Genomic DNA, 53490 nt, shown 5'->3' on the forward strand with positions numbered 1-53490 from the left:
CACCCGGCAGCTGGCGCGCCAGCCCCAGCGCGGTCACGTGCTCTTCGACGCTGAGCTCTCTCCACATTCCGGATATTCGATCACACGAGTGGTCCGACCTGGGCCGTCCCGTACAGATGTCAGCGCGGGAGCGGGATCGGGCCGCACCGCTCGTCGCGAGACGATGGCTGCGGCCTGGGCCGCCTGCCGTGCCGCTCAGAGGCGATGGCTGTAGGACCACAGAAAGCGGTGCCCGGCATAGACCAGGCGCGCGTGCTCGAGGGCGTGGCCGTTGTGGCCGCGGGCGATGCGGCACACCTCCATGACCGGCTCAGCGCCGGCCAGCTGCAGCAGCGTGCGCTCGGCGTCGGTGGGCGAGCGCGTCAGCAACTGCTCGGTGACGGCCGCGGGGGCAAGACCGTGCGCGGCCAGCACCTCGAAGGCGTGCTCGCGCTCGCCGTTGTTCTCCAGCGCGGCCGCCAGGGCGGTGCCGGCCAGGTGTTCGGGCCGGTAGTGGGTGATAAGGAGGCAGGCCGGCGCGCCCTGGTGCGTGAGGAGCGCGGTGCGCTCGTATACCGGGGCGCCGACGGGGAGGGCGAAGACGGCGGCCAGGTGCGTCTCGGCCGGCGCCGTGCGCGCGCCGCGGAAGCCGGCGGCGCGCGGCGGGCGGTCGTTGGGCGCGGGCGGGCCCGGGGATGCGGCCTCTTGCCGGGAGACGCGGCTGTAGCGGTCCGGGCTCAGCGGCAGCCGCTCGGCACGCGGGCGCACGTAGGTGCCCGAGCCGGGGCGGGCCATGGCCAGGCCGTCGGCCACCAGCAGGCCCAAGGCCCGGCTGGCGGTCTCGCGCGCGACGTGGTGCTGGACCTGCAGCTGGCGCACCGAGGGCAGGCGCGTGCCCGGGGCCAGGCGGCCGGCGGTGATGGCGGCGCGCAGGCCCGCGGCGATCTGCTGGGCGCGGCCGTCGGGCACGATGCGGGCGTCGGGCATGGCCTCCACCTTAGCGAAAGTGTCCTAGGACGTTGACGATCAGCGGAATGCCTCCTAAGGTCAAGTGTCCTAGGACGCTTGATCGTTAAGGAGTGACATGACTGCGATCCTTGAGCGGCTCGTGGCGCGCTCTCCCCAGGGCGGCGTCTACGAGGCCCGGGCCTTCTTCGACTCCGGTGACCCGTTCGCCGTGCAGCTGCACTTCCGCCTGCCCTCCGATGCTGATGATCACGGCGGGCGCCCCGAGCCGGCCGATCCCGATGCGGCCGAGACTTCCTGGACGGTCTGGCTGCTGGCGCGGGATCTGCTGGCGCTCAGCCTGAGCCGGCACCTGCGCGCCCTGGACGCGCCGGTCGGCGACGGCCAGATCAGCCTGGGGCCGGCAGAAGATGACGCCTACCTGGCCGTGGTGCTGTATCCGGCCGATCCGCGTCTGCGGGCCGAGGTGCACATCCGGCGGGCCGAGCTGGTGACCTTCCTGACGCGCAGCGCGCACCTGGTGGCCTTCGGCGCCGAAAGCCAATACCTGGACTTCGATGCGATGGTCCGGGCGCTGCTGAAGGAATCGGCCTAACGGCCCCGGCCGCCTCCCGCACCGGCCAGGACCGGCCGGGCGCCGGCCCCGCGCGCTGCCATCACTAGCGCCGATCCCCGCCCCGGCGCCGCTGCCGCACCCTGGGCGAGGCCGGGCCGAGCGCGGCAGCGGCCGCTGCCGCGCTCCTGGGGAGCACGATGCCCGTGCGCGGCCCCCACCCCTTAGTGACTAAAGTTGTCAAAGTCTTCCATGACAGGAGACAAGTAGCTATAACTGGCGCATGATCTCATCTGACGGCGCATCCTTCACCGTAGAGGGCGAGCTGGCCCAGGCCGTGGCCGCGGTGGCCGACGACGGGCTCAGCGCCTCTCCCTTCCGGCTGACCACCGCCGACGGCGCCAGCGCGGTGGTCATCTCCGAGGAGCTGCTGCTCATTCTGATGCGCGCCGGTGACCAGCTCGCCGAGCACGGGCCACCGCTGACGATCGAAGAGCTGACGGCCTTGGTCAACCAGCCGTCTGGACCGCCGGCGGCGGGCGATGGCTGAGGACCAGGGGCGCGAGGTCGGCCCGTGGCAGCACACTGCGGAGCGCACCTGGGGGGATGGCACCCCGGATCTGTTCGCCCGTCCGGAGCGGCGGGAGATCGATCCGGACGCACGCCAGTTCCGCGAAGAGTCCATCGTCGCCGACCGCAGCTATCGCCCCCCGCCTGTCAGCGTCGAAGCGCGCGGGCCGCGCCGCGACCTGCTGGTGGAACGCGCGGCCTTGGCCGACATCAACCAGCTGCCGTCTGAGGACCGGTTACGGGTCGTGCAGCACCTGCAGGCCCTGGCCTGGGATCTGCCCGGCAGCCACGGCCTGCCGGTCCCCGGCCTGCCGACGATCGGCCGAAGCTGGCGGGACTCGCCGTTCGCGCTCATCACCCGCGGCCCAGACGATCAGCAGCGGGATGTGTTCCAGCGGCGGCTGCGCGCGGCGCTCAGCCCCGCCCCGCACAACGACATCACCGTCGTCACCCAGGTCGAAGCCGACCTACGCGCGCTGCCCCGCGAGCTGAAGACCCCGGCTCTGCAAGCGATCGATGCCCTGGCCCAGGCCCCGGCTGAGAAATTGAAGACCCACGAGCGCGTCCATGCCCACGCCGACGGATTGACCGGCAGGGTGCGCCTGCTGCCCCTGGGCGAGCACCACAGCCTGCTCTACCACCACCAGCCGCCGGCCTGGGGCGCCGGCCCGGCCCCTGCCGAGCTGCCCGACAAGACGCTCGGCGCGTTTTCCGCCCCGCGCCGCCCGGCCGAGGCCCTGCCCGGCCGCGGCACCGTGCAGCTGCTGGCGGTGTGCGCCAACCGCGCCGAGGACGGCCCGACCGAGTTCGCCCGGCTGGCCGAACAGCGTGCCACCCCGCTGCCGCACGGGCATCTGATCTACCGCACGGTGGCCGACTACGCCTCCCCCACCGGATGCGAGGCCGTGCAGGTGCTGGCCGTGCAGACGGGCGCGCGTGTGGATGCCGATGCGCTGGCCCAGCGGGTGGATGCCCTGCAGGCCAGCATCAGCGCCCACCAGCAGCGCACCGGCGCCGCCGTACGGCTGCCGTATGCCCCCGACGCCGCGGTGGTGCCCGTGGCCAGCCGGCACGCCGCCGATGACGGCACCGCGCCGCAGCGCCCGGCCCGGCTGGCCGCTCCTGCCGCGGCGGCCACCGAGGGCTTCGACAACAACCTCGCCCGTGCCCTTCCCGCCGGGCGCCGCTGGGACTTCGTCGTGCACCCGCGGGCTGTGGAGGAGCTGCGCGCGCTGCCTGCACAGGCCAAGGCGGCGGCCTTTCGCCAGCTGCAGGACCTGGCCGTCTACGGTCCCAGCGACCGCGACGTCAAACGCCGCCCGCCCGGCCAGCCGAGCCCGCCCAGCCCTGCCAGCCTCCAGGCCGCCCGCGACTTCGACCTGTCTGGCTTTCGCCCCCGCTATGTGCCCGGAGACGACGGCACCCCCACCCACCAGATCATCTACCGGGCCATGCCCCAGCCGCCCATCTCCCGCCAGCGCGGCCGCCGCGACGGCCGGCCCCAGCGCGTCACCGGCGCCGGCGAACGCATCGCGGTGCCGCTGAGCATCCCCGACCCCGGCAAGAACGCCGACCTGGAAAAGATCCTGGCCTTCCACAAGCCGCCCGCGCCTCTGGACGGCAGCCGCGATCCCGACTCGCGCCCGCTCATCGTCATCGCCGCGGTACGGCCCTGGCCCCACGACCCGGACGCGATCGCGGTCGTCGCCGATCGCTCGCCCAAACTCAACCGGGAATTCCTGGCCAGCAAGCAGGCCCGTCCCCCCCGTGCCGAGCCGGTCGAGCCCGGCCCCGCCTACCAGGTCACCGCCCCGGCCCCGGCACGCGACAGCGGCACCTTCCAGCAGCAGGCCGAACGCGTAGACGAACTGCGCGAAGCGGAGTGGAAACGCCGAGGCCAGCAACGACCCGGCGGCCCCGGGCGCCAGCAGGCCGCCACGCGGCGCTCGGCCACCGCCGCGGCGGCCCCGGCGCCGATCCCGCCCCAGCAGCGGCCCACCCCCGCCCCGGCCGTCCCGCAAGCGCCCACCCGCTCGGCACCCCAGCGCGGACGCTAACGATCCGACCACCCACTCCCGTGATCCGATCCGGCGGCCGGTGCCCCCTTTTCGGGGGCACCGGCCGCCGGATCAGGCAAGGAGGCAGGGGGGACGCTGCGGTGGAGGGGGTTGTCGTCCCGACTGCTTGCAGGATGCGGCCCCGGCATCGGGCCGCAAGGCGGGCGGAACCCCCCGCCCGCTCATGATCTTTTGCGCCCTGCGCCGTTGACACCCTCTCCCGGGCGGTGACGGGCGCAAAACATCATGACCGGGCGGCCGCCCACCATGCCCCCCGAGCCTTCCGGGGCCGCTGCCAGCAGTCGTTCGGGACGACAACCCACCGCCACCCCGGCGGTGAACCCGAGAACTGGAAAGGTGCGCATCATGGCCGCTGGAGACACCTCGATCACCATCGTCGGCAACCTCGTCGACAACCCGGAGCTGCGCTTCACCCCCTCGGGGCAGGCGGTGGCCCGCTTCCGCGTCGCATCCACTTCGCGCTTCCTGGACAAGACCACCAACAAGTGGGAGGACGGCGACAGCCTGTTTTTGACCTGCAACGTCTGGCGGCAGCAGGCCGAAAACGCGGCCGAGACCCTGCAGCGCGGCATGCGGGTCATCGTCTCGGGCCGTCTCAAGCAGCGCTCGTATGAGACCAAGGAAGGCGACAAGCGCACCGTCTACGAGGTCGAGGTCGACGAGGTCGGTGTCTCGCTCCGTAACGCCACCGCCAAGGTTAACAAGACCGTCCGCCAGGGCGGCAGCTTCGGCCCGCCGGAGTGGAACGCCGCCACCCCGCAGCGGCCGTCGGCCGCCCCGGCCGGTGAGGCTCCGGCCGAGGACCCGTGGGCCACGGGCAGCAGCGCCGTCGCAGGGCCGGACGACTTCAGCGACCAGCCGCCGTTCTAAGCCCGCGGCCCTGCCCCTGAAGGGGCAGGGCCGCGCTTGTTTCACCCCCGATCAAGGGCTGTGCCGCAGATCCCTCCGGTACAGCCCTTTTGCCATGTCGCCTGCTGGCCACCGTTGATCTGCTGGAGTCGCCATGACCTTCCGCCCCCCACCTGCGCGTGAACAGTGCATCACCGCGCTGTCGCAGTTGGCCGCCCTGCTGCAGACCTGCCCCGACCTGCCCGCCCCGGCCTGCATCATCGTCACCCTGCCCTGCCGGAGCGTCGTCGACGCCGTCGCCGCCACGCTGGAGGAGCGCGGACTGGGCTACCTCGATTACCCCACCGCGAGCGGCCGGGCGATCACCGTCTACCGCGAAGGCGGCTTCGCCATCCGCTGGCAGTCCCCGCCCGATCACCGCCTCATCGCCGACGCCGTCGCGCCCGCCGCCTGCACCGACGGACCGGGCAACTGCCCTCCGGCCCCGCCCTTCGACGGCGCCGGTCTGTTCTGGGACAACTGCGACAACTACGCCATCACCACCAGTGTGGAAGCCGACGGTAGCGGTCTGTCCAGCAAGGACCTGCACTGCTGCAGCGAGTTCGGTGACGTCACCGGCGCCAGTGTCCTGATCGCGATCTCCAAGGGCGGCCGCTGGCAATGGCAGTGCATCGGCTGCCGAAAGGAGATCACGAGCTTCGGCCACTGTGATCCCTGCGCGCAAAACGATTCCTGGCTGAGCACCCCACCCCCACCCCAGTAACCGCAGATCACGCTCTGCCCCTTCACCCGCTGGCAGCCCGGATCCGCAAGGGCTTTTCCCTGGAGACCGGGCCGCCAGCGCGGCGCGTTGCCCGCGCTGACAGCCTGCTCCCCTGCCACCGTCCAGTGCGCAGCCCCGGCGCCGAAGGAACACGGCGGGCCACCCTAGCCCGTCGTACCGCTAGCTATCGCCTATGGGCGTCGTTTCGGAATCCGCCCTCCACCCTCGGTCACCTCGCTTGACGGACGTGCCCTGGTCACCCGGCATCGCCTGGGACCAGGAACCGGCCTATCGCTCACGGACACGTTACCCCGCCGACCTTTCCCCGGAGGATTTCGCATGAACACCACCGTGGTCACCCACCCTCTGCTCAACCAGATCGCCCGGCTGCGCCCGGTACCGGCCGCCACGCTCGATCTGATGCGCCAGGAGGCGCTGAACACTCCCACCCCCGGCGTCATCTCCTACAGCGACTACCAGTCCGGCGGCTGGTGGACCGCCTCCCTGCTGAATCATTCGGGCGACCCGCACGACACCATCATCGGCGACGGCACCCCGCAGCCCACCACGTTGCTGGAGCACATGCCCACCACCGCCGCATTCCTGCGCGAGCTGGGCCTGCGGTACATGTACGTGCGGCTGGCCCGGCTGGAGCCCAACGGCTGGCTGTGGGAACACCGCGACTACGCCGAGCTCACCGATGTGCCCCGCCACCGCCTGCACATCCCGCTGGCCACCAACGCCTCCGCGGTGCTGGTGACCGCCGGAGCCCGGGTGCACATGCGCACCGGCTGGCTGTGGCGCCTGACCCCCACCGTCGCCCACGGCGTGTGCAACGAGCTGGGTCCTGAGCGGCTGCACCTGATCGCCGACGTCTACGTCGATGACGCCTACCGCGCCCTGGCCGAGCACCCCGATCTGGACCTGGATGACATCACCGAGCTGACGCCGCTGTCCGAGCAGGCATGCCAGCAGGCCCTGAGCCAAGCGGCCGACCTAGCCCGGCTGGGCTTTGTCCGCGCGGCCGAGCAGCACCTGCTGCGCCTGTACTACCGCCACGCGCTGCCCGAAGGCGGCGCCTACGACCTCATCGCCCAGATGCACCAGGTGCTCGGTGATGAGGCGCGCGCCGAGCGCTGGCGCCGCGACAAGACCATCCTGCTGGCCCGCGACTGACCCGCCCACTGTTGCCTGAACGGAGAGGACCCGATGACCACCATCACCTTGGACCAGCTCGCCCACGACAACCGGCCCACCCAGTTCGCCCTGCTGAACGAGCTGGTTGAGCTGTTTACCGGCAGCCCGGCCATCACCCACCTGCTCGTGCGCGGCTCGCTGGCCAGCGGCACCTCCGACCGACTGTCCGACATCGACCTGGTGGTCGGCGTGCACGATCGGCAGCTGCCGCTGCTGGCCGAGAACCTGGATGCGCTGCTGAGCAGCAGCCTCGGCACCCTGCTGCCGGGCTGGCCTGACACCATCGTGGCCGCCCTGGGCGGCTGTGGCTGGGTCTACCTCATCCCGCACAGCGGCCACCTGCTGCAGCTCGATCTCTACCTGGCCCCCAGCACCGCGATCGCGTCCCTGCAGCAGCGCACCGGCGCCCGCCTGCTGCTGCAGCGCGACGGCGCCCCCTGCACCGCCGCCGACACCCGCGCCAGCACCACCTACCTGCGCGCGGCCGCCACCAGCTCACCTGATGCCCGCACCCTGCTGGTGCAGTCCCTCATCATCCACGCGATGCTGCGCAAGCGGCTGCTGCGCAACCAGCCGTTCATCGCCTATGACCTGCTGGGCCAGCTGCACACCACCCTCAGGGATCTGATCAAGATCACGCTGGCCCCGCAATCGCGCCACCACGGCTGGTATCACCTGCCCGATGAGGTCGGTCGCTCCCCGCTGGGCCGAGGTTGCCTGGCCGAGCTGGAAGCCGCCCTGGCCGAGCCGTCCATCCCCACCCGCGCCCAGGCCGATGCCACCGTCGAGCGCATCTGGCGCCTGGCCGCCGACCTCGTCCCGCACGCGGTCGCCGCGCTGGCCGAGGCCCACGCCAGTTACCTCACTTACCAGGAGTTAGCGTGAGCAGCTTTTCTCGTCGTGCCGCCTTCTTCGGCGGCGTGATCCCCGGCGCGGGCGAAGAAGACCTCGCCCGCGCCGCGGGCGCGATCTTGGCCCGGGCCGGCTACCAGCTGCTGCACGGTGGCTACAACGGTGCCATGGAGGCCGCCGCCGCCGGCGCGGCCGCGCACGGCGCCCCCATCACCGCCATCACCCTGGCGGGCAAAGCCGAATGGGGCCCGCTCAACCCCTATGTCACCGCCACCTTCTACGCCTCCGACCAGGGCAGCCGCCTCAACGCTTTCCTTGAGCACACCGATCTGGTCATCGCCATGGGCGGCGGGGTCGGCACCTTGCACGAGCTGACCGCCGCCTTGTGGTACGCCGGAAACATCCGATCGATCCCGGTGTGGCTACTGGGCCCCAGCGCCTGCCGCCTGGAGGCCTTCTTGCGCACCGAGCACTGGCTGATCGAAACCCCCACCCGGCCGCTGGGCTTCCTGCGCACGGTGCCCGATGCCGGTGCGCTTGAGGCCGACCTGGCTGCGCTGACGACGTCGCAGCGGTGGCGATGAGCACCCGGCCCCCCGACCCGCAGGGGTCCTACCGCGCCCGCCTGGCCCAGGCCGCCTACCGGCCCGGCCCCTATCAGCTGTCCGACGGCACGGTATTGCCGCACTACTTCGACCCGTTCCTGCTCACCAGCGATCCGCAGCTGCTGCGGCTGACCGCGAACCGGATGGCCGCGCTGCTGCCTTCGGACACCCAGGTGCTGGCCGCGCCCGTGCTGGCCGCAGTGGCCCTGGCCACCGCGGTCTCGACCCTCACCGATCTGCCAGTCAGCTACATCCGCTCCCAGCCCAAGGCCTACGGCAGCCGCCGTCAGCTGGAGGGCGCCGACCCCGTCGGCCGCTACGTGGCCATCATCGATGACACCCTGCGCTCCGGCCGCAGCCTGCTGCACACCGCGCAGCTGCTGCGCGGGGTCGGCGCCCAGGTACACACCGCGGTATGCGTGCTGGATCGCGGTCTGGACGGCCTTCGTCTGTTGGCCGCCGCAGGCATCACCGTGCACGCCCTGATTGATGAGCCCATCCTCCCGCAGCAGGCGCCCTGATGCGCCCGGCTGCGCTGTTGGACCTCGACGGCGTGCTGCTGGACTCGGCGGCCGCGCACCGCAATACCCTGGCGGCCGTGGCCACCTGTGCCACCGGCCAGAGGGTGACCGCGGCCGACCTGCCCGCCGATGCGCTGGCCCGGCCACGATGTGCGGTCTTGGCCGAGCTCGGCGTCGATGACCCCGACCAGGCGTGTGAACGCTGGTGGGATGCGGCCCTGGCTGCCGCCTCCCAGCGCAGCCGTCTGTTTCCCGGCGTGCTGGCCGGCCTGGCGGCCCTGCGCCGTGCCGGCGTCGCGCTGGCGGTGGTCACCGTGCAAGAGCGCCACCGCCTGCCCTGGCTCCTACCTGCTGATCTGGCGGCGCTGCTGGAGGTGACCGTCACCCGCCACGACGCGCCGCCCAAGCCCGCCCCCGACGGCCTGCACCTGGCCCTGCGGCGCCTGGGCGTCGCCCACCACCGAGCGCTCTTCGTGGGCGATTCCATCACCGACATCCACAGCGGGCACGCCGCCGGAGTCTTCACCCTGGGGGCCGCCTGGGGGTATGCCGGAGCCGAACGGTTGCAGGCTGCCGGCGCGCATGCCATCGTGCGCCGTCCCCGACACCTGGCCTGGACCATCGCCCGGCTGCTGATCCGCTGCGATCCGCCGCCAGCTCGACGATGACTTCCCGGCTACAGTGATGCAGGAGGGAACCGATCGGCTCCCTCCTGCATCCCGCCTGAACGGACACCCTCATGACCAGTTTTCCCGCCAGCGTGATGTGGCGAGCTATCGGCGCCGCGCTGGAGATCTGACGACCCTCAGCTATCCGCAGGTCCTCAGCCCAGCTCGGCGTGTGCCGGTCCCCGTCACCCCACCAGCGCAAAGGCTCACCTGCCATGAGGTCACCGCAGCAGGCCCCCTCCTCCCACCGCATGCAATGGAGCGACCTGCCCACGACGGTAAATGCCCGCATCGCCGCCGACTTCGGCGCTCACATCCAGCACATCCACACCCCGCCCGGCGGATTCGGCCACCAACTGGCCGCCGCGCTCACCCTGCACGACGGCCAGCGCCTGTTCGTCAAGGCCGCGCCCCGCGATGATCGGCTCACCCGCGACAATCTGCGCGAAGCGGCCATCTTGGCCAGCCTGCCTGCTGAGGCTCCCGCCGCTGACCTGCTGGGCATCCTCCACATCGAGGACTGGACGCTGATCATCATCAGTCACCTGAGCGGCACCCATCCCGCTTTTCATCCCGGCTCCCCGGCCGTCGATGAAGTGCTGGAGCGACTAAGCAGGCTGACAGCCACCACCGCGCCGCAACGCTACCGGCAGGCGATCGCCACCCCCACCGCCACGACCGCCTTGCACCTTCACGGCTGGGCCAGCCTGAACACCCAACGCCCCGATGACCTCGATACCTGGGCCGCAGATCACCTTGCGCACCTGGTTGCGCTGGAGAGCGCCTGGCTGGCGCAGGCGCACGGTGACTACATCGTTCATGCCGATCTCCGCGCCGACAACATGATCGACGATCCGCAGCAGGGCATCGTCTTTGTCGACTGGACGCATGCAAGCCTCGGCCCCGCCTTTGCCGACGCGGCATCCCTGGCCCCGCAATGGGTCATGGCCGGACACTGCCCGCAGGCTGTCGCCGACCTGCTGGCCCGCCATCCCCTGACCTGCCACGACCGTCAGGGCGTCGACAGCTTCCTGGCGGCGCTGACCGGTCACTGGGAACGCAACAGCCGCTACCCCAGCCCGCCGCGCGCTCCCGGCCTGCGCACCTACCAGCGCCGTGCCGCCGCGGCAGGACGCGCGCTGCTGGCGGCCAGGCTCAGCTAGCCGCACCACCAGCTCTCGCATCGGTCCTCACCCAGGCGGCAGTTGGTGGGATCCCGCGGACCGGGCCGATCCCGGCTCCTTCCAGCCTGCGACACCGGCGCCCGGGGTCAAGGCGGGCCCACCCCAGCCCGCCTTGACCCCGGGATCCCGCCGACGCCGCCTGCCGGTCGTCGCTCGGGACCGGATCCCGCGCCGCCGCCGGCGGCCCCGGTCCCCGTACCGGGAGGCGAGAAGGTGTGCTGATACTCGAAAAACCGCGGGTGCTGATCTGCGGCAGCCGCTACTGGCGCTGGCCGCATGCGGTCCAGGCCGTATGCGAGCGCCTACAGGCCCGCTACGGCGAGGCCCTGATCCTCATCGAGGGGGCCGCGGCGGGAGCCGATCGCGCCTGCCACGACTGGTGCCAGACCCGCGGCTGGGACACCTGGCGGCATCGCTGTTTCCCGGTCGACTGGGCCGCGGAGAAGGCCGCCCGCCCGCGCGAGTACAAGGTCGCCGGGCATGAGCGCAACATCCGCATGCTCGCCGAGGCCGACCCCCGCCTGATCATCGCCTTCCACGAGGACCTCGCCTACCAGCGCGGCGGCACCTCCGACATGATCTTGCGTGGCCTGCTGACCGGCGTGCCGGTGTGGCTGGTGCCCGGCCCCGATCCCGCGCGCGGCCGGTGGCTGCACCCGCAGGAGCACCTGCCGAGATTCCCTCGTAGGCGGGTGACGGCGGCCGCCGACCTGATGCGCCGCATGTACCCGCAGTTGCAGCAGAAGATCCGCCTCGCTGCCTGATCCTGCTCGCGCCTTACGGCACGCGGCAGGTGACCTCATCCCCTCTACGCGGCCCTTCGGGCTCGGCCTGGCTCCTGCAGTCAGGCCGGGCCCGGGGCCGCTGCCATCCCCTGTGTCGGAGGACCCTCTCGTGCTGACCGCTGTCGAGCCGCTGTCGCTGAGTAGTACCGCCGTGTACCTGGCCGATCCCGATGCCGCCCTGTCTTTGGTCCGGCGCCTGTTCGGCAGCCATCCGCGCCACAGCGTGGTGGCTCTGGGCTTTTCCGGCCCGCGACCGATCGTGGTGGTCAGCGCCCGCCTGCCTGCCGCGGTGACGGAGCTTGTCGCCCTGGCCGAGCAGACGACGTACCTGCTGGGCCAGTACCGCAGCACCGATGCCGTCCTCGTCGGCTACGGCGCCGGTGCGCCGGTGGGCGCGACCCTGATCGGCCTGCACCGTGCCCTGGAGTCCGACCGCATCATCCCCGCGGCCGCCGTGCACTACCAGCAGGGGCACTACCAGCTGCCGCTATGCCCGGAGCCGGGAGAGTGCTGCCCCACCGAGGCCACCATGTGGGACTCCAGCTGCGGTGATGCGGCCGCCACCGCGCTGCTGCAGACGCACGTCCCGGCCATCCACACGATCTACCCGGCCCGGGGGTTCCTGCGCAGCATCCGCCGGCCCCGCGAGTGAAACACGACCACCCCCTTCCCCCGTCGGCGCCGCCCGCCGGGCCGTGCCCAGCTGCAGCCCCCGATCCCCCTTGACCGTGTCACCCGGCCCCGTGGCCCGGCCCGGTACGCCGGGCGGCGGGGCCGCGCCCGTTTTCCCAAGGACTTCACCATGCCCTGCTGCACCACCATAAGCCCGTTCCCTCCGCCGGAGATCACCCTGGCCATCGCCGCCCAGTACCTCGGTGATCTCAACGACAGCATCGCCATCGTGGGATTTGGCCCCGACCAGCAGCTGACCGCAGTGATCAGCGCCGCGCTGCCCGAGTACTCCCCGGATCTTCCCGGCCAACTGCAGCGTCTGACGAAGGACCTGAAGGCCCTGGGCATCGACTCCACGGCCGTCATCGGATACGGGGCCGCCGAGTACGTCACCCCGGCGCTGTCACGCCTGCCGGACATGCTGGCGGACACCGGAATCGAAACCGACCAGATCCTGCACTACGCAGACGGCTGCTACTCCTCCCTTGGGTGTATCTGGGGCTGCTGCACCGAGGTGCCCTGGCAGCGCGACCAGGAGCAGGCGGCCGCCGCGGCCATCGTGCCCGCCGCCGGGCTTGCCATCGGCGCACTCAGGAGGTGAGGCGATGAGTACGAGCACTGCCCAGGTGCTCGACCTGGACACCGAGGCCGAGGCCACCGATGCGGTGCGCGCCTACCTGCAGAGCATCAGCCGGACGCCGCTGCTGAGCGCCGAGCAGGAAGTCGAGCTCGCCAAGCGCATCGAGGCCGGTCTGTACGCCGAGGTCAAACTCCGCTCCCCGGACCTGGACACGATCTTGCGCCAGGAGCTGGAGCAGATCGCCGCGGACGGCCGAGGGGCCAAGGACCAGATGCTGCGCGCCAACTTGCGGCTGGTGGTCTCCATCGCCAAGAAGCACACCGGCCGCGGCCTGGAGCTACTGGATGCCATCCAGGAAGGCAACGCGGGCCTGATGCGCGCGGTGGAGAAATTCGACTACGCCAAGGGCTACAAGTTCTCCACCTACGCCACCTGGTGGATCCGCCAGGCCATCCAGCGTGGCCTGGCCGACACCAGCCGCACCATCCGCCTGCCCATCTACCTGCGCGAGAGGCTGGCCGCTCTGGCCAAGGCCGAACGCCACCTGTGTGAGCAGCTCGGCCATGAGCCCACCGCCCAGCAACTGGCCGCCGCGGTGGACCTGCCGGTCGGCACGATCGAAGAGCTACGGCGCATCCGCCGCGAACCGGTCAGCCTCGATGCCCCGCTCACCGACAGCCTGGTCACCTTCGGCGACCTCATCGAGGACACCGACGCCCCACAGACCTTCGAGGTCATCCACAACCAGCTGCTGGCCGCTCAGCTGCGAACCGCGGTACAGGAGTTGTCGCCGCGCCAGCGCCAGGTCATCACCTGGCGCTTCGGCCTGGACGACGGCACCCCCCGCACGCTGGGCCAGATCAGCCAGTACCTGGGCATCACCCGCGAGGGCGTACGCCAGATCGAACAGCGCGCCCTAGCCAAGCTGCGCCAAGTCCAGGCGATCCACGGCCAGCACGACCACCAGTGACCTTTCTTCCCTCTCCGGCTCAGCCCACCGGCGGCACCGGCAGGCCGATCATCACCCCGCACCCTGCACCGCAACCTCTACCCCAGGAGTTGCTGCATGTCTTCGACCCGACTGAGGAAGTCCTCCCACAGCATCGCCCTCACCACCCTCTCGGCGCTGTCTTTGACCCTGGCCGCCACCGCCTGCAAGCCAGAGACCGCTGCACCGGAGCCCACCACACCCCCCGTCACCGCGGACTGCGTCGTCGTCGAATCCGACGGCTCCTACCGTCCGGTCGACGACGATCGGTGCGACGACTCCGACTCCGGCTCCGGGTTCGTGTGGATCTACGGAGGCACCTACCACCCGCACACCGGCCGCATCAGCGGCGGCACCCGCAGCAAGCCCGCAGGAACCAACATCTCCACCCGCTCTGGAAAGGTCATCGTCGGCGGCTTCGGCAGCAGCGGCAAGGGCGGGAGCGGCTCCTGATGCTTCGCATGCCCAGCATCCCCCGGCCCGGCTGGCAGGAGACCATCACCTCCCAAGGCCGGGGATTTCACCACAACGTCACCCCGGGGCCGAATGACCGGCCGTACTGGGATGAGTCCGTCTACTACTCCTTCACCCTCGCGCAGGTGGAAGAACTCGAACGCGTCGTCGATGAACTCCACCGCATGTGCCTGAACGTCGTCGACCACGTGATCGAGCGCAAGCGGTTCGCGGACTTCGGCATCCCCGACTGGCTGCACCAGCCCATCACAGCCTCATGGAAGCGGCGCGATGCGCACGTGTTCGGCCGCTTCGACCTGTGCTACGACGGCCGCGGCCACGCCAAGCTGCTGGAGTACAACGCCGATACCCCCACCTCCCTGGTGGAAGCCGCGGTCATCCAGTGGTTCTGGAAACGCGATACCCACCCCGGGGCCGACCAGTGGAACAGCATCCATGAACACCTGATCAACCGCTGGCACACCATCGGCTCGGGTCCGCTGCACCTGGCCCACACCGCCGAGGAAGCCTCCGGCGAGGACGCTCTCAACGTTGCCTACATGGCCGATACCGCCGCGGCGGCGGGCCTGGCCACCCACCTGCTCACCATGGAGCAGATCGGCTGGGACACCGGCCGGCAGGCCTTCGTCGACGACCAGCAGCGCCCCATCGACACCCTCTACAAGCTGTACCCGTGGGAGTGGCTGACCAGCGACGACTTCGGCCCGGCCGCCGTTGAGACCCAAAAGCGCACGCCTTGGGTGGAGCCGCTGTGGAAGATGCTGCTGTCGAACAAGGCCCTGCTGGCGCTGTTGTGGGAGCTCCATCCCGGTCATCCGAACCTGCTGCCGGCCTACCTGGACGGCCCACGCGACTTGAGCGCGTATGTGGCCAAGCCGCTGCTGGGCCGCGAAGGCGCCGCGATCCAGATCGTCACCCCGGCTGAACGGCACAGCGCCCCCGGAGACTACGGTGCCGAAGGCTACGTCTACCAGGACTTTTGGCCGCTGCCGGACGTCGGCGGATGGCGGCCGGTGCTGGGTGCCTGGGTGATCGGCGACGAGCCGGCCGGACTCGGCATCCGGGAGACCCAAGGCTTGATCACTGACAACACCAGCTCGTTCGTGCCGCACCTGATCATCGGCTGACTCAGCCGCAAGCCAGCCGGGGCGAGGCCGCCCTGCTCCGGCTGCTTCCATCCCCTCAGGAGGAGAACGTGGCAGATCACACTCTCACCCGCGTGCCGCAGGACATCTATCCCCGCGCGGCCGAGGTCATCCGCACCCTGGGCTGGTCCCAAGGAAGGTTCATCACAGAAGAGGCAGACAAGCCTCTGGAGCGCAGCCCGGTCTGCGTGATCGAGGCTCTGTGCCGCGGAGCCGGGCTGGCTCCCAAGGCGTGGTGTCGTCTGCCTTCCGAACACCTGGTGGAGGTCATGGCCGCGATCGAGGTCCTGGCGCTGCAACTCGGCGATGACCCGAACGACCCCGAGGCCAGCGCCATCGAACGTCTAATCCGCTGGAACGACGCCGCTGAACGCACCGTCCCCGATGTCCTGGCTCTGCTGGATGCTGCCGCAAATCGGCCGTGAGCCTGCCGACCCGGGTGAGCTTGTGCGCAGGCGTGTCCACGTCTGCTCCACCCGCTGGCAGATCGGCCCGGACGGCTACACCCCAGCGCTACGGAGCCGAGCCCCTGGCCGCCCGCCGCGTCGGGAGGAGCAGGAAGGGCCAGGACGCCCGCCCGATCTCCGCCGCCCGCCGGGCAGCCTGCCACGGAACCTCTGCGCCCCGGAAGGCCACAGCCGCGCTGCGCGCGGTCGCCCTGCGGGCGAGCCTTCCGGAGCTGCGAGAACCCGTGGCCGCCCCGCGGCCCGGCGGCGGGGATCGGGCCCCGCCCGACCCCTACGGGAGGTCATCAGCATGATCGGCAAGGGCATCGCGTCCGCGGCTCCTACCTTCACCGTGTCCATCTGGCACAACACCTGTCCGCTGGCCCTGATGCGCGGCTGGCACCCCCGTGACCCGATGCAGCGGGTCTTCTCTTACCCCATCCCGGCCGAGCAGGCCCGCGATCCGCACGCGGTGCTGGAGGAGGCCTTCGAGGCCTTCAACGTCGGGGAGGGCGAACTCGCCGCCGCCTATCGCGCGCTCGGCAACCGCTCACTGAGCGTCGGCGACATTGTGGTGATCGGAGAGGTTGCTTTCGCGTGCGCGCCGATCGGCTGGGAGCGGCCGCGCGGATCGATCACCATCGCCGCCTTGTCCGCTCAGCCCTGACCACTCGCCAACGCCCCTTCGGTGATGTCCCTCTTCGCACTCCGCAGCACCGAAGCGCGCCACCCCGTAACCCGGGCCCGGCACCGCAGCCTCACGCCGCGGCGCCGGGCCTGCGGGCTTTCACCCTGATCAGCGAGGTGCTGCTGCGCCGCAGCGCGCAGGCACCCGCCCCAGCTCGCTGTCGTTCCCCCTCGCGACCACCAGGAAGCAGGTTTCTTTCCATGAGCTCACCCTCCCCGGCCGCGCTGTCTGACGATGCGCCAGCGCCGGAGGCCACCGCCGCCGATCCGCTGGACGGCCCTGACTACCCGCCGCACGCACGCATCCCCGTGAAACGGCTGGAGAAAAACCCGCGCAACACCCGCACCGACTATGGCATCACCGAGGAGTTCATCCAGACCATCGCCGACGGCGACGGCCCCGAAAACGACCTGGTGGTCTTCCCCTCGCCGGACAATCCCGGCATGTTCCGCGTGCACGACGGTCACCGCCGCCTGTTCGCCCTGCAGCAGCTGGCCAACCGGGAGGAGAACGGCGGCGACCGCACGGTGTGGTGCCGCATCCGGCCGGAGCTGGTCAACAACCTCAAGGGCATGCTGCTGGGGCAGCTGACCACCAGTCTGCACCACAAGCCGCTGACCGACCCCGAGGTCGGTCAGACGCTGTTTTCCCTGGATGAGATGGGCGTCGACATCGCCACGCTCCAGAAGGCCACCGGCAAGAGCCGCAAAGACGTCGAAACGGCCATCGCCGCCGGCCATCTGTCGGAAGACTCCCGCGCGGTCCTGGCCGCTGCGAACCGGCAGACGACCTATGAGGAAGAGGCGCTGCTGGCGGCCCAGGAGCAGGACCCGGACGTGCCGGACGATGCGGTGGAGGAGATGCGTCAGCTCATCGCCAAGGGCGCAGGCATCAACTACGCCATCAACGTGGTGACCACCACTCGGCGTGAAGCCGCCGAGATGGCCCGACTGATCGACGAGCTGCAGACCGCGGGTGTCTCCGTCACCGAGGAGATGCCCGAGGAGGCGGTCAGCTTGTGGCGGCTGCAGGACGCCGACGGCGCGACGTTCACCGAGCAGACGCACACCACCTGCCCGGGCCATGGCGCCTACTTCCCCTCCCGGACCCGGCCCAGCTTCTACTGCACCTGCCCGCAGACCCACGGCTATGAGCCGCCCCAAGCGCGGCAGCGTGAGGAGAAGCCGAAGCTGCCGACCGCGCAGGTACGGGCGGGCAACACCGCCTGGCGCGAAAGCGGCAAGGAACGCCTCACGTGGTGGAAGGGCAAGCTGGCGACCCAGTCCGACCCGAACCAGAAGGTCCTGAAGATCATCGTTGAGCTGCTGGCGGTCGATCCGCCGGAGCCGCTGCGCGATCTGTTCGGCACCATTCACCTCAAGGAGTTCTTCACCGACCTGGTCGGCAAGGTGCCCAGCCGCAGCACCGTCAGCAAGGCCGCCACCGGCCGGCTGACGTGGATGCTGATGAAGCGCATCGTCGCGGCGATGGAGTACTGGATGACCCAGCCGAGCTATTCGGACCACCTGTGGCGCACCGACGCCCTGGGGCGTCCGGAGAGCCGGGCCGTCGCCCAGCGGTGGCTGCAAATCTGCGAGAAGCTGGGTCACACGCTGCAGCCGATCGAACAGGCCGTCGCGCAGGGCCGCGACTACCACGGTGACCTGGCCAGCTCCGACGCCACCGGCGAGCTCGTCACCACAATCGATCCGGCCGCACCCGAGGCTGAAACCGCCCACACCACCGATGCGCAGCCGTCCGGCGCCGGTCAGACATCCCCGGGTGGGGAGATCGAGACCACCTCAGCTGACGACAACTCCGGCGCCCGGGCCGATTCTGAGGCCGACGCGCCGGCACACGCCACCGATGAGCCCTCCCCCGATCATCTGGACGCCGCGGACGCCGGCGACTACGACCCCGACGCTTGGGTCGATCCGACCGATGCGACAACAAAGCCCATCGCGGCCGATCAGCCGGATGCCGGCGACGACCTCAGTGCGCACGACCTGGTCGCGGTAGCGGGCTGATCGCCGCAGCCCCCGATCCGGGATTCGCACTGCTCTGGGTGCGTTGCAGGCTCGGCGCACCAGGCACCGTGCGGACCTTCGCCCGGCCGTCACCGCATCCCACTTCGGCCCCTGGCCGATCGCGCCACCAGCCCTTTTTTCGCATTCATCACGGCTGCGCCGCCCGCGCTCAGTGCGGGCGGCGCAGCCGTGGCCGTTCGTGCCGAAAGGAGACCTGTTCATGGGCCCGCCCGCCCTGTCCTGTAACCGTAGTGCGCTCCTGGAGCTGAGCTGTCAGCTGCCGTGCTGTCCCCGTCAGCGCGGCAAGCGCGCCCCGTGGCGCACGATACGCCGCTGTCAGCGGCGGCGTTTGCGCGCCCAGCTGCGAAGGCCCGGCGATGAGTGCTGAGCCGATTCCCCCGCCGGTTGAGCTGCCGCCCGAGGTCGCCGACTACGTGCAGGTGCTGCGAGCCATTGACCAGCGCCGCAAGCAGCTCGACACGTACGCGGAGATCGCCGAGACCCATATCAAGAACGCCTTGGGTGATTCCGAAATCGGTAACGTTAACGGTCAGCCGGTCGTGTACTGGCGGCACGTCAAAGGCAAGACCACCACTGATTACAGGCGCCTGCGCATCGACCATCCGGAGATCGTCCCCTTACTGCAGGCCTACACCAAGGTCGGCAATCCCAGCCGCCGCTTCACCCTGGCCGATGCCGCCGCCGCCACCCCGCCCGCCTCCGGCGCGCCATGAGCGCACCGACCGCCTCCGCGGCGGTGCGGGAGGTCATCGGTGATCTGGAGGCCGCGCTCAAGCACGCCATCACCCACCAGCCGCGCTCCCTGCAGCAACGGCTGGGCCCTTCGGAGATCGGCAGCGAGTGCGACCGGCAGCTGGGCTACCGGCTGGCCGGTGTGCCCCGGGTCAACCCGTACCTGCCGTGGCTGGCCTACATCGGCACCGCCATGCACGCCCAGCTCGCCGGTGACCTTTCCGGCCGGGTGCTGCCCAACGGCGCACGCGTGCTGGTGGAGCAGAAAGTCGGCGTCGGCCGCATCGGCAACGACGACATCGACGGCACCAGCGACATCTACATCGGCGCCGCCGACGGCCGCACCGGCATCGTCTTCGACTGGAAGCTGGTCGGTAAAACCCCGCTGCAGTACTACCGCGTCCACGGGCCCGGCCCGCGCTACCGCGTGCAGGTGCACACCTATGGCTACGGGTTCCGGCGCCGCGGCCTGCCGGTGACCGACGTGGGCATCGGCTTTCTGCCCCGCAGCCAGGAATTCGTCCATCGCCACTGGTGGTATGAGCCCTACGACGAGCAGATTGCGCTGAACGCGATCAAACGCGCCGATGCGATCGCCACGGCCATCACCACCGCCGGTCCGGCGCTGTTGCCGCTGCTGCGCACGGCCGAGGCCGAGTGCGCCTACTGCCCGTGGTTTCGCCCTGGCAGCCGCGATCTGACGCGCAGCTGCCCCGGTGCCGGCGCCCTGCTGACCTCTCTCTCCGCCCTCATCTGATCACTTTCCCCGCTCGTCCCCTTTTTTCGGAAAGGCATTTTCATGTTCGCCCCTCCGTCCACTGCGCACGAGTTCCTGGCCCGCCACCGCGACAGGATCCGGCAGCTGACCCGCCGCAAGATCCCCTCAGCGTCGTTCCTGCAGGTCGGCGCATCGATCGTCGGTGTGATCGTCGAAGAGCCGATACTGGTGTTCCAGACTGAGTACGGCACTCGGAAACTGCTGACCTTCGACGACGGCACTCCCCGCAAGCAGCTGCGGGTGGTGCTGGCCACCGAACAGCGCGATCCGGCCAACCCTGACGACAACGGGCTGCGGGCCCTCTACCTCAAGACCGGCAGGGCCGACGCCGTGGCCGCGGCCATGGAACGCGTCAACGCGGAGGACCTGGAGATCGGCGGGGTGCTGTCGCTGACCTTCACCGGCTACGACCACAATCCCGACGGCTACAGCACCAAGGTCTTCACGGCCGAGTACGTGCCCCCCACCGGCACCACGCCGCCCGGCACCGTCCCGCAGCAGAGCGCTCCACCGGCCGCTGCCCTGATCCCCGCTGCGGTCGCGGGGCCGGCGCCCCTCATCGCGCAGTCCGCCGCACCGGTCGTCGCACCGCCCGCGCCCGCCATGCCGGTGGCCCTTACCGGACCAGCCACGCCGGTCGTCGCGCCCGCACCGGCCGCGCCGGTCCCCGGCCCGGCATCGGCAACCGCGATCAGCCCGGACACGCGCGCCCATCTGGAGCAGCTGGGACCTGAGGTCTTGGCCCAGCTCGGCATCACCTTGCCCACCTCCTCCACCTCCTAGGCAAGCGCCCCTTACCCGATGTCCCACATCCACGGCCCGGCCACCGTCAGGTGGCCGGGCCTGCCTCATGAGTCGGAGGTTCGCATGACCACCCCGGATCCCCTCGCCCAGGTACCGGCCGTGGGCTGGGAACTGACCATGATCAACGATCATCACAACAAGTTCTACCGGCTGATCGTCTGCGGGGCGCTGCTGGTGACCAGCTACGGCCCCATCGGCCGCAAGGGCACCACGCAACTGACCGAGCTGCCCAGCTTCACCGATGCCAGCACCCGAGCGGTCACCATCACCCGGCAAAAGGAACGCAAGGGCTACCAGAGCTCGATCGCGCCGATGCGCTTCAGCGTTGCGGCCGATCTTCCCACCCCCGCCCGGCTGTCCACCCTGGCCGGCCGCGACGAGCTCGTCGACTGCTTCCTGTCAGCTTCCTGCTGATCTCACCGTCGTGCCATCACCGAAATGAGGACCGTATGACGACGCCCGCTGCGACCCAGGCCGCCCAGATGCTGGCCAACCTGACCGCTGAGGACTTCCTGCCCCAGCCCGCCGCCCCACCGCCGGCGACCGCACCGCGCTTCCGCCGGCCTGTCCAGGCCAACCGGCCCGCCCTACCACCCATCGGCGAGCGCATGCGGCCGTGCGGGGAGATCTACAAGCCGCGCCACATCGGACCGCACGAGGACCTGGCGCTGCTGCGCGCCGCCCACCGCCACCGCCAGCACGTGCTGCTGTACGGGCCGCCCGGCACCGGCAAGACCGCGATGATCGAAGCGGCCTACGCCTCCGACGACGGGCCCGGCCTGGAAACCGTCATCGGCTCGGCCGACCTGACCGAAGCCGACCTGGTGGGCACCTTCGTGCAAGACCCCACCACCCGGGCCTTTTCCTGGGCGCCCGGGCCGCTGCACCGCTCGGTGCTGCGCAATGTGCCGCTGCTGATCGACGAAATCGCCCTGATCGAACCCCGCGTGCTGGCGATCCTGTACCCGCTGATGGACGGCCGCGGCGAGCTGCGCATCACCGCCAACCCGCAGCTGCCGCCGCTGCCGGTGCGCTCGGGCTGGATGGTGGTGGCCGCCTGCAACCCCGACGTGCCCGGTGCCCAGCTGTCGGAGGCGCTCAAGAGCCGCTTCGCCCACCACCTGCTGGTGGGCACCGACTGGCAGCTGGCGCGTGAGCTCGGCGTCCCGGACAAGGCCGTCACCGTCGCCCAGAACCTCGACGGACGCCGGGAACGTGAAGACGACACGCTGAGCTGGGCGCCGCAGCTGCGCGAGCTGCTGACCTTCCGCGACCTGGCCGCCCTGTACGGAGAGGCCTACGCCGTGGCCGCACTGGCCGCGGCCGCGCCCGAACACGACCGCGCCGAGGTCGTGGCCGCGCTGCGCCGGCACTTCACCAAGGCCAGCGTGGCCCGGGTGGAAGGACGCTACGGCGTATGAGCGCTGTCCCGCCCCCGCAGCCTGCCGGCCCGACCCCCCTTCCGCCGGTCGCCCCGGTGGTTGATGAGGACCTGCAGCTGGCCCGTGACGAGCTCATCATCCGGATGAACTCCGTCATCGGCACCCTCAGCGGCCGCGACGACGTCCTGCTCGACATCGTCTGGGGCCGCGGCACGAAAGCACCGCCGGCGTGGTTCGATCCGCGCCGCGCCGAGATCACCATCAACGCCGATGTGGCCCTGCCCGAAGGCACCCACCCCGACGAGGTCGACCCCACCACCTTCCCGGGCCGGCTGGCCCATCCGGTGCTGGTCGGGCTGGGCTGTCATGAGGCCGGGCACGCCCGCGCCCACGGCTGGAACACCCTCCAGATGGCCGAGCGCGGCCGAGCGGTTGCGCCCCGCGTCAGCCAGGCCGCCACCTGGCTGGAGGAACTGTGGATCGAGGCTGGACAACTGCGCCACCACCCCGGTCACCAGCGGTGGCTGCGCGCCGCGGCCCGCCAGCTGATCACCCCGCCGCCCCTTCCTGACGATGCCAGTGACCAGCAGCAACGCGCAGCCGCGGGATTTTGCGCACTGCTGGCGCTGGGCCGCGTCGATGCCGGAGTGCTGGAGCCCGGGGATGTGACCGCGATGGAAACCCAGGTGCGCGCGGTGCTCGGTGACCAGACTCTGGCCGAGCTGACCTCCCTGTGGCAGGCCGCGATCCAGCTACCCGAAGGCGACATCGACGCCCTATTCGATCTGGCCCACCAGGTCGTCGCCGCGCTCGGCCTGGACGACGACGAGACCCTGCCGGATGAGGTGATGCGGGCCGGTACGGGCTGCGCGCTCGGGCACGGCACCGGCGCTGAATCCGGCGAAGACGGTGCCGATCCCTCCGCCTCGCCGAGCAGCCCCCACCCGCTGAGCGCCGCCGCCGCCGACCTGGCCACCGCCGTCGCCGAGGCCAGCATCGCCCAGGCCGCCGACGATCTGGCCGACCACCAGGCCACCGCCGCCCCGAACCCCCACATCCTGGCCCAGCGCACAGCCGAGACCGAGGCCCGCGCGGCCGCTGCCCGGGCCGCGCAGATCGCTTTCGGCGCCGGGGGCGGCAACCGCTCCAGCGGTCCGGTCACCGGCCAGCGCCCGGCCACGGCGGCTGAGCGCGCGGCCGCCAAAGCTCTGGCCGCTGAGCTGCGCCGGGCCCGCCACCGCGGCCGCGCCAGCTCCGTCACCCCCAGCGCGCTGCCGCCGGGCCGCCTCAACGGTCGCGATGCGATGCTGGCCACCGCCCAGCACGCGCTCGGCCTGCCCATCACCGCCCAGCCGTTTCGCCAGCTGCGGCGCCGCCCCACCCCCCAGCCGCCGCTGCAGGTCGGCATCGCGGTGGATGTGTCGGGCTCCATGCACGCCACCGCCGCGGCGATGGCCAGCCTGACCTGGGTGATGGCCCAGGCGGTGCGCCAGATCCACGGCCGCTCGGCCACGCTGGCCTGGGGTGAGCAGCTCACCCCCGTGACCCGGCCCGGCCAAGTGCCCGACCTGGTACCGCAACTGACCACCGATGAGGGCACCGAAGTGCTGCATGAGGCGATCGCCGCACTGGACGGGACCTTGGAGCTGGCCACCGGCACCGGAGCCCGGCTGCTGGTCATCGCCTCTGATGGGCAGCTCCACGGCCAGCAGCAAATCCGCCTCGCCGGCGAGCGGATCGACCGGCTGGTACGCGCCGGCTGCGGCGTGCTGTGGCTGTGCCTGGAGCGCCGCGCCACCGTTTTGCCTGGTGCCATCAGCGTCGCCGCGCACGACCCGGCCAGCGCCGTTCACGCCATCGGCCAGGCCGCCATCACCGCGCTGCGCCACAGCGGTGCCTGAGCCCGCCGAACCCCTTCACTGGTCGGCCGCCTCACCCCGTTGCCCTGTCCCCTCGGTTCCCCGGCCCGGCCCACCACCCACCCCGGAAGGAAACGTGATGATCTCATTCGAGTCGTTGATCAACCGTAACTTTTCCGTGGCCACCCAGGCCGCGATGCTGCTGGCCGCCCGCCTGCGCGAGCCCGCCCCGGCGGCGCAGGAAGTGCTCACCGAAGGGATGCAGCAGCTGTCTGCCACCGTGGCCGCCTACCGGCGCGGACAGCCTCCCGATGACCTCACCATCGTGCGCATCGGCTTCGACCTGTGCCTGGCACCCATCCGCAACCAGGCCTGGCGCATCCTCGACCTCGACCCCGAGACGATGACCCGCCTGCTACGCCACCTGCTCATGCGGCTGGATCGGCCGCTGCGGCCTCCCGCGCTGACGCTGCTGGCCTTCGCCGCCTGGCGCGAAGGCCAGCTGGAACAGGCGCACACCGCGCTCGTCACCGCCCTGGCAATCGACCCGTTCTACTCCACAGCCAGCATGCTCCACATCGCCTTCCACCTCGGCCTCGACATCACCGATTTTCCAGGTGTGCCGCAGGCCGACGGATCCGAGCCGGGCCATTGGCCTGACAGCCGCGATCTCGACGTCTTGCGCAACCTACTGACCTGCTACGCACCCTTTGCCTGACCGTCGGCGATCACCGCTGTCTGCTGTCGCCCGCGCGTGCGTCACCGCCCCCTGCCGGTCCTTCCGCGAGCCCATCACCGCTCGCCCCGCACTCATCCTCAGGAGTTCCCCTCACCATGCCCACTCCCGCCACAGCGCTGCCCCGCCTGCCCGATCAGGAGCAGCTTCCCGATCAGGCCGCTCTGGACGCCATCCATGACCTGCTCACCCGCCCCGGCACAGCTGTGGAGGTCGTGCAGATCATCACCGGCATCGTGCAGGCCACCGGCCGGACGCTGCCGGCCGCTCTGGTCGATGTTGAGGTACTGGAAAATCCCGTCGGCGATCAGCAGACTGCCTACGTTCAGGCCGGCGACGTCGACATCTTCCTCTCCCCGACTCCCGACGGGCTGGTGCTGGAGGTCAACCCTCGCACCCCGCACGCCGACCGCTCCCTGCGCCTGAAGGTCAACGGCCAGCCCGTCATCGGCAGCGAACCCGGCGAGCAGGCCCCGGCCGCGCACCCCTTTGGACCGGAAAGCCGCGGCCATGCCGATCGGTGACCCGTCCCTCGGCCAGCTGGTCGCCCTGCGTCCCGCAACCGGCGGCCGCACCGTCCTGACCCGCATCACCGCGATCGGCCGGCCCCGCCCCTACAGCGGGCACCTGCCGCTGAGGCTGACGGTCATCCGGCAAAGCACGTGCGGCTGCTACCTGCCCGGACAGCACATCGAAGTCGCCAGCACCGACCCGGACATCGCCGCGCTGCCGCTTCCGGCCCGCCGCAGGCGCGCTCGCTCGCCACTCCCGCCGGCCTCCGGCCGCACCCCCTGACCACCACCCCACCTTCCCCGCAGGGTGCGGTCCCAGGCCCCGCCTTTCGGCCCCAGCCCAGCAGGAGTCGCCCATGCGCACCGCCACATACCCCCCGACCGCCGCACGCCTGATCATCAACGCCGACCCCGGCCATCTGCCCGCCCTCATCGAACCCGACCTGCACACCGGCGCCCTGCGCTACCAGCTGGCCGGAGCGCGCATCAGCGGCGTCATCATCGCCATGCCCACCTCCCTGCCCGACGCCATCGACCCGACCACCACCCGGCTCACCCTCCGCTACGGCGACCAGCACACCGACGATCCCACCCGGCGGCCGCACCGGCCCGTCCTCGACGGCGCCGTCACCGTGACCGGCGCCATCACCGTCGATGCCCACCAGCTCGCTCACGCCGCCGACCTCACCGCCGCCAGCGTGGCGATCAACGCTCCGCAAGACACCGGCGCCTACTTCGCCGCGGTGCTGAGTGCCCTGGCCCGTCACTGGCTGGGCTACTCCGGCCGGGATGCGCTGTGCCAGGCCGCCGCCCGCGCCGCCCACCGCCAGCGCATCGATGGGCTGAAGGCCAAACGCGCCGACCTGGACGGGCTGCTTGACCACCACCGCGGTGCGCTGGCGCGCCTGAGCGGCTCAGCCGACAGCTCCCCGCCGCGACAGCCCGGCGACCGTGCATCAGGAGCGCCTGTAAGCCCGCTCTGGCCCCCGCGCCGGGTCTTCCGGCCCACGCGTCATGCATGACGACCTCGGCGCCCTGCACCAGCGCCGCATCCGCCTGGCCGCCGCGCTCGCCCTGGTCGACGGCGCGACCACGGTTGAGGAGTTCCTTAACGCCTCGGCCCTCGCCCGCAAGACCCGCGCCCGCATCCACGCGATCGAGTCGGCGCTGCCGTATGAGGCCTGCACCATCACCATCGCCAAAAGCGCCGGGTTCGGCCCGATCCGGCTGCGCCTGGCTCTGGAGCTGATCCGCCGCCTGCAGGGGCACGTGTCGGTCTTCCAACGCGAACACGCCACCTTCCGCTACGGCGACCTGAAACTGACCTGCACCGCCCGCGCCGATCACATCGCGCGCATCGCCCAAGTGGTGCCGGACTTCCTGGCGGATGTCGATGCCGCCGCCAAGGCGGCGGCCCGCATCCACCGCTCCTACCTGATGACCCTGCCTGAAGAGCACCACGCTCCCAAGGACCGCGACAACCTCATGCGCGCCTACCGACGGACCTACATGGACGCCTACGGCGCGGCGCTCATCGCATGGATCACCTCAGGCCGGCGGCCCGAGACGGCGGATGCCCTGGGCACCGCAGCGCGCGGAGCCTTGGCTACCGGCGATGCCAGCGCCGATGCGGCCACCGCCGACATGACCCGCTACCGCATCGACGGCCCTCGCAGGGTGTTCGCCATTCCCGCGGCCTCCTGACTCCGCCAGGTACGAGACCGTCCCGGGCACCGGTCCGCGCCGCTGACGGCCCGCGCGCCGACCGGACGCGTCCAGCCCTCGCGACTGGACGCCTGCGTCGGCGAACTGGTCGGTGAACCTGCGGGAGCTGGGTGGCCGTGGCGCCCGCGCCTGAACCTGCTCGTCCCGCTCAACGGCCCGGCAGCTCCGAACTGACCGAAAGGTGATCTTCTGCCATGGCTCCTGACCTCCCGGTGCCCATCGCTCCCACCCATCCCGGCCCCGGTGAGCCGGGCAGCCCCTGCCGGGTCACTGTCTGCTCCTGGTGGGCCGAAGACGGCGAAGTGGCTTCGCCGACGGTCGCCGACCCCAGCTACCACCTGCGTTTCCGCTCCCACTGCGGCGGCTGCGGCCACGAAGGCCCCGCCCGCTCGTGTGAGAACGCTGCGGTCGAGGACGGCTGCGACCACGCCTACCCGGGATGGCGGCGCCTGCCCGTCATGGAGCACCGCCCCTATGAAGGCGCCCCGCTGAAGCGGTGGGAGGCCGAATGCCGCCGGGTGTATCCGCCCGGCTGGTTCGACCAGCAGGGCCCAGTGCGGGCCTACCGCACCCCACCCGGCATGCGGCACGTGCCCGGATATGCGCCCGGCGGCGGCTACAGCATCGCCGTCCTGGTCCCCCGCCTGCCCTTCACCAGGGCGGCCTTTGCCGCGGCCACCGTCCAAGACGCCCTGTTTCCATGAAAGGAGAGCCCGCTCATGCCGATCTACCTGCCCGCCCCCGCCCACGACCCGCGTGGCCCCGACGGCCAGGGCTGGAACCGCATGTCGATCAGCTGGGGCGCGGTCTTCCGGGCGCAGTGCGCACTACGGCCGCTGTATGCGACGAAACTGTTTGAGTCGCATGACACCCGGCGCGCCGCCTGGGGTGGCTTCGGCCCCTGCCTGCGCGACGGCGACTGCACGACCTGCCCCGTCATCCGGCCGCGCCGGCGGCTGGAGTCCTTCACCGAACGCGTGCTGGTGCGCGTCCTCGAGCGCGACGGCCGCAGCGAATATCACGTGATGAACCGTCCGGAGCAGGGCTGGGCTTCTCGGTCGATGACCTGGCGGCTCGACGATCTGGCGGTCGTCGACGGGTGGACGTGGGACGGCCTGCACTACGACGAGCACGGCCGTGGGTTCTGGCTGCGCGCCACCCGCTCGCCCGAGGACTTCGGTCTCTTCGGCATCTACGGCTCGGCCCCCACCCGCGAAGAGGAGACATCCCCCTGATGGCCCCGCACGGCCGCCTCGCCGACTCGTGTGGGGCGACGTGCTCTGCCAGCAGCCACTCCTCTGCGCGGAGGGGTGTTCTGCACAGGTGGTCAGCAAATCACCGTATGGGCCATGTGCGTGCCCACCATCCGCACCGCGCGTGGGGACCTGGCCGATGACGAGCCGCTCGTCACGGTCCTGCCCGGCGACCTACGCGGGGGCGCCGATCGAGCGCACCCCGGGCCCCGACCACTGGCCGAAGACAGCAGCGGCGGGCTGATTCGGGCGGGCTGATGTGGCTGCCGCCTGGATGCGTTCGAGCCGCTCCAGGCCCCTATCTGCACCGCCGTGGCCGTCGCAGATGACCTCCCCCCGGGGGTGTCGTCCGCAACCACACCTGACACCAGATCCGGCCCCGCAGCTGTCGGTTGAGGACCTGCTCGTGGCCGGATCCGCCACCTACGCAATGACACAAGGAGCAGCATCGTGGAAGAGGCGACGACCGCCCAGCCCACCAAGAAGACCATCCGGATCGTGCACACCCGCGCCGAGGGCACCCTGATCAAGGGCAGCCGCAAGGGCGACGGTGTCTGGGACATCGTCAAGCGCCGCGGCTTCCGGTCCTCTCGCTACGTCGGCCTATACATCCCGAACTCCCGGGACAGGGCCGCCAAGCGGTGGATTATTGAGGATGTAGCCGCCGCGCTGCGCGCGGCCGGCTTTACCGTCGCGATCGACATCGACGACATCATGCCGGGCCGTTCCTTCGCCGAGGCCGAGGCCGACCGCAACGAGCGGGCCGAGGAGCGCGCTTATCGGTACGGCGAGTGGGCTGAGCGTAACACCGCGGCCGGCAACACCCGCTGGGAGCGCACCCGGGAGCGGATGCGCCACCTTCCGCCCGGGCAGCCGGTCCTCGAAGGTCACCACAGCGAGCGAGGGCATCGCCGCTTGCTGGATTGGGCGCATGCCCAGGATGGCAAGGCCGTCGAGGAGCTGAACAAGGGAGCCTACTGGGCAGGCCGGTCTGCCGCGGCCGAGCGCTACCAGCGGCACCGGGAAGACCCCGGGGTGACGCGGCGCCGCATCGAGCGGCTGGAGGCTGACCGGCGGCGCATCGAACGCGAGCTGCAGGACAAACCGACGAGGCTGATCTGGGCAGGGCAGGAGCTGCCCGAGGGCGCTGAAGTGGAGCACACCTACGATGACGGCTCCCGCCGGTGCCGGCTGCCGCTCGGGGAGCAGACCATCGCCCGCTACCAGGCCGACATCGCCGCGATCGACGATGAGCTCGGCTACTGGCGGGATGTCCTGGCCGAAGCTGAACAGCGCGGCGTGAAGCTGTGGAGCAAGGCGGACTTCGCCAAGGGCGACTTCGTGATCTATCACGGGGACGTGGTCGAGGTCATGCGGGTCAATGCCAAGAGCGTGACGATCCCCTGGGCGCATTACTGGGTGGGCACGCCGGGTGGGCCGGTGCGCACGGTTGCACAGTGCAAGGAGATAGCTAACCCGCGTGGCAGGGAGCGGCTGTTCACCGACACGGTTCCGTACGACAAGATCCAAGGCAAGGTGAGCGCCGCCGAGCTGGACGGGCTCGACCCGGCGCAGGTGCGGGAGCTGATCGCGCGCAAGGTACGCCAGGCCCGGGGGCAGCGCGACACCCCATAAGCCCGGGGCACGCCGGTTCCTGCCGCGGCGGCCATCACCGCGGCACCGGACACCCAATGGTCACCACGGTCGGTCCGCATCAGGGACCGGTTCGTGACCGTTCTGCTGTGCGGTGGGTTCCGGGGTCGCATCCACCCCTGTAGCAAGGGCTGGACCGGTCGCAGCCGGCGCTGCCTTCTCCGAACGCGAGCGCCGCGGACGCCGCGTCCCCGACATCCCATCGATGGTGACCTTCACCTCTTCGGGGATGCCCAGAGCCTCCAGATCCTCCTTGCCCCAGCCGTCACGCAGCGCCCGGGCATACACCCGAGGACGCTCCTTGATCAGCTCCGTGAGCTCGCGAAGGCGATCGGCGATCTTCTGATCGATTTCGTCGACAGCGCGGGCGGTCGGCAGGCGCTGCTTCAGCAGGTTCTCGGCACGCTCCGACAAGTCTTCCCTGACAGTCATGACGATCACTGTAATGCGCGGAGTGCCGTTCCCGACAGCCCCGGCGATCGAGCCTCCCCCGCATCCCCGCGACCACAGCCCCCTTCCGCCGGGCACGCCTCCGCGCTGTCTCCCGCCGCATCGCCTGCTGTGCCCTCGGATTGGCGGGCCGCAACAAGCAGCCGGCCCCAAGAGGTGGATCGGCTGATTGAGCCTGGCAGCCACTCCCGGAGCGGACCAGGTCGTTCGTCCTCGCTTCGCTGCGGGCGCTCCACCTGGTCCGCTCCGCTCGCGGCCGCCCGAGACGGCTCAACCGATCCACCTCCTCGGCCCCGCACCAGCATCGCTGCTACGGGCGGAAAGGACGTGCCGTGCACATTCCCCCCGTTCTCACCACCAGACTCACCGACCTGCAGGAACAGCTGCAGCACTGGAAAGGAGCCAAGGATCGGGCGGGTGAACCCTTCTTCGACAGCCGCCGGCTCAGGCGCGAGGCCGACCTCACCATCTACAGCGCACGACGGCTGATCGAAGCGGTCGACGGTCTGCCGGCCATCGACCAGCCGCAGGGCTGGAGTGCCCTCAAGACGCCTCCTTCATCGGCGACGCCACCCTCGCCGCGGCATGACGGGGAGGAACTGTTTCGCCTGACCTACACCACCCCCTCCGGCACGATCGTCCAGGAGATGCCCGGTGAAGGCATCGAAGCGCTGGCGGCCCTGCTGGCCGCAGAGCACGACGTCACCAATATCCGCGTGCAAACCACCGGTGGCCGAGAGGTGACCGACCGGTTCGTGAGCCTCGGCGCGCTGCACTGCCCGGTGTGCGGCGGCCGCCGGTCCGTCCGCTACCTCCATGCAGAAGTCGACGACCAGGCCCGGTACTGCTGCGTTTCCTCCGAACACCAGGAGCTGGAGTTCTTCACCGCCCGCTCCCTCTGGCGTCACCCGCAGCCGCCCAAGGCCCCCGTCGCCGATGTGTCATGCGATTGCCCAGCAGGCGAGAGCACCCCCCGAGGCGAGCACGACATCAACTGCGTGAGCAGCTGGTACTGAGGTGTCCCCGAGATTCGCCCTGCCTCGATCCAGCTCATCCGCCGTCCCACGGTGCTGGCGGCCGCGGTGTGTACCGGTCCGCCTGGATCGCCGTGGTACATCTCATCCCGTCAGGAACCCAAGGGCCCGGCAGGCTGTTCCCGGGCCGGCGCGCCGGCTGACTGAGCCTGGCAGCCCCTCCCGCTGGTGTCCAGGGCATCGTCGCTTCGCTCCGAACCCTGGACACCAGCACTCGCGGCCGCCCGAGACGGCTCAGCCGGCCCCCCGACCGGCCCGCGCTCGGCACTCCACGCATCTGATCAGGAGATCTCGCGATGTCACATGGCCGCATCACTCGCTTCACCGGAGCCTCCGCGTTCCTGTCGAACTTCTCCGACATCACCGTGGAGATCGTCTCCACAGGCAATAGTCTTCCGGTCGTTTATCCGACGGCCGAACACGCCTTCAACGCCGCCAAAACCACCGACCCTGACGAACGCGCGTGGGTCATCGCCGCCCCGACCCCCGCGGAAGCCAAACGCCGCGGCCGCCGCGTGACGCTCCGCCCTCACTGGGACCACCGTGTGCGCTATCAGGCGATGGACAGCGTGCTGCGCGCCAAGTTCCCGCCCGGCCGCGAGGTCACCGCGCTGCTGCTGGCCACCGGCCAGGCCTTCCTCGAAGAGGGAAACAGCTGGCACGACAACACCTGGGGCAACTGCACCTGCGGTCGCCGGGCCTGCGCGGCGCCAGGAGCCAACTTCCTCGGTCACATGCTCATGCGGCTACGCGACATCCGCGCCGGACGCATTCCCGCCAGCAGCCCGCTCCTCGATCCCCAGCACCTGGCGCCCTGACCACGTCGCACCTGGCCGTGATCCCACTGCGGCCAGGTGCCGACCCTCTTCCTGTGCGCACCGCCTCCCGGAGGACGTCATCGCGACCAAGCCGCCCGTCACCCACTACCGGAACCCGCCCGCGTGCCAGCGGCACAACACCAGCCAGCACACCGACGACCCCGCAGATGTCACCTGCGGGGCGTGCAGAGAAACGGTGAAGTTCCGAATGGCCAACGGCGCCGACTATCGCGCGGCCGCCCGCCTCCCCTCCCCCACACGGCGAGGCCGCTCCTGAACCCTCCTCCCCTGCACCCATTGGCGACGGCAACGCTTGACCTACCGCCCCGCCCGCCTTGGCAAGCAGAGGTGCTTGCCAAGGCGGGTTTTGATCATTCCCGCTACGGCGCCCACCCACTAGAAAACTCCCCTCACGTGAGGAGGCCCGAGCATGCCCGAAACCTCTCGGTCCCCGCTCCGGACCGGGACTTCTTCTGCTGGCCACCGCTCTACCCGAGACCGAGTCTTCGCATTGAACCCGGAGAAGCCATCACGACGATGACCACGCCGATCGAGGCGGACCTCACGGAGATGCTGGCTGGCCTTTTGAAGGGCACGACCAATGAGCTCGACGGCATCCGCCAGCAGCTGGACTGGGCGGAACCGGCATGGCCAGACCTCTGACCGGGGCGGACCGAGACCGAGGCCGCCGCGACATGCCCACCCTGCTTCTTGGAGCTCCGGAACCGAGCTGGCTCAACCGCGAAGGCTCCATCTGGGAAGGCAACGAGCACATTCCCTTGTTCGTCAGCTACTCCCGGTTGCGTCGCCTGAAGCGGAAGCTGCCGCGCGCCCGGGGCCCATGGGCGCTGGACTCCAGTGGCTACATGCACCTGCGGCGCAAGAAAGCGACCGATCCGTCGGCCCGCTGGCGGATCGAGCCGCAGCAGTACCTCGACGACGTGCGCCGCTACATCGCCGAGATCGGGCAGCTGCGCTGGATCGCCCAGCAGGACTACATGTGCGAAGAAGAGGTACGCCGAAGCACCGGCCTCACCACGCGCGATCACCAGCGGCTGACCATCGAGAACCTGCTGCTGCTGCTGCGGTCACTGGCCCCTGAGCTACCGATCGTGCCCTCACTGCAGGGGTGGACCGCCGGAGATTACCGCCGCCACCGGAAGATGTACGAATCCGTCGGCATCGATCTACGCGATGAGCCGCTGGTCGGGCTGGGCAGCGTCTGCCGCCGCCAGACCAGCATCCCGATCCACCTGCTGATCAAGGAGCTGGCCGAAGACGGCATCCGCCTGCACGCCTACGGCTTCGGCATCACCGGCCTGAAAATCAGCGGCCCGTACCTGCTCTCCAGCGATTCCCAAGCCTGGTCATTCGGCGCGCGCTCCGCTTCCCTCCGCTTGCCCGGCTGCACCCACACCACCTGCAACTACTGCGCCCGGGCGGCACTCGCCTGGCACCACGAGATCATCGGCCGCGGCCTGGCCAGCGACACCTTCGCCCGCGCGGCATAACCGGCTCCGGTGCCGTTTGCGCGCCACCGCAAACCGCTCCGTTCGGCGTCGCGGCTCGCATCGGCTCCGGGCAGGGCAGTGCCGGATCCCTACGCCAACCTGCCCTGCCTTGCTCTGTCCGATCCCGCCTGCGCCTGATTCCCGCACGGGATCCGTCCCCTTCCTCTTGCCTGGTGATCAAGGAGGGTCCGCTGATGTCCCTGCCCGCCTGCCCGTCTCCTCGGGTACCCACCCAACATCCGTCGATCCCGATCCAACTGGCGGACCGGCCTACCTGGCGGGGCCTGGTCGTGCCCGCCATAACCTTGCGACACCGCAACGGCACGCCCGTTCTCGGCGAAGTCGACTCCGACACGGTGGCCGACTGCCTGATCGGTCAGCGATGCCAGCTGTGCGACCAAGGGCTGGAAGAGGTCGCGGTGCTGATGGCCCGGCCACAGGATTTCGTCCGCGGCTACGTCGACGAACCCGCCCAGCATCCGTGGTGCGCCACATACACGATCCGGGCATGCCCGATGCTGTCCGGGCGCCTGCAACGCCACCGGACCAGCCCACGCTCGGCCCGCCCATGCGGTGACCCGCGGTGTCAGTGCGCCAGCTGGAACACCACGACACCGGATGCGGTGATCCGCGCCGGGCAAGACGCCGACCCGTGGTTTTCGGTGCGGTTCTCCGCCACCGACTACACCTTGCGCCCCTCCGCGCGCGGCGCCCCCAAGGGCGTGTCACTGCGCCACCTGACCCGGTCGAAGATCCGGCTCGTTACCCCCGGCCGGCCCAGCGCCGACGACCTGGCGATCATTGCACGGCTCGGCCTGCCCTGGTCGTAGCCCGCCCGGGCCCGGCGACCAGCCGCCCTTCCCCTTCCGGGCAGCCTGCTTCAGGACTTCGCAGGCCGCCCGCCTTCGCTCCTTGCCGACCATGTCACCGCTTCCGGCGGGGTGGCCACCACCGTCGCAGCCGCCCTGCCCGGCCCACCACAGAACAGGAGAACCCCCTTTCGATGGATCCTGAGCCCTACAACGAGACCCTCCGCACCGCCATCGCCGACGCCCGCCTCGCCGACGTTGACGTGGATGTCACACCGCTGGCCCACCTGGACGCCATGGACGACGACACCGCCGTGGACGCGATCGACGACGTCTACCGGGCGATCATGCTCGACGGACTGGGCACATGAGTAGCGTCCCCATCCCCAAGCGCCTGTCGGGGTGCCCGGTGCAGGGCGGACTGGCCGTCCCCGCGGTCGCAGCCCACCACCGTGGCGGCCGGGCCCTGTTCGGCATCAACCATCCCGGCCACGTCAATACCTTCGTGCTCGGCAAGCAGTGCGGTGTGTGCGGCCAGCCGTTGTCGAGGCGGCCGGGCGGCAAGTACGCGCTGCTGCTGCGTCCGGTCGACTTCACCCGCGGCTACTCCAGCGAGCCCGCGCTGCACCCTGCCGATTGCGCCTCCTACGCCAGGCGGGCCTGTCCGCTGCTCAACGGCGACATGACCCGCTACCGGGCCACGCCCCGGGATCTGGAGGCCGAACGCTGCGGTGATCCGGCCTGCGACTGCCGGCTATGGACGAACTCCGCCGAGAGCCACGCACGGGCCGACGCAGAGGCGCCGACCTTCTACCTGGCCATCTACCGGCAGGAGGACTACCGGCCGTACTGGGGCCAGCGGCGCGGACACCACGACGTGCTGTGCGGCGTCACCGTCACCGGCATCACTCCGCTTTCGGTGCAGCGCATCACCCACGCTGAGCTGTCTCCCTTCGACATCGCCCGGGTCTTGCTGCTGAACCTGCCCCTGAAGTGAGCACACCGATGACCCCCGATCTTGATGCCGTCCACTATCTCAACCTGACCCGCGGCCTGCTGTGCGCCTCCCACGTGCCGCGCCCGCACTACCTGCGGCTGCAGTCGACCTGGTGCGAGCAAAAACGCTGGGGTGACATTCTGTGGACGCTGGGCCCGGACTTCTACCAGCACCTGGCCACCCGGCCCGTCACCGTGCACGACGTCAGCGAGCGCCCCCGTACCACCCGTGCCTGCTGGCAGGGCCTGACCTGGGTGCGTTTCGCCTGTGAACGGCTGTGGAATGCCCCACCCGGCCCGGCGATCGGCCGAAGCGGCCATGGCATGACCGACTACTTCAGCCGTGAACTCGCCGGCCTGGACCACCGCGTCAAAAAGCACGTCCGCTACTTCCGCCGCTTTCATACAGGGCAGCCTTTGCGCATCAGCATCTGCTCCGGTGCGGCCGAAACCCTCCATCCCACCAGCACCGAGGACTGATTCCGCCGCGGCCCCGGTCGGCTCCGCGACTGCCGCCCCCTGCCGGGATAACACATCCTCGCTCATCTGACCTGCGGTTGCCCCGCTATCCCGCGATCACCATGCGTTCGGCAGCAGACAGCTTCGGGCGCGCCACTCATCCTCACCGCTGATGTCGCGTCATCGTCCAAAGGAGCAGCATGAGCCCTTTCCTCACCGTCCCCAGCGTGCTGTGCATTTTCGCCATCTCGATCTTCGTCTACCTGATGAGCCATCGGCTGCGCATGCTCGCTCGCTACCAGTTCACCGCCGAGCAGCGCGCCCAGGCTCGGAATGCCGTACGCACCGAAGGCGCCGGCCAGGCCGACTACCAGCCGACCCACCCGTTCGGCTGCTTTTGGTACCTGTGCCACCCCGACCCGGAGGAGCTCACCGGCTACCGCGAGTACTACGGGTGGGCACTCACCCGCACCGGCGCCGAACGGCAGACCCATCGAGCACTCACCTCGACGGCCCGCATCCAGTGACCCTGCCGTCGGTGCCGACAGCTCTCCCACCTTCCTTCTTTGCTGCCCGCCCGGGGTGGCCACTGAGGCGACCGGCTGGAGCTCCCTGAGGTGAGAGACGGGTCATGGCCGAGCGCGTGCGCGGGCTGGGGCTTCTGGCGCCTTCTGCGGGTCTGCCACGGAACCCCGGGGCGGGGCAAGGCCGCTGCGCGGCCTCCGGCGAGCCTTGCCCCGCCCCGAGAACCCGCGGCAATGGCGACCCAGGCGCCGGGAGCCCCGCCCCTCTCCCGGTGATGGTTCCTCTTCTGGTTGGAGGTCTTCGATGGCTCGTACCCGCAAGGAGCAGCTTCGCTGGCGCATCAAGGACGCGTTCAGCGCAAAGCCGGCCGATCCGGAGCTGCTGCGGGACTGGGACCCGCTGCGCCGACTGTGGGCGGAGAACCCGGGCGTCCCCGCTGCCGTCCTCAGCTGGCGTTTCCACTGCCCGGCCCCGTCGCGTGCGGCCGTGCGCGCGGAGGGCTGGGGCCCGCAGCGGCGTGGCGTGCGCGACGCCTGCCGGCTCGCGCTGCAGGAGTACCTCGCCACCGGCGGGGTCGAGGTCGACCCGCCGACCTTCCCGCACCGCCAGGCCATCAAGGGCCGGTACTAGCAGGACGGTCTTCCCCCGTTTCTAGCGCCGGCTGCACCCTTCCGGCCCTGAGCTGGGGACCGTTCCCCGGCGCTCGTGCCGATCCTGCGGGCCTGGCCCGGAGGCGGGCCGTCGCCCTGAGCACTGCTCAGGGCGATGGCCTTTTCTTCGTCGCGAACTTCCCCTTTCCAAGGAGATCTCCATGACCGACGCCAGCGTCCGTGCTTTCGCCGAGCTCAGCGCGGCCGAGCTGCCGCCCCGCACGCTGCGGGACACCCGTGTCCTGCCGATGGCCACCGTCTCCTACGCCTCCCACGTCGGGCTGCGGCGCCGGAGCAACAACGACTACGCCACCGTGGAGACCGGAAAGCGCAGCACGGCCCTGGTCGTGGCCGATGGGGTCGGCGCGAGCCAGGACGCCTACGATGCGGCGGTCTTGGCCGCCGAGGTCGCCGCGCACACCGCCGCCCGCACCGGCCTGGCGGATCTGGCCTGCACCACCGCCCAGCACGTGCTGGCCGGTCAGATCCAAGGCGATCCCTGGCGCAATGGGTACGGAACCTCGACCTTGACCGTCGTGGCCCTGGGCAACGACGCCTCGAGCGAGGCGGCCATGTGGGTGGAGGTGGCCTGGCTCGGGGATTCGTCGGTGTGGCAGCTGCTGCACAGCGGCGAGCTGCAGCGGGTCACCAGTCCGCACAACCCGCCCGGTGACCTGCATTGCGTGCTGCGGCACGTCCTCAAGGGCGAGCCGGAGACCGTGACGCTGCATCTGGATGAGCGGCCCGTCCGCCGACTGCTGGTGTGCTCCGACGGCCTGGACGGCGACGTGGACCACGAGGTGATCGCCAACATCCTGACCGGCGCCGCAACCACCGAGCAGGCCCGCGACACCCTGGTCGACGCCGCGCTGGCGGCCGGCGGCCACGACAACATCACCGTCATCGTGGCCGACCTGGACCCAAGCACCGGCCCGGCAACGCACCTGCCCGACCAGGAGGACGACGCCCTGGTCCTTGCGGCCGGATAACCAGCTCTGGCCGGCATCGGCCGGCTGAGCTCACCGCCTGATCCCGGGGTTCCCGCCCGGCCGCCCTTCTGCCGCCCCCACCCGGCAGGAGGGCGGTCGTGCGGGCCCTTGTCCCTCGGTGGAGTCGGCCCCCGGATGCCGGCTTCACCGGAGTGGTGTACGGCGCCGGAGCCTCCCCCAGCCCTTGCGCATCCGCTTTTTCGCGACCCGCAGGAAGGATCACCATGATCGTCAGTGTCGTCGTCTGCTTCCTCAACCCCGGCCTTCTCAGCCACGACTTCGGAAAGATCATCCTGTGGGTGCAGGCGGACGATGAGATCACCGTCATCTCCGTGATGCGACACGGCGACCGCCCCAGCCGCCAGGAGCAGCACTTCGCCACCGTCGCCGCCGCCGAGAGGTTCGTGCGCGTCGAACGTTTCCGCTTCGAGATGCTGGGTCTGACCATGGACTCGGCGGAGTCCCACGTTTTTAACCGCTGCATGGTGCAGGCCGCCGTGGACATGGCCGCCGCCGGATCGTTGCCGGAGCCCGAGCGCGAATTCGTCAAGGAGTATGAGCGCGGGCTCATCGGGGAGGCAGAGCTGTTGCTTGCGCTTCACCGCTTCGAGGAGGAGCCTGCCGCGCAGGACACGCCGATACACACCCAGCCCCACCCCGTCTCCGGCAGCCCCGGTCTCTGCCCGACGTGCGGCCGGCGCCCGGGTGTCTTCACCGGCGGTGACGCCGACAGCGCGACCGTCCCCGCATGCTGCGCGTCGGTGACTCCCACCGTGGACGGTGCGGCGATGGTCCTCATCCAGGACGGCAAGCTCACCTGTCCCTACGATGACTGCGGTGCCGCCGACGACATCGTCGAGCTGGAGGTGGCCTCCCGCACCAACGAGCTGACCATCACCGAGCCGGGCCTCATCACCGTCAGCCTCGGCGACGGCGGCTTCGAGACCGACGCTTTCGAGTGCCAGCGGTGCGGCCGAGGCGTGTCCCTGCCCGACGGCTACGCCTACGTGCACAGCCCTGAGGGATGAGCGCGCCGACGAAACCCGGCGCAGCACCAGCCGCCGCGCCCCCGGCAGACAGCAGGGGCGCGGCCGCTTCTCCTCATCCATCACCCCGTCCTGGCGCTGCCTGCAGCGGCCGCCCGCCGTGCAACCGCGAGCTCCGGCGCCCGCACGCCGATCCGCCCCACCCGTAAGGAGGTGCTCTGCGCATGCTCAAGCTCACCAAGGCACAAGCCACACTGCACCGCCAGGCCGATGACCTGGTGCGCTCGTCAGAGCCTTTGTCGGAGGAGGAGGTCGAGTTCGTCCTGGCGCACTGGCAGGAGGCCTCCACCATCACCAATCCGTTGGACGGGGCGTTTTTCACCCCGCGAGAGCTGGCGCGGGATCTGGCATTGCACATCGGCGGCTGCCGCGTCATCGACTTGTGCGCTGGCATCGGCCACCTGGCGTGGGGCTATCGGCAGCGCTACGTCACCGACTGGGAGCGTGACAAGGCGCCCCTGCAGCTGGTGTGCGTGGAAAAGAACCCCGCCTACGTCGAAGTCGGCCGCCGGCTGCTGCCCGAGGCCCGGTGGATCTGCGCCGATGTCTTCGACCTTCCCCAGCTTGACCTGGGGCGCTTTGATGCGGCGCTGGCCAACCCTCCCTTCGGCTTCGTCACCCGCGGCGGCCTCCGATCGCCCCGCTATCGCGGCAACCGGATCGAATACCACGTCATCGACCTGGCCGCCGACCTGGCCGACCGTGGGGCGTTCATCCTCCCGCAGACGCTGGCGCCGTTTTGCTACAGCGGTCCCCGTCCCTCCCAGTGGGACTACCCGCAGGTCTACCGCCACTTCACCGCGCAGACCGGCATCAAGCTGCGCTTCAACGTCGGCATCGACACGGCCTGCTATCCGGGCTGGCGCGGCGTCGCGCCCCTCACCGAGATCGTCACCGTCGATTTCCGTGAGCGCTCTGACCCGGTGGCCCGGCCCGGCCGACGAACCACCTCCCGGCGCACCACGCGGGCGCAGCGACCAGTCAGCGACGCGCTGTTTTAACCCCGCAGCCGGCCACCTTTGCCGCCCCCCTCGTGCCCCCGCACGCCGAGGCGGGCCCTTGATCACCCGGGGTGTCTTCACATTCGCGGTGGATACGCCGCAAGCGCTCCGCCGGCAACCAGTGACGGCCTGAAGAGCGCCGACGCTACGACCCCGCCATCACAGCAGACCCCTGGCACCGGCTGCACCTTCTCACACGCCCTGCCCCCTTTTCTCTGGAGAAGACATGACCTTGACGGCACCCCTGACGACCGCGCCGCCGTCGGCTGACCCCGGCGACGGCAGCGGCACCGCGGCCCGGCTGCGGGCCATCATCGGCGAGGTCGGCGCCCGCTACCTGGAGCGCGCCGAGGTGGTTCACGCGCTGGTGGCCTGCCTGCTGGCCGGCCAGCACAGCTTGCTGCTGGGTCCGCCCGGCACCGCCAAGTCCGAGCTGGCCCGGGAGCTGACCGGGCGCATCACCGGCGCCCGCTTCTGGGAGATCCTGCTGAGCACGTACACCGACCCCAAGGCCATCTTCGGGCCGATCGACGTGGCCGCGCTGATGCAGGGCAGCTACCAGCAGATCTGGGACGGCCGCGCCACCCAGGCCGACATCGCCTTCATCGATGAGATCTTCAAGTGCGGGCCCGGCGCGTTGAACGCGATGCTGGCCTTCCTCAATGAGCGCCTCTACCACCCCGAGGCCGGCGGTGCCCCCATCCCGTGTCCGTTGCTGGCCGCGATCACCGCCAGCAACGAGCTGCCCTCCGGTGAAGACAGCGCGGCCGTCTACGACCGGCTGCTGGTCCGCATCCAGGTCGGCTACCTGGCCGAGGTGAGTAACTTCGCCCACCTGATGCGCTCCGCCACGCTCCCGGCCGTCCCGGCCGTCCCGGCCGCCCCGCCAACCACGGTGACCTTGGCCGACCTGCAGGCCGCGGTGCGCATCCACGTGCCGGCCATCACCATCCCCGAGACCGTCGTGGAGGCCGTGTGCACGTTGCGGGCCGCGCTGCACCGCGCTGAGATCATCGCCTCCGACCGCCGTTGGCGGCTGGCGATGCGGCTGCTGCAGGCGTGTGCCTTCCTGGCCGGGCGCCGTCAGGTCGACATCAGCGATCTGGCGATCCTGACGCATGTGCTGTGGAACTCTCCGGCCGAGCGGCCGACGACGCAAAAGCAGGTGCTGAAGATCGTCAACCCCGACGCGGGCGAGGCGCTCGATCTGCTCAAGGCCATCGAGGAACTGAACACTGAACTGGACGGCAAGCTCGGACGCTCTCGAGAGGAACTGTCGGAGTGGGCGGCTAGAGAGGCCAATCCCAAGCTCGCCCGGGCCGGCCATCGGCTGGAGGAACTGCATCAGCAGTCCCAGGCGGCCGGCCGGTCGACGGCCGCTCTCGATGAGGTGATCACCCGCTACCGCGCCGTTCACACCCGCCTCATGACCGAGGCACTGGGCATCAGTTCCCGCATGGCCAGCACTGTTGTCTGAACCCGCAAAGGAGGGTGCCTTCGGGCCCGGGCGCGGTGCGCTATCGAGGCGCACCGCGGTCAGGTCGATACGGGCGCCGGTCTCCCGCCGCGCCGCCCGGCTGCCCCCCGGGGGGAAGCGGAGTCATCGAAGGCGGCCCTGCCTCGCCTGCGTCCACCTCACCCGCTGACCCACCTGTGATACGACCTTCGGAGTGCCGCCATGCGCGTGAACGCCAAACTCAAGGACCTCGCGGCCCGGGCCGGACGCTGCCTCGGCCTGGCCCGCACCCCCGCTACGCATACCCAGGTCATCGAGGCCGACCGCTTCGACGAGATGACCTGGCGGGAAACCCTCACCCAGGCGACAGCACTGCGGCGGCTGGCCGACGACTTGGCCGACCGCCACCACTACACCACCGACCTGGTGCGCGATGTATGGACCGCCGCCTACAAGACGGCACCCCAGCTGCGCACCCGCGCGCAGGTCGACCCCTCGCGCGCGGTGAACCACCAGGTGATCTCTGCGCTGGTCGATACGCCGGAGTTCATCGAACTGCGCCGCACTACCATCGGCGATGCCTATGCCGCGGCGATGGCGGTGCTCGCGCACGGATCGGCGCTGCGCGAGATGCTGGAGCACTCCCGCGACAGCCAGCAGGCAGCCGAAGCCGCGCAGCAGGCGCGCCAGCAGGCCGTCCAGGCCGCCCAGCGGGTGCAGGCCGCACTCGAGGCCGTCAACGCCGACGCCGACGTCGGCGACGTCGCTGTCCAGCAGCTCGAAACGGCGCTGGCGGCGGCCGAGGCCGCCTTCGACGCTGTCGGCCAGGCCGAGGCACATACCCAGGGGGCACTTGAGCAGGCGGCACCCGGCATCCGTGCGGCGGCCCGCACCGGCACCGCCGCGGCCACGCAGCAGGCCCGCGCCGAGACCGCGCAGATGGCCGCCTGGGGCATCGATGCCGGGCGCTTGCGGCGGATGAGTTTTGCCGAGCGGGCCGAGCTCGCCCAGTTGATCACCGGCCACCGGCTGGCCGCCTTCACCGAGCTGATCGGCCGATTTCGGGCGATGGCGGCCGGGGAGCGGGCCCGCCGCATCCCGCACGCCCGCGGAGAGCTGGCCGGCATCACCGTCGGCGATGACCTGGCCCACCTGGTGCCTTCCGAACTGGCGGCACTGGCGGTGCCGGCGCTGCGGGCCGATTTCGCCGCCCGGCTAGCCGAAGGCCGGCTGATGGTCTACGACACCCAAGGCGAGGAGCAGGCCGGCAACGGCGCGATCATCGCCCTGGTGGACTGCTCGGGCTCCATGACCCGGCAAGAAGACGGGATCTCCCGGGAGGCCTGGGCAAAAGCGTGCGCGCTGGCGCTGCTGGACCAGGCCCGTGCCGCCGGCCGCCACTTCGTCGGCATCCTGTTCGCCTCCGCCGGCCAGCGGCAGATCTTCGACTTCCCCCGCGGCCAGGCCCCTCTGCCCCAGGTGCTGGAGTTCGCCGAGCACTTCTTCGACGGCGGCACCGATTTCGCCGGGCCCCTGGAGGCAGCCGCCGACATCCTGGCCGAGAGCTACGACGTCGACGACCTCAGCCACGGCGACATCGTGCTGATCACCGACGGCGAATGCGACCTCACACCGGAGTGGATGACCCGCTGGCAGCAGCGCAAAACCGCCGTGGGCTTTCGGGTGTTCGGGGTGTCGGTTGCGCACCGGCCCGGCCGCATCCTGGCCGAGCTGTGCGACGACGTGCGCCACATCACCGACCTCGCCGACGTCGAGGCCCCCCGATCGATGTTCCGCCTCATCTAAGGCCGCTGCCCACGCTGATCCGCACGCAGCCACCGCCCCCTGTTCCTCCCCCCCTTCGCCCGGGCTCCCCGCGCCCTGGCGCACCGTCCCCCGCCGCAAGGAGAGCACTGCCATGTCCCACTCGACGCTGACCGCCATCCCCGCCCAGACCACAGCCACCCGCCGCGGCAGCGCCGGTGCCGCCGCCGGATTGGCCGCCTACACCACCGCGATGGAACGAGGCGACGCCCCCCTGTTCGGCTACCTGGTGATGTACTCCATCTACGGCACCGAGACCGGCGTCAGCCACCAGGAGCTGCAGCGCTGGTTCACCGAGCTCGGCCTGCACCAGGACTTTCTGCCTGCACCGATTACCCCGCTGAACGCCTATGAGCGCGTCACCGGCAAAACCGGGGTGCGCACCAGCTACCGGCTGCCAGAGTCGACGCCGCTGTCGGGAGAGAAGGTCGAAGCCACCCTCATGATCCGTCACGTGAGCCGGGAGCCCCACCAGATCACCCGGCACCTGGTACGGGAAGTACGCGACGAGGGCCGCTTGCAGCTGTCCTACGACCCCGGCCTGGCCGAGATCATCTTTCAGCGCGCCGACCGGCGCCAGCCCGGCGCCGGAAGCCTGCAGATCGTCCCCAACGCCGCCGCCATCGCCGCCCTGGCCCCGCCCGAGCAGGACACAGTGCGCGCCACCCTGGCCGAGGTAGAGGACGCCTACCGGCGCCAGTGCCACTTCTACAGCGGCGATCAGCTGCGCACCCTGATTCGCACCTACATCGAGGCACTCCACGCCGTGCGGGTACGCCCCAGCGGCGGGGTCTACTTCGTGCACCGCGCGCACGCCGCACCCCTGGCCGGCCTGCGGGAGCTGGTCGCACGCTTCGGCGCCGGCAGCAGCCTCACCCGGGTACCCCTGCCCGACGACGAAGAGATGCGCGAGATGGTCATCGACGCCTTCACCACCAAGGCGGAAGAGGAGCTGACCAGGCTCAGCCTGGAGATCGCCACTGCCCGCGCCGAGGGTGCCTCACAGGCCCAGGTGCAGGCCCTGCTGCGGCGCTTCGACGCGGTCAAGGACTCCACCACCGAGCACTCGGCGCGGCTGGCCACCAGCCTCAAGAGCACCGAAGCAGCCCTGCAACTGGTCCATGCGCAGATGGCCAGCCTGCTGACCAGCGCCTGTTAACCCCATCACCCCGGCCAGCGTCAACTGACATCTCCGCGACAAAGCAGCCGCCGAACCGAGGCCGCGAGCCCAGGTACCTGCCCCCGCTGACGGCGCGGGGACCGGCCTCGACTCCCTGCAAGGATGCGGCCCCGGCATCGGGCCGCAAGGCGGGCGGACCCCCCCGCCCACTCATGATCTTTTGCGCCCTCCGCCGTTGACACTCTCTCCCGGGCGGTGACGGGCGCAAAACATCATGACCGGGCGGCCGCCCGCCTTGCCGCCCGAGCCTTCCGGGGCCGCCTGCGGGAGTCGTTCGAGGCCGATCCCCGCGCCGCCCTCCGCTGGCTGCGCCTCAAGACATCACATTCTGGGAGAACGCTCATGTTTATCAAGTGCGGAAACTGCCACAGGCGCCACTCCAGCATCGCGGCCGTACGCGCGTGCTCCCAGGGCAGTGAAATCTCATCATGCTCATGGCTGGTCGACACCGGCCACTGCACCGAGGACGGCGAGGCAGTCATCGTCGAGTGCGGCGCCGATTCCTGGACCACCGACCGGGGCTGGCGCTGCGCCACCGGACACAGCCACGTGCCGGCCGACATCCGCTACCAGGAAGGCTGGGACTACGTCACCGCGGATGAGGCCGCAGGCTTCGCCAACGAAACCGGACGCCTGCCCGTGCTGATGAACGGCCATCCCTAGGTGCCATAGCCCTTGCGCGCGCAGCGCTCCCTGTCGCTATGAGGTGGTCTGCTTTCGCATCGGCGAGCCCCACCCATACGAACGCCGCAGCCTCGGCATCTCTAGCCCAGTTCTCCATCAGCTGTTCAACATCGGCCCCGAAAGGACCAGCGACGAGTATGGACGTCACGGCCTTAATTACCCGCACCGAGATCCGCAAGATCGTGGGTCTGCTCGGCATCACCCCCGAGGATCCCCATCCCAACGTGTCGATCCGCGCCACAACGATCAACGGCATCCAGGCGAGCCCCGTCAGTATCGAGCGGGCCGCCCACGCAGTCGCCGAATTGCGTCAGGAACAAGACGAAGACGACTTCGACCCCAGCGACTATCCGGACCTATTCCGCACCGCCCATACCACCGGCGGAGCGGCGACGGCTATTGAGGAGCACGATCCGGAGGCGGACCGGCGCGTCGCCGCTGAGATCGTTCGTATGCTGACCGAGAGGTTCGCCCTGTGATGGGCTGTGGAAATCTCCTGACCGGCATCTTCGCCGACCACCGCTTCCCCGGGGCGGCCGCATGACCGCCGCCCGCACCTATGTCTCTGTCGATGTCCGCACCACCGGCCAGCCCGGCCTGCTGGTGGCCGTGGGTCGCCTGCACCTGGAGCTCGACGTCCTGGACACCGACATCACCGAGTACGTACCCGGCCGCCCCAGGGAGCGCGGCCCGCGCTACGACCCCGAAGCTCTCGACCTCGACGACCCCGTCGAGGCCGTCGTGCTTCGCGTCTGGGAGCGTGTCGTGGCCGAGCCCGCCGATCCGCTTGATCCGATGCGAGCCGCGCTCAGCGCATGGCAACAGGCCCGCGTCAAGGCCGCCCACAGCGAGGCGCCCGACGACCACCAGCGTGCCGACGACCTCGCTCACGAAGTCGCCGAGCTGTTCGCGCCGTACTTCCTGCCCTCCACCGACAGCCCGGACAGCAGTACGGCTGAGCAGCAGTCCGAAACCGAACGGGATGCCCTGGTGGCCCATGCCGAAGAACTCGGCCTCACCCCCGATGATCTTTTCGGGCTCGTTCACGACATCGCCGGCAAAGCCGCCTCCGAAGCCAACAACAACGGCCTGCACGCGCAGATCGCCCACCTGATAGCGCACCTGGGCGCGGAGCAAACCCGCGGGCTCCTGGACCAGGAGCAGCCCTCCGGCCCTTCTGCCAGCGCCTGACCGTCCATCAAGGGACCGGTGTGTCCCGCACCGTCCCTTCTGTTTGCGGGAGAACCCCTTCATGATCGACGCCCGTCCTGTCGAACTGACCGAAAAGCAATGGGAAGCGATCCTGTCCCACCCCGACGTCGACGATGTCACCGTCGGATGTTTCGATGACGTGGAAAGCATTCTCCGGCTCGCCCGCGAGCAGCTTGTCCACATCCCCGACGATGATCCGCTGCACTGCCCCACGCTGGCGGACATCTGTCTGTGGGATACCAGCGACGCCGACAACGACGACTTGATGCTCACCGTGGACCTGCCCGGTGGACTCCGGCTGGCCACCGAGCTCATCAAGATGCAGGTCTTCAAGACCTCCAACGGCACCCCGGGCGAACCTGTCGTGCGCGATGTCCTCAGCGAGATTCTCACCTACCGCAACCGGCTCCTGGCCGATCTCGCCTCCGCCAAGACCACCACCGGCGACGGCTCGACCACCGCCCCGGAGACCGCCCGCGTCCGCGACGCCGAGATCCGCATCTTCAACCGCGCCCCAGACTCCGACGACGCCAGCGACATGTACGTCATGGAAGTTCTCGGCGTCAGCCTGCTTGTGCGCGAGCGCCAGGGCGAACCCGGGGACGTGTACGTCCATATCGACAACGAGAGCCGACCGTCCACAGCCCTGGCGGTCGAGGTCTGCAACGCCGGAGAAACCGATTACCGGATCTGACGCTTCGCCTTCGACCTCACCCCCAGGGGTGGCGCATCCTGCGCCGCCCCTGACTCATTTCTCCCCTCGGAGTCAGCGATGACGGTCCTTCCTCCCGCCACCCTCGATAGGGTCTCCCCCATCGAGGCCGCCCGCGATTGCCTGAGCGCCGGCGGCACCCTCATCCAGGCGCTGAAGACCCTGGCCCGCGTCGCCGCTCACCGCATCGGCGGTGACGCCTACCCCTTGCTGTGCCAGGAGGTGTTCGCCGCCGTCAAAGGCCGCGCACCCGGGCACGTGGCCAGCGACACGGTCCTGGACGGGCTGACCGCAGAGGCCCAGCAGGAGGTCTTGGCCGCGCTGGCGAACAGCTTCCCGCTCGCCCATGACGTTCTCAGCTCCGACTACTGTGCCGCAGCCCACCGGAGCGCCAGCTTCCTGTCCGCGATCGACCCCGAGACCCTGCCCGCCGTGTCCGTGGCCGGCGCTCTGACCTTCGCCTACCTGGACCCGGAGACCAGGGCCGTGTGCGTCTCCGTTGACCTGGACAGCACCTGGAGCGAGCTCATCCGCGCCGACGGCACGGCCCCGCTGCGCATCACCGTCGGCGGGATGACCCTCTTCGACGACAGCGACCAGGCCCGCGCCGCCGGTGCCACCGTTCCGACGGCGCTGCCCGGCATCGCCGGTGAGTTTTCCCCCGATGAGCTCGACTGCCTGGTGCGTACCGCGGGCGAGGCGGCCGGCGGCGGCAACGCCCTGGGCGATGAGACCCTCAGCCGCCGCCAGATCGCCCTCGCCGAACGCGCCTACCGCCTGCATCTGGCCGACTTCTCCGGGGAAGACACCCCCGGCGCCATGATCAGCACATCCGCTGCCCCCGGCCCGCGCGAGAACAGCCCCGCAACGACCCGCCTTGACCTCACCGCCTCCCACCCGCAGCAGGACCTACAGGATCGCGCCCGCCAGCTGCAGCATGACCTGGTCACCGCCGCCCGTGACGAGCACCTGAAGGCGTGCCTGGCCGCCGTTGCCCATCGGATCCGCCGCTGTATCCCGGACGCCCGCGAAATCAGCCTCGAGCTCGGCCTGTGCAAGACACCTCTGTGCTACACGCTGCACGGTGAAGTGCTGGCCATCCACGACAGCGAGCGCACCGTCTGGCACCGTGACAACGAGGCGCAGCAGTAGCTGTTGCCGGTGCGGGACGCCGCTATCGTCGCCGACCAACTGGAGCAGGCGCTGGCGTTCGGCTTCACCGCCGACCAGCTAACGCGGGCCGGATGGCGCTACAGGTATGAGGCCAACAGCAGCGGCAGCGGCCAGGACGTGTGGCATGTCCAGCTTCCCCTCACCGTAGCGGACCTGCGTCGGAAGCTGCAGGGCATCGCTGACCTGCTTGAGGCCTGACCCGCTCTGCCACCCCGATGCACAGACGTCCACGTTCGGATCCACCCCGACCAGGTAGGCGTCAGCCGCTTCCGAGCAGCAGTTGGCTCTGACCTCCGCGCAGCTCAGCGCCCCGGGCCATGACCAGGCCGCAGGTCGACACGCAGAGGGTTCCCGGCACCAGGGCCTGGATCTACCCCGGAACCTCCGCGCGCCGGAAGGCCACGCCTTCGGCGGACCTTCCGGCGCTCCGAGAACCCGGGGTCGGGACGATCCAGGCGCCGGGAACCCGCGCCGCTTCCCCCAGCGAGTAAGGAGGTACGACCATGAGCAGTGACCCGTCACAGATCCTGCGCATGTTCTATCGCGATCTGATTCAGCAGCTCACCGGGATGGAGGGGGTGGCCGAGGTACGGCTGGCACCCCACGATCCCGACGATCGCGATCCCCAGCGGCTGACCGCCGCTGTCGTGCTGCCCGCCGGTCAGGCCGACGACGACGTGATCGTGATCGAGGTCAGCCTTCCCGATCCCGGCTACGACATGCGGACCTGGCCCGAGGCCGCTGCAGTCGACCGGCCCGCCTTCTAAAGGCACGCAGCGGGGCCTCGTTTCACCCTCAGGGGCACGACGTGAGGCCCACGACCACTGGCGGGCCCGAGCCCCATCCCTGACCCCTCGCGCACCCCGGACCGTGCCCCTCCGCGCGGCGTCGCCCCGCATGCCCAGGTCTCGGCCTCGGCGTGCATCCTTTTCGGAAAGGACGCAGTGTTCGTGAGCACGCACATGCGAAATCCCGGTGATCCGCAGACGCCCTGGCGTGTCGAGCCCGGCGAGCGGCTGCTGCGGTCGCACATCCACGACCGCTACGGCGGCCGCATTCACACGATGATCTCTCCCTGTAAGTCCCGCTCAGCGAACATCCTGCTGTTTTCCGACCCGCAGCCCTACCCCGGGTGCTACAACGGCTGGGACGACGAGGGCCGCTTCCACTTCCACGGCGAAGGACTCGAAGGCGACCAGGAGTTGCGGCAGGGCAATCTCGCCCTGCGCGACCATGCGGTCGACGGCGGTCGGCCGCTGCGGCTGTTTGTTCCGGTGCCCGGTACTCAGCAGTGGGAGTACCTCGGCCGCTTCCGCCTGGATGACCGGCCCACCAGCAGCCCGTGGCCCGGTGTGTTGATGAGCGAAGGCCCCGACCGCTGCGGCCAGGTCCGCAGCGTGCTGGTGTTCTTGCTGGTCAGTCATCCCGATCAGGCCACCACGATCCTGCAGGAGACCCCGACCAGCTGGATCGTCGCATGCGAACGTACCGGCTGCTCCCGCAGAATGATCAACCCCAAGCGCATCGGCCGTCCCGCCGACCACCAGGCCCTGGACCCCGACAGCAGCACGACCACCTGGATCGAGCAGCCCTACCCGATGCAGCGCTGGTGCTGGGAGCACCCGCCACCGCAGGCCCAGCGCGCCCTCGCCCGTCAGCAAACGCCCCGTACCGGCCCGGCCACTGTCGAAGGCCGACCGCCCTCCCTTGGGGCCGCCGTTCCCCGCATCTCAGGCTGATCCGAAAGGGCAACGCCATGAGTTCTGCGTGCCACCACTTCTTCTCCCACTGGACCACCGAAGAAGAGCGGCAGACGATCACCGCCGCTCTCGACCAAGCCCTCCAAACCGGCGATAGCGTCGGCGTCTACATCGCGCTCGCCCAGCTCACGCAGCCCTGCGACGCCCGCCGCTCCCTAGCCGCCCGCACGACCCGCACCGACATCGACGGCGCCCATGATCCCGAGTGACGTCCCTGCACTCAAGGTCACCCCGCAAGAGGTCACCGACCATATCGATGCCATCAACACGCGGCTGGGCTGGCCCCGCCGACTGCTGAACCCGTGCCCCGGCTCCATGGTCGCCACCTACGAGCCCGTCGACGGTATCGACGTCACCGTCGGCCAGCGGGTCGAGGTCCGCATTGCCGGGGTACTGGTCGGCGTCGGTGAGCGCTGGCGCGCCCTGGGCAACGCCGCGGTGCGCTGTCTACTGCCGCATGATTCCGCCCTGCAGGACCCCTACCAGATCGCCCTGAACCAGGGCGGGGCCATCAACGCCTACCAGCTGCATCTGCTGATCCGCCACGGTACTCATCGTCACAAATGCAGCGCCCTGTTTCCTCGTGAGCACCGGTGCTGCATCTGCCGCGCTGCTCGCACCGGCTGACACTGCGAACCCTGGATCCTCTCAGCCGAGCATGAACCAACACACCTATGAAAGAGATCGCTATGCCGACGATGTACAAGAGAACATTTCCGCAGGTTCCGGCGAACCGGTGGAACGCGGAGTCCCACGGCTCGGCAGGGGACGTGGACGAAAGAACAGCGAAGTCCTTCTACTCCATCGACGCCGCCACCCCTGAAGAAGCGGAACTGAGGGTCCTCGCCTGGATCGATCACGACTATGAGGACGACCTGCGTCATGCGGAAGCCACGGCCGACCCCGTGCCGGTGGCACCCGGCCGGTGGAGAGTCACCCTCGAGTTCGACACCCGCGAAGAGTAGTTCTCCAGCCAGCGCACCTCCGCGAGGAACACTGGCCGGCGGTGCAGAAAGACTCCTGCGCCGCAGATCGGGTCCAACCGCCTGATCGCTGAGGCCTCCACGCCACCAGTGACAGCCGGGGAAGGGCTCCCGGGGCGCTCCGGCGCCCCGAAGGCCCACACGCCGAAAGCCGAAAGGGGGCCTGTCGTGCCCAAGCGATACGAAGACGTAGACGTCACCGACGTCGAGGTGGAGATTCTCACCCCTGAGACCGACCCCGATGACCACAGCCTCGACCTGAACACCGGAAACTACGCCCTGGCGATCGGCAACCCATGGTCGTCAGCTTTTGCGCTCACGGGATCGCCTGAAGATCTGTGGGCATTCATGTTGCGGATCTTCACCCTGCTCCAGCAAGAGTTGCCAGATGCCCCCAGGCACGACCGCACACCGCCGCCCGTGCGCGGAAGGTCGGCACGAGCCACCGCAGGGACGCTCAGCACACAACTGCGCCAGTTCCCGCCCGAGTACGAGGTGTGGGTCAGCACGCCCGCCACGCCCGAGGGTTATCAGCCCCTCACCGGCGACCTTGCCCTCGGCAGCGACCCTGACCCGGCACCCGGTGACCCTCGGCGCTTCATCGTCGCAGGTACCGGACCTTGCGGTACGGCGGGGGCCGGTGGGCAGCCCAGCGGCGGATCCGGCAGGGCGCACCCGCAGGAAACCGGATGAGCCGCCAGCTGGCCCTGGAAGTCTCCCCTGCGGTCGCCTTCTACCAAACGCCAGTGGCCGAGGCGGAGGAACTCCTGATCACCTGGCGGCATCCCCTGCACCTGCCCGATGACGAATACCCCGCCGGCCGGCCCTACCGCCGCCCGTTCGGCAGCCTGGCGTTCGTGATGGAAGAGCGCGGCCGACGCGCGGCCGCCGTCGTGCTGGCCAGCACCATCAACCCCAGCGTGTGCCAATCGCAGGGTCTGAACAGGTACAACACCGTCGACCTTGCCCGCATCGCGCGTAGCCCGGACCGCCGCGACCGCCACTGCCTGCGGGCGGTGCTGCGCATCACCCGCGACTATCTTGCGCCGCTGTGGCTGGGGAGGTTTCCCGGCTGGGATGCGCGCAGCGCTGAGCTGTGCGGACGACCGCAGATCGAGGCGCTGGCGAGCACCAGCCTGCCCGGCACGCCCGGCCGGCTGTACCGATTCGACGGCTTCGAGCGCATCCGCACCTCCACCGGCGCCAAAGGCGGAGGCCACCAGCGGCCCAGCGCCGCCAACGCCATCGCCGATGGCGCACGCGGCCTGTGGGTGTATCGCTATCCGCAGCCCTTACGCCTGGTCGGCCGGTCGGGAAAGTCCCAGGCCGGCTGACCGGTCGACATGAGACGGACGGCACTGACGCCGGTCAGCCTGCGCGGACCCTCATCGCATCCAGACCGCAATCCCGGCGGGAACGCTGCGCGGCCGACCGAGTACTCCCGGCGCCTTTCCCGGAGGTACTCCGGAACCTCGGTACGCCGGAAGGCCAGGCCGCTACGCGCTCGCCCTGCCGGCGAGCCCTCCGGCCTACCGAGAACCCGGTGTCTTCCACTCCCCGGCGCCGGGCGCACCCCCGGATCCGGTCGAGGACCGGACAACCCCATGGGGCATTACTACCGACCACTCCGCGTCCGGGTCCGCAGGAAGGACACCATGAATCCGATCAGTGAAACGATCGTGGGCGAGCACATCATCAACGATCGGCGGCTCCTGGTGGAGCTCGCCACCTGGCCCGATGGCGGTCGCAGCTACCACCTCATCGACGCCGAGACCAAGGTCACACTCACCGCGCTCAGCGCATACGACAGCTACCCCTCCGAGCAGCAGATGACGGAGGAAGTCGAAAAGTACAACGACCATGCCAGAGAGCTGACGCGCCAAGAGCGCCGTGAACGCCAGCTCAAGATCGACGCCATGCGTGCGCTAGCAGAGCTCGCAGCCGAGATCGAAGAGCTGACGGCCAGAGACGTGTCTTTCGACACCCTCATCTCCCGAGTGCGCGGCCTGGCCACCTGCCATCGGCTCACTGCGATCGGCTCGGCCGGAGCCGACGCAGGGTTCGACCCGAAACGGCATCAGATGATCTGCGGCAATGCTGAACCCGGTACGGCCGTCGTCATCCACCGTCCCGGATATACCTGGCGGCATGCCGACGAAGAGATCGTTCTCAG

Annotated in this window: 68 protein-coding genes (2 of these 68 cut by a window edge); 64 read left to right on the forward strand and 4 right to left on the reverse strand. The window is 70.2% G+C overall.

What is annotated here, in order from left to right; translation table 11 throughout:
* Window positions 1–67 carry the 5' end (the start) of a hypothetical protein gene (locus tag IEZ08_RS24285; protein ID WP_189242994.1) on the reverse strand. Its footprint begins 332 nt before the window's first position, so the window shows 67 of its 399 coding nt (coding positions 1–67); its start codon is at window positions 65–67; its stop codon lies beyond the left edge, outside the window.
* Window positions 68–195: 128 nt separating this feature from the next.
* Window positions 196–966, reverse strand: a complete 771-nt coding sequence (locus IEZ08_RS24290) for a GntR family transcriptional regulator (RefSeq protein ID WP_189242995.1) — start codon at window positions 964–966, stop codon at window positions 196–198.
* Window positions 967–1063: 97 nt separating this feature from the next.
* On the opposite strand from IEZ08_RS24290, the gene IEZ08_RS24295 reads away from it, so the two are divergent.
* From IEZ08_RS24295 to IEZ08_RS24385, 19 genes are all read left to right on the forward strand, one after another.
* Window positions 1064–1540, forward strand: coding sequence for an SsgA family sporulation/cell division regulator (locus tag IEZ08_RS24295; RefSeq protein ID WP_189242996.1), 477 nt, complete (start codon window positions 1064–1066; stop codon window positions 1538–1540).
* 241 nt (window positions 1541–1781) lie between these two features.
* Window positions 1782–2048: a hypothetical protein gene (locus IEZ08_RS24300; protein ID WP_189242997.1), complete on the forward strand. Its 267-nt coding sequence runs from the start codon at window positions 1782–1784 to the stop codon at window positions 2046–2048.
* Window positions 2041–4125: a hypothetical protein gene (locus tag IEZ08_RS24305; RefSeq protein ID WP_189242998.1), complete on the forward strand. Its 2085-nt coding sequence runs from the start codon at window positions 2041–2043 to the stop codon at window positions 4123–4125. Before IEZ08_RS24300 ends, IEZ08_RS24305 begins: the two co-directional genes overlap by 8 nt.
* 366 nt (window positions 4126–4491) lie before the next feature.
* A complete protein-coding gene (locus IEZ08_RS24310) occupies window positions 4492–5016 on the forward strand; it encodes a single-stranded DNA-binding protein (RefSeq protein ID WP_189242999.1) in 525 nt (174 codons plus the stop codon).
* 133 nt (window positions 5017–5149) lie between these two features.
* Window positions 5150–5758 carry a hypothetical protein gene (locus tag IEZ08_RS24315; RefSeq protein ID WP_189243000.1) on the forward strand — a complete coding sequence of 203 codons (609 nt, stop codon included), beginning with the start codon at window positions 5150–5152 and terminating at the stop codon, window positions 5756–5758.
* Window positions 5759–6097: 339 nt separating this feature from the next.
* Complete coding sequence (locus IEZ08_RS24320; RefSeq protein ID WP_189243001.1) at window positions 6098–6934, forward strand: aspartyl/asparaginyl beta-hydroxylase domain-containing protein; 837 nt, start codon at window positions 6098–6100, stop codon at window positions 6932–6934.
* Window positions 6935–6967: 33 nt separating this feature from the next.
* Window positions 6968–7840, forward strand: coding sequence for a nucleotidyltransferase domain-containing protein (locus tag IEZ08_RS24325; RefSeq protein WP_189243002.1), 873 nt, complete (start codon window positions 6968–6970; stop codon window positions 7838–7840).
* Window positions 7837–8391 carry an SLOG cluster 4 domain-containing protein gene (locus IEZ08_RS24330; protein WP_189243003.1) on the forward strand — a complete coding sequence of 185 codons (555 nt, stop codon included), beginning with the start codon at window positions 7837–7839 and terminating at the stop codon, window positions 8389–8391. Before IEZ08_RS24325 ends, IEZ08_RS24330 begins: the two co-directional genes overlap by 4 nt.
* Window positions 8388–8933: an orotate phosphoribosyltransferase gene (locus IEZ08_RS24335; RefSeq protein ID WP_189243004.1), complete on the forward strand. Its 546-nt coding sequence runs from the start codon at window positions 8388–8390 to the stop codon at window positions 8931–8933. Before IEZ08_RS24330 ends, IEZ08_RS24335 begins: the two co-directional genes overlap by 4 nt.
* Window positions 8933–9601, forward strand: coding sequence for an HAD family hydrolase (locus tag IEZ08_RS24340; RefSeq protein WP_189243005.1), 669 nt, complete (start codon window positions 8933–8935; stop codon window positions 9599–9601). The genes IEZ08_RS24335 and IEZ08_RS24340 overlap by 1 nt, the downstream gene beginning before the upstream one ends.
* Window positions 9602–9852: 251 nt before the next feature.
* Window positions 9853–10764 carry a phosphotransferase family protein gene (locus IEZ08_RS24345; protein ID WP_203863479.1) on the forward strand — a complete coding sequence of 304 codons (912 nt, stop codon included), beginning with the start codon at window positions 9853–9855 and terminating at the stop codon, window positions 10762–10764.
* Between the two features lie 236 nt (window positions 10765–11000).
* Complete coding sequence (locus tag IEZ08_RS24350; RefSeq protein WP_189243007.1) at window positions 11001–11549, forward strand: SLOG family protein; 549 nt, start codon at window positions 11001–11003, stop codon at window positions 11547–11549.
* 130 nt (window positions 11550–11679) lie between these two features.
* A complete protein-coding gene (locus tag IEZ08_RS24355) occupies window positions 11680–12222 on the forward strand; it encodes a DUF4192 family protein (protein WP_189243008.1) in 543 nt (180 codons plus the stop codon).
* Window positions 12223–12372: 150 nt separating this feature from the next.
* Complete coding sequence (locus IEZ08_RS24360) at window positions 12373–12843, forward strand: hypothetical protein (protein ID WP_189243009.1); 471 nt, start codon at window positions 12373–12375, stop codon at window positions 12841–12843.
* 4 nt (window positions 12844–12847) lie between these two features.
* Window positions 12848–13792: a sigma-70 family RNA polymerase sigma factor gene (locus IEZ08_RS24365; protein ID WP_189243010.1), complete on the forward strand. Its 945-nt coding sequence runs from the start codon at window positions 12848–12850 to the stop codon at window positions 13790–13792.
* Between the two features lie 96 nt (window positions 13793–13888).
* On the forward strand, window positions 13889–14263 hold the full coding sequence (locus IEZ08_RS24370; RefSeq protein ID WP_189243011.1) for a hypothetical protein: 375 nt from the start codon (window positions 13889–13891) through the stop codon (window positions 14261–14263).
* 8 nt (window positions 14264–14271) lie between these two features.
* Window positions 14272–15411: a glutathionylspermidine synthase family protein gene (locus IEZ08_RS24375; RefSeq protein ID WP_307815479.1), complete on the forward strand. Its 1140-nt coding sequence runs from the start codon at window positions 14272–14274 to the stop codon at window positions 15409–15411.
* A gap of 68 nt (window positions 15412–15479) precedes the next feature.
* Entirely contained in the window at window positions 15480–15854 is a 375-nt protein-coding gene (locus IEZ08_RS24380) for a DUF6197 family protein (RefSeq protein ID WP_189243013.1), read from the forward strand.
* A 331-nt stretch (window positions 15855–16185) separates the two neighbouring features.
* Window positions 16186–16542, forward strand: coding sequence for a hypothetical protein (locus IEZ08_RS24385; RefSeq protein ID WP_189243014.1), 357 nt, complete (start codon window positions 16186–16188; stop codon window positions 16540–16542).
* Window positions 16543–16633: 91 nt separating this feature from the next.
* Here the strand turns inward: IEZ08_RS24385 and IEZ08_RS40325 are convergent, their stop codons facing one another.
* The gene (locus tag IEZ08_RS40325; protein WP_268249359.1) at window positions 16634–16765 is read right to left on the reverse strand and encodes a hypothetical protein; all 132 of its coding nucleotides are present in this window, start codon (window positions 16763–16765) and stop codon (window positions 16634–16636) included.
* Between IEZ08_RS40325 and IEZ08_RS24390 the strand changes: the two genes are divergently transcribed.
* The 15 genes from IEZ08_RS24390 to IEZ08_RS24460 all read left to right on the forward strand — a co-directional run bounded on the left by IEZ08_RS24390 (window position 16764) and on the right by IEZ08_RS24460 (window position 30027).
* The gene (locus IEZ08_RS24390) at window positions 16764–18590 is read left to right on the forward strand and encodes a ParB/RepB/Spo0J family partition protein (protein WP_189243015.1); all 1827 of its coding nucleotides are present in this window, start codon (window positions 16764–16766) and stop codon (window positions 18588–18590) included. The two genes, IEZ08_RS40325 and IEZ08_RS24390, sit on opposite strands and share 2 nt — an antisense overlap.
* Before the next feature lie 377 nt (window positions 18591–18967).
* Window positions 18968–19324 carry a hypothetical protein gene (locus IEZ08_RS24395; RefSeq protein WP_189243016.1) on the forward strand — a complete coding sequence of 119 codons (357 nt, stop codon included), beginning with the start codon at window positions 18968–18970 and terminating at the stop codon, window positions 19322–19324.
* The gene (locus tag IEZ08_RS24400) at window positions 19321–20100 is read left to right on the forward strand and encodes a hypothetical protein (RefSeq protein WP_189243017.1); all 780 of its coding nucleotides are present in this window, start codon (window positions 19321–19323) and stop codon (window positions 20098–20100) included. The genes IEZ08_RS24395 and IEZ08_RS24400 overlap by 4 nt, the downstream gene beginning before the upstream one ends.
* 42 nt (window positions 20101–20142) lie before the next feature.
* Window positions 20143–20904, forward strand: a complete 762-nt coding sequence (locus IEZ08_RS24405; protein WP_189243018.1) for a hypothetical protein — start codon at window positions 20143–20145, stop codon at window positions 20902–20904.
* Between the two features lie 84 nt (window positions 20905–20988).
* The gene (locus tag IEZ08_RS24410; protein ID WP_189243019.1) at window positions 20989–21339 is read left to right on the forward strand and encodes a WGR domain-containing protein; all 351 of its coding nucleotides are present in this window, start codon (window positions 20989–20991) and stop codon (window positions 21337–21339) included.
* A gap of 35 nt (window positions 21340–21374) precedes the next feature.
* Window positions 21375–22346, forward strand: coding sequence for an AAA family ATPase (locus tag IEZ08_RS24415; RefSeq protein WP_189243020.1), 972 nt, complete (start codon window positions 21375–21377; stop codon window positions 22344–22346).
* Window positions 22343–24208 carry a VWA domain-containing protein gene (locus IEZ08_RS24420; protein ID WP_189243021.1) on the forward strand — a complete coding sequence of 622 codons (1866 nt, stop codon included), beginning with the start codon at window positions 22343–22345 and terminating at the stop codon, window positions 24206–24208. The genes IEZ08_RS24415 and IEZ08_RS24420 overlap by 4 nt, the downstream gene beginning before the upstream one ends.
* 97 nt (window positions 24209–24305) lie before the next feature.
* Window positions 24306–24884, forward strand: coding sequence for a DUF4192 family protein (locus IEZ08_RS24425; RefSeq protein ID WP_189243022.1), 579 nt, complete (start codon window positions 24306–24308; stop codon window positions 24882–24884).
* 116 nt (window positions 24885–25000) lie between these two features.
* Entirely contained in the window at window positions 25001–25426 is a 426-nt protein-coding gene (locus IEZ08_RS24430) for a hypothetical protein (RefSeq protein WP_189243023.1), read from the forward strand.
* On the forward strand, window positions 25413–25697 hold the full coding sequence (locus tag IEZ08_RS24435) for a hypothetical protein (protein WP_189243024.1): 285 nt from the start codon (window positions 25413–25415) through the stop codon (window positions 25695–25697). Before IEZ08_RS24430 ends, IEZ08_RS24435 begins: the two co-directional genes overlap by 14 nt.
* A 73-nt stretch (window positions 25698–25770) precedes the next feature.
* Entirely contained in the window at window positions 25771–26436 is a 666-nt protein-coding gene (locus IEZ08_RS24440; RefSeq protein ID WP_189243025.1) for a hypothetical protein, read from the forward strand.
* On the forward strand, window positions 26429–27118 hold the full coding sequence (locus IEZ08_RS24445) for a hypothetical protein (protein ID WP_189243026.1): 690 nt from the start codon (window positions 26429–26431) through the stop codon (window positions 27116–27118). The genes IEZ08_RS24440 and IEZ08_RS24445 overlap by 8 nt, the downstream gene beginning before the upstream one ends.
* A 215-nt stretch (window positions 27119–27333) precedes the next feature.
* Window positions 27334–27843, forward strand: a complete 510-nt coding sequence (locus tag IEZ08_RS24450; protein ID WP_189243027.1) for a DUF6349 family protein — start codon at window positions 27334–27336, stop codon at window positions 27841–27843.
* A gap of 15 nt (window positions 27844–27858) precedes the next feature.
* Window positions 27859–28374, forward strand: coding sequence for a hypothetical protein (locus IEZ08_RS24455; RefSeq protein WP_189243028.1), 516 nt, complete (start codon window positions 27859–27861; stop codon window positions 28372–28374).
* A gap of 468 nt (window positions 28375–28842) precedes the next feature.
* On the forward strand, window positions 28843–30027 hold the full coding sequence (locus IEZ08_RS24460; RefSeq protein WP_189243029.1) for a DUF3560 domain-containing protein: 1185 nt from the start codon (window positions 28843–28845) through the stop codon (window positions 30025–30027).
* 60 nt (window positions 30028–30087) lie between these two features.
* Here the strand turns inward: IEZ08_RS24460 and IEZ08_RS24465 are convergent, their stop codons facing one another.
* A complete protein-coding gene (locus IEZ08_RS24465) occupies window positions 30088–30477 on the reverse strand; it encodes a hypothetical protein (protein WP_189243030.1) in 390 nt (129 codons plus the stop codon).
* 350 nt (window positions 30478–30827) lie between these two features.
* Between IEZ08_RS24465 and IEZ08_RS24470 the strand changes: the two genes are divergently transcribed.
* From IEZ08_RS24470 to IEZ08_RS24610, 30 genes are all read left to right on the forward strand, one after another.
* Window positions 30828–31511, forward strand: coding sequence for a hypothetical protein (locus tag IEZ08_RS24470; protein ID WP_189243031.1), 684 nt, complete (start codon window positions 30828–30830; stop codon window positions 31509–31511).
* Between the two features lie 314 nt (window positions 31512–31825).
* A complete protein-coding gene (locus IEZ08_RS24475; protein ID WP_189243032.1) occupies window positions 31826–32347 on the forward strand; it encodes an NADAR family protein in 522 nt (173 codons plus the stop codon).
* 537 nt (window positions 32348–32884) lie between these two features.
* A complete protein-coding gene (locus IEZ08_RS40330; protein ID WP_268249360.1) occupies window positions 32885–33010 on the forward strand; it encodes a hypothetical protein in 126 nt (41 codons plus the stop codon).
* Window positions 33011–33042: 32 nt separating this feature from the next.
* Window positions 33043–33858, forward strand: a complete 816-nt coding sequence (locus IEZ08_RS24480; RefSeq protein ID WP_203863480.1) for a deazapurine DNA modification protein DpdA family protein — start codon at window positions 33043–33045, stop codon at window positions 33856–33858.
* A 194-nt stretch (window positions 33859–34052) separates the two neighbouring features.
* The gene (locus IEZ08_RS24485; RefSeq protein ID WP_189243033.1) at window positions 34053–34688 is read left to right on the forward strand and encodes a hypothetical protein; all 636 of its coding nucleotides are present in this window, start codon (window positions 34053–34055) and stop codon (window positions 34686–34688) included.
* 173 nt (window positions 34689–34861) lie between these two features.
* The gene (locus tag IEZ08_RS24490; protein WP_189243034.1) at window positions 34862–35038 is read left to right on the forward strand and encodes a hypothetical protein; all 177 of its coding nucleotides are present in this window, start codon (window positions 34862–34864) and stop codon (window positions 35036–35038) included.
* On the forward strand, window positions 35035–35664 hold the full coding sequence (locus tag IEZ08_RS24495) for a hypothetical protein (protein WP_189243035.1): 630 nt from the start codon (window positions 35035–35037) through the stop codon (window positions 35662–35664). Before IEZ08_RS24490 ends, IEZ08_RS24495 begins: the two co-directional genes overlap by 4 nt.
* Window positions 35665–35672: 8 nt before the next feature.
* Entirely contained in the window at window positions 35673–36143 is a 471-nt protein-coding gene (locus IEZ08_RS24500; RefSeq protein WP_189243036.1) for a hypothetical protein, read from the forward strand.
* Window positions 36144–36322: 179 nt separating this feature from the next.
* Entirely contained in the window at window positions 36323–36649 is a 327-nt protein-coding gene (locus tag IEZ08_RS24505) for a hypothetical protein (RefSeq protein WP_189243037.1), read from the forward strand.
* Window positions 36650–36950: 301 nt separating this feature from the next.
* A complete protein-coding gene (locus IEZ08_RS24510; RefSeq protein WP_189243038.1) occupies window positions 36951–37277 on the forward strand; it encodes a hypothetical protein in 327 nt (108 codons plus the stop codon).
* 181 nt (window positions 37278–37458) lie between these two features.
* Window positions 37459–38286, forward strand: coding sequence for a PP2C family protein-serine/threonine phosphatase (locus IEZ08_RS24515; protein WP_189243039.1), 828 nt, complete (start codon window positions 37459–37461; stop codon window positions 38284–38286).
* 224 nt (window positions 38287–38510) lie between these two features.
* Window positions 38511–39314, forward strand: a complete 804-nt coding sequence (locus tag IEZ08_RS24520) for a hypothetical protein (protein ID WP_189243040.1) — start codon at window positions 38511–38513, stop codon at window positions 39312–39314.
* A gap of 182 nt (window positions 39315–39496) precedes the next feature.
* A complete protein-coding gene (locus IEZ08_RS24525) occupies window positions 39497–40333 on the forward strand; it encodes a class I SAM-dependent methyltransferase (protein ID WP_189243041.1) in 837 nt (278 codons plus the stop codon).
* 226 nt (window positions 40334–40559) lie between these two features.
* The gene (locus tag IEZ08_RS24530) at window positions 40560–41810 is read left to right on the forward strand and encodes an AAA family ATPase (protein ID WP_189243042.1); all 1251 of its coding nucleotides are present in this window, start codon (window positions 40560–40562) and stop codon (window positions 41808–41810) included.
* Between the two features lie 201 nt (window positions 41811–42011).
* Window positions 42012–43595 carry a VWA domain-containing protein gene (locus IEZ08_RS24535; protein ID WP_189243043.1) on the forward strand — a complete coding sequence of 528 codons (1584 nt, stop codon included), beginning with the start codon at window positions 42012–42014 and terminating at the stop codon, window positions 43593–43595.
* Between the two features lie 112 nt (window positions 43596–43707).
* A complete protein-coding gene (locus IEZ08_RS24540) occupies window positions 43708–44772 on the forward strand; it encodes a DUF6744 family protein (protein WP_189243044.1) in 1065 nt (354 codons plus the stop codon).
* A gap of 216 nt (window positions 44773–44988) precedes the next feature.
* A complete protein-coding gene (locus IEZ08_RS24545; RefSeq protein WP_189243045.1) occupies window positions 44989–45456 on the forward strand; it encodes a hypothetical protein in 468 nt (155 codons plus the stop codon).
* 158 nt (window positions 45457–45614) lie between these two features.
* The gene (locus IEZ08_RS24550; protein ID WP_189243046.1) at window positions 45615–45956 is read left to right on the forward strand and encodes a hypothetical protein; all 342 of its coding nucleotides are present in this window, start codon (window positions 45615–45617) and stop codon (window positions 45954–45956) included.
* Between the two features lie 61 nt (window positions 45957–46017).
* Window positions 46018–46668, forward strand: a complete 651-nt coding sequence (locus IEZ08_RS24555; RefSeq protein WP_189243047.1) for a hypothetical protein — start codon at window positions 46018–46020, stop codon at window positions 46666–46668.
* A gap of 61 nt (window positions 46669–46729) precedes the next feature.
* Window positions 46730–47383, forward strand: coding sequence for a hypothetical protein (locus tag IEZ08_RS24560; RefSeq protein ID WP_189243048.1), 654 nt, complete (start codon window positions 46730–46732; stop codon window positions 47381–47383).
* Window positions 47384–47461: 78 nt separating this feature from the next.
* Window positions 47462–48553: a hypothetical protein gene (locus IEZ08_RS24565; RefSeq protein ID WP_189243049.1), complete on the forward strand. Its 1092-nt coding sequence runs from the start codon at window positions 47462–47464 to the stop codon at window positions 48551–48553.
* Between the two features lie 3 nt (window positions 48554–48556).
* The gene (locus IEZ08_RS24570; protein WP_189243050.1) at window positions 48557–48772 is read left to right on the forward strand and encodes a hypothetical protein; all 216 of its coding nucleotides are present in this window, start codon (window positions 48557–48559) and stop codon (window positions 48770–48772) included.
* A gap of 305 nt (window positions 48773–49077) precedes the next feature.
* On the forward strand, window positions 49078–49341 hold the full coding sequence (locus IEZ08_RS24575; RefSeq protein ID WP_189243051.1) for a hypothetical protein: 264 nt from the start codon (window positions 49078–49080) through the stop codon (window positions 49339–49341).
* Between the two features lie 183 nt (window positions 49342–49524).
* The gene (locus IEZ08_RS24580; RefSeq protein WP_189243052.1) at window positions 49525–50313 is read left to right on the forward strand and encodes an SRA domain-containing endonuclease; all 789 of its coding nucleotides are present in this window, start codon (window positions 49525–49527) and stop codon (window positions 50311–50313) included.
* A gap of 17 nt (window positions 50314–50330) precedes the next feature.
* Window positions 50331–50543 (forward strand): hypothetical protein, encoded by a 213-nt coding sequence (locus IEZ08_RS24585; RefSeq protein WP_189243053.1) that lies wholly within the window; start codon window positions 50331–50333, stop codon window positions 50541–50543.
* Complete coding sequence (locus IEZ08_RS24590) at window positions 50530–50961, forward strand: hypothetical protein (RefSeq protein ID WP_189243054.1); 432 nt, start codon at window positions 50530–50532, stop codon at window positions 50959–50961. Before IEZ08_RS24585 ends, IEZ08_RS24590 begins: the two co-directional genes overlap by 14 nt.
* Before the next feature lie 62 nt (window positions 50962–51023).
* Window positions 51024–51299 (forward strand): hypothetical protein, encoded by a 276-nt coding sequence (locus IEZ08_RS24595; protein ID WP_189243055.1) that lies wholly within the window; start codon window positions 51024–51026, stop codon window positions 51297–51299.
* Between the two features lie 186 nt (window positions 51300–51485).
* Entirely contained in the window at window positions 51486–52010 is a 525-nt protein-coding gene (locus tag IEZ08_RS24600) for a hypothetical protein (RefSeq protein ID WP_189243056.1), read from the forward strand.
* A complete protein-coding gene (locus IEZ08_RS24605; RefSeq protein ID WP_189243057.1) occupies window positions 52007–52651 on the forward strand; it encodes a hypothetical protein in 645 nt (214 codons plus the stop codon). Before IEZ08_RS24600 ends, IEZ08_RS24605 begins: the two co-directional genes overlap by 4 nt.
* 321 nt (window positions 52652–52972) lie before the next feature.
* Window positions 52973–53490: the 5' portion of a hypothetical protein gene (locus IEZ08_RS24610; protein WP_189243058.1), read on the forward strand. Its footprint extends 40 nt past the window's final position; the window shows 518 of its 558 coding nt (coding positions 1–518); the start codon lies at window positions 52973–52975; the stop codon falls past the right edge of the window.

It is taken from the genome of Planobispora rosea, from assembly GCF_014648175.1.
Lineage (GTDB): Bacteria > Actinomycetota > Actinomycetes > Streptosporangiales > Streptosporangiaceae > Planobispora > Planobispora rosea.

What these genes read in the sequence shown, in the direction of transcription:
- IEZ08_RS24290 (WP_189242995.1), bottom strand. Translation starts at nt 966, where the DNA reads ATGCCCGACGCCCGCATCGTGCCCGACGGCCGCGCCCAGCAGATCGCC.
- IEZ08_RS24295 (WP_189242996.1), top strand. Translation starts at nt 1,064, where the DNA reads ATGACTGCGATCCTTGAGCGGCTCGTGGCGCGCTCTCCCCAGGGCGGC.
- IEZ08_RS24300 (WP_189242997.1), top strand. Translation starts at nt 1,782, where the DNA reads ATGATCTCATCTGACGGCGCATCCTTCACCGTAGAGGGCGAGCTGGCC.
- IEZ08_RS24305 (WP_189242998.1), top strand. Translation starts at nt 2,041, where the DNA reads ATGGCTGAGGACCAGGGGCGCGAGGTCGGCCCGTGGCAGCACACTGCG.
- IEZ08_RS24310 (WP_189242999.1), top strand. Translation starts at nt 4,492, where the DNA reads ATGGCCGCTGGAGACACCTCGATCACCATCGTCGGCAACCTCGTCGAC.
- IEZ08_RS24315 (WP_189243000.1), top strand. Translation starts at nt 5,150, where the DNA reads ATGACCTTCCGCCCCCCACCTGCGCGTGAACAGTGCATCACCGCGCTG.
- IEZ08_RS24320 (WP_189243001.1), top strand. Translation starts at nt 6,098, where the DNA reads ATGAACACCACCGTGGTCACCCACCCTCTGCTCAACCAGATCGCCCGG.
- IEZ08_RS24325 (WP_189243002.1), top strand. Translation starts at nt 6,968, where the DNA reads ATGACCACCATCACCTTGGACCAGCTCGCCCACGACAACCGGCCCACC.
- IEZ08_RS24335 (WP_189243004.1), top strand. Translation starts at nt 8,388, where the DNA reads ATGAGCACCCGGCCCCCCGACCCGCAGGGGTCCTACCGCGCCCGCCTG.
- IEZ08_RS24340 (WP_189243005.1), top strand. Translation starts at nt 8,933, where the DNA reads ATGCGCCCGGCTGCGCTGTTGGACCTCGACGGCGTGCTGCTGGACTCG.
- IEZ08_RS24345 (WP_203863479.1), top strand. Translation starts at nt 9,853, where the DNA reads ATGCAATGGAGCGACCTGCCCACGACGGTAAATGCCCGCATCGCCGCC.
- IEZ08_RS24360 (WP_189243009.1), top strand. Translation starts at nt 12,373, where the DNA reads ATGCCCTGCTGCACCACCATAAGCCCGTTCCCTCCGCCGGAGATCACC.
- IEZ08_RS24365 (WP_189243010.1), top strand. Translation starts at nt 12,848, where the DNA reads ATGAGTACGAGCACTGCCCAGGTGCTCGACCTGGACACCGAGGCCGAG.
- IEZ08_RS24370 (WP_189243011.1), top strand. Translation starts at nt 13,889, where the DNA reads ATGTCTTCGACCCGACTGAGGAAGTCCTCCCACAGCATCGCCCTCACC.
- IEZ08_RS24375 (WP_307815479.1), top strand. Translation starts at nt 14,272, where the DNA reads ATGCCCAGCATCCCCCGGCCCGGCTGGCAGGAGACCATCACCTCCCAA.
- IEZ08_RS24385 (WP_189243014.1), top strand. Translation starts at nt 16,186, where the DNA reads ATGATCGGCAAGGGCATCGCGTCCGCGGCTCCTACCTTCACCGTGTCC.
- IEZ08_RS24390 (WP_189243015.1), top strand. Translation starts at nt 16,764, where the DNA reads ATGAGCTCACCCTCCCCGGCCGCGCTGTCTGACGATGCGCCAGCGCCG.
- IEZ08_RS40325 (WP_268249359.1), bottom strand. Translation starts at nt 16,765, where the DNA reads ATGGAAAGAAACCTGCTTCCTGGTGGTCGCGAGGGGGAACGACAGCGA.
- IEZ08_RS24395 (WP_189243016.1), top strand. Translation starts at nt 18,968, where the DNA reads ATGAGTGCTGAGCCGATTCCCCCGCCGGTTGAGCTGCCGCCCGAGGTC.
- IEZ08_RS24400 (WP_189243017.1), top strand. Translation starts at nt 19,321, where the DNA reads ATGAGCGCACCGACCGCCTCCGCGGCGGTGCGGGAGGTCATCGGTGAT.
- IEZ08_RS24405 (WP_189243018.1), top strand. Translation starts at nt 20,143, where the DNA reads ATGTTCGCCCCTCCGTCCACTGCGCACGAGTTCCTGGCCCGCCACCGC.
- IEZ08_RS24410 (WP_189243019.1), top strand. Translation starts at nt 20,989, where the DNA reads ATGACCACCCCGGATCCCCTCGCCCAGGTACCGGCCGTGGGCTGGGAA.
- IEZ08_RS24415 (WP_189243020.1), top strand. Translation starts at nt 21,375, where the DNA reads ATGACGACGCCCGCTGCGACCCAGGCCGCCCAGATGCTGGCCAACCTG.
- IEZ08_RS24420 (WP_189243021.1), top strand. Translation starts at nt 22,343, where the DNA reads ATGAGCGCTGTCCCGCCCCCGCAGCCTGCCGGCCCGACCCCCCTTCCG.
- IEZ08_RS24425 (WP_189243022.1), top strand. Translation starts at nt 24,306, where the DNA reads ATGATCTCATTCGAGTCGTTGATCAACCGTAACTTTTCCGTGGCCACC.
- IEZ08_RS24430 (WP_189243023.1), top strand. Translation starts at nt 25,001, where the DNA reads ATGCCCACTCCCGCCACAGCGCTGCCCCGCCTGCCCGATCAGGAGCAG.
- IEZ08_RS24435 (WP_189243024.1), top strand. Translation starts at nt 25,413, where the DNA reads ATGCCGATCGGTGACCCGTCCCTCGGCCAGCTGGTCGCCCTGCGTCCC.
- IEZ08_RS24440 (WP_189243025.1), top strand. Translation starts at nt 25,771, where the DNA reads ATGCGCACCGCCACATACCCCCCGACCGCCGCACGCCTGATCATCAAC.
- IEZ08_RS24445 (WP_189243026.1), top strand. Translation starts at nt 26,429, where the DNA reads ATGCATGACGACCTCGGCGCCCTGCACCAGCGCCGCATCCGCCTGGCC.
- IEZ08_RS24450 (WP_189243027.1), top strand. Translation starts at nt 27,334, where the DNA reads ATGGCTCCTGACCTCCCGGTGCCCATCGCTCCCACCCATCCCGGCCCC.
- IEZ08_RS24455 (WP_189243028.1), top strand. Translation starts at nt 27,859, where the DNA reads ATGCCGATCTACCTGCCCGCCCCCGCCCACGACCCGCGTGGCCCCGAC.
- IEZ08_RS24465 (WP_189243030.1), bottom strand. Translation starts at nt 30,477, where the DNA reads ATGACTGTCAGGGAAGACTTGTCGGAGCGTGCCGAGAACCTGCTGAAG.
- IEZ08_RS24475 (WP_189243032.1), top strand. Translation starts at nt 31,826, where the DNA reads ATGTCACATGGCCGCATCACTCGCTTCACCGGAGCCTCCGCGTTCCTG.
- IEZ08_RS40330 (WP_268249360.1), top strand. Translation starts at nt 32,885, where the DNA reads ATGACCACGCCGATCGAGGCGGACCTCACGGAGATGCTGGCTGGCCTT.
- IEZ08_RS24480 (WP_203863480.1), top strand. Translation starts at nt 33,043, where the DNA reads ATGCCCACCCTGCTTCTTGGAGCTCCGGAACCGAGCTGGCTCAACCGC.
- IEZ08_RS24485 (WP_189243033.1), top strand. Translation starts at nt 34,053, where the DNA reads ATGTCCCTGCCCGCCTGCCCGTCTCCTCGGGTACCCACCCAACATCCG.
- IEZ08_RS24490 (WP_189243034.1), top strand. Translation starts at nt 34,862, where the DNA reads ATGGATCCTGAGCCCTACAACGAGACCCTCCGCACCGCCATCGCCGAC.
- IEZ08_RS24495 (WP_189243035.1), top strand. Translation starts at nt 35,035, where the DNA reads ATGAGTAGCGTCCCCATCCCCAAGCGCCTGTCGGGGTGCCCGGTGCAG.
- IEZ08_RS24500 (WP_189243036.1), top strand. Translation starts at nt 35,673, where the DNA reads ATGACCCCCGATCTTGATGCCGTCCACTATCTCAACCTGACCCGCGGC.
- IEZ08_RS24505 (WP_189243037.1), top strand. Translation starts at nt 36,323, where the DNA reads ATGAGCCCTTTCCTCACCGTCCCCAGCGTGCTGTGCATTTTCGCCATC.
- IEZ08_RS24510 (WP_189243038.1), top strand. Translation starts at nt 36,951, where the DNA reads ATGGCTCGTACCCGCAAGGAGCAGCTTCGCTGGCGCATCAAGGACGCG.
- IEZ08_RS24515 (WP_189243039.1), top strand. Translation starts at nt 37,459, where the DNA reads ATGACCGACGCCAGCGTCCGTGCTTTCGCCGAGCTCAGCGCGGCCGAG.
- IEZ08_RS24520 (WP_189243040.1), top strand. Translation starts at nt 38,511, where the DNA reads ATGATCGTCAGTGTCGTCGTCTGCTTCCTCAACCCCGGCCTTCTCAGC.
- IEZ08_RS24525 (WP_189243041.1), top strand. Translation starts at nt 39,497, where the DNA reads ATGCTCAAGCTCACCAAGGCACAAGCCACACTGCACCGCCAGGCCGAT.
- IEZ08_RS24530 (WP_189243042.1), top strand. Translation starts at nt 40,560, where the DNA reads ATGACCTTGACGGCACCCCTGACGACCGCGCCGCCGTCGGCTGACCCC.
- IEZ08_RS24535 (WP_189243043.1), top strand. Translation starts at nt 42,012, where the DNA reads ATGCGCGTGAACGCCAAACTCAAGGACCTCGCGGCCCGGGCCGGACGC.
- IEZ08_RS24540 (WP_189243044.1), top strand. Translation starts at nt 43,708, where the DNA reads ATGTCCCACTCGACGCTGACCGCCATCCCCGCCCAGACCACAGCCACC.
- IEZ08_RS24550 (WP_189243046.1), top strand. Translation starts at nt 45,615, where the DNA reads ATGGACGTCACGGCCTTAATTACCCGCACCGAGATCCGCAAGATCGTG.
- IEZ08_RS24555 (WP_189243047.1), top strand. Translation starts at nt 46,018, where the DNA reads ATGACCGCCGCCCGCACCTATGTCTCTGTCGATGTCCGCACCACCGGC.
- IEZ08_RS24560 (WP_189243048.1), top strand. Translation starts at nt 46,730, where the DNA reads ATGATCGACGCCCGTCCTGTCGAACTGACCGAAAAGCAATGGGAAGCG.
- IEZ08_RS24565 (WP_189243049.1), top strand. Translation starts at nt 47,462, where the DNA reads ATGACGGTCCTTCCTCCCGCCACCCTCGATAGGGTCTCCCCCATCGAG.
- IEZ08_RS24575 (WP_189243051.1), top strand. Translation starts at nt 49,078, where the DNA reads ATGAGCAGTGACCCGTCACAGATCCTGCGCATGTTCTATCGCGATCTG.
- IEZ08_RS24585 (WP_189243053.1), top strand. Translation starts at nt 50,331, where the DNA reads ATGAGTTCTGCGTGCCACCACTTCTTCTCCCACTGGACCACCGAAGAA.
- IEZ08_RS24590 (WP_189243054.1), top strand. Translation starts at nt 50,530, where the DNA reads ATGATCCCGAGTGACGTCCCTGCACTCAAGGTCACCCCGCAAGAGGTC.
- IEZ08_RS24595 (WP_189243055.1), top strand. Translation starts at nt 51,024, where the DNA reads ATGCCGACGATGTACAAGAGAACATTTCCGCAGGTTCCGGCGAACCGG.
- IEZ08_RS24605 (WP_189243057.1), top strand. Translation starts at nt 52,007, where the DNA reads ATGAGCCGCCAGCTGGCCCTGGAAGTCTCCCCTGCGGTCGCCTTCTAC.